Source organism: Angustibacter sp. Root456, from assembly GCF_001426435.1.
Lineage (GTDB): Bacteria > Actinomycetota > Actinomycetes > Actinomycetales > Angustibacteraceae > Angustibacter.
The window spans coordinates 190,338-245,632 of record NZ_LMER01000019.1 but is presented as its reverse complement, the minus strand read 5'-3'; the positions used below and the strand labels follow the sequence as shown (position 1 = coordinate 245,632).

At 73.4% G+C, this 55,295-nt stretch carries 57 protein-coding genes and 1 tRNA gene (1 of these 58 only partly in view); 23 read left to right on the top strand and 35 right to left on the bottom strand.

Annotated features, from left to right (window positions below):
* Together ASD06_RS14570 and ASD06_RS14565 are read right to left on the bottom strand one after the other, a co-directional pair.
* Positions 1-417, bottom strand: partial view of a resuscitation-promoting factor gene (locus ASD06_RS14570; RefSeq protein ID WP_162248090.1) — the 5' end (the start) only. The gene continues 720 nt to the left of window position 1, outside the view; 417 of the gene's 1,137 nt are visible here — the first part of the coding sequence; it begins with the start codon at positions 415-417; its stop codon lies beyond the left edge, outside the window.
* Positions 418-566: 149 nt separating this feature from the next.
* Complete coding sequence (locus tag ASD06_RS14565) at positions 567-1,766, bottom strand: PfkB family carbohydrate kinase (protein WP_369853761.1); 1,200 nt, start codon at positions 1,764-1,766, stop codon at positions 567-569.
* Between the two features lie 80 nt (positions 1,767-1,846).
* Here ASD06_RS14565 and ASD06_RS14560 point away from each other — a divergent pair, with 80 nt between their 5' ends.
* Positions 1,847-3,175 carry a 6-phospho-beta-glucosidase gene (locus tag ASD06_RS14560; RefSeq protein WP_056679356.1) on the top strand — a complete coding sequence of 443 codons (1,329 nt, stop codon included), beginning with the start codon at positions 1,847-1,849 and terminating at the stop codon, positions 3,173-3,175.
* Positions 3,176-3,389: 214 nt separating this feature from the next.
* On the opposite strand, the gene ASD06_RS14555 is transcribed toward ASD06_RS14560, so the two are convergent.
* The 3 genes from ASD06_RS14555 to ASD06_RS14545 are packed head-to-tail and all read right to left on the bottom strand — an operon-like array spanning position 3,390 to position 6,452.
* Complete coding sequence (locus tag ASD06_RS14555; RefSeq protein WP_056679197.1) at positions 3,390-4,718, bottom strand: ABC transporter substrate-binding protein; 1,329 nt, start codon at positions 4,716-4,718, stop codon at positions 3,390-3,392.
* 10 nt (positions 4,719-4,728) lie between these two features.
* On the bottom strand, positions 4,729-5,580 hold the full coding sequence (locus ASD06_RS14550; protein WP_056679193.1) for a carbohydrate ABC transporter permease: 852 nt from the start codon (positions 5,578-5,580) through the stop codon (positions 4,729-4,731).
* Positions 5,577-6,452: a carbohydrate ABC transporter permease gene (locus ASD06_RS14545; RefSeq protein WP_056679190.1), complete on the bottom strand. Its 876-nt coding sequence runs from the start codon at positions 6,450-6,452 to the stop codon at positions 5,577-5,579. The genes ASD06_RS14550 and ASD06_RS14545 overlap by 4 nt, the downstream gene beginning before the upstream one ends.
* 184 nt (positions 6,453-6,636) lie before the next feature.
* On the opposite strand from ASD06_RS14545, the gene ASD06_RS14540 reads away from it, so the two are divergent.
* A complete protein-coding gene (locus ASD06_RS14540; protein ID WP_056679187.1) occupies positions 6,637-7,368 on the top strand; it encodes a sugar phosphate nucleotidyltransferase in 732 nt (243 codons plus the stop codon).
* Complete coding sequence (locus ASD06_RS14535; protein ID WP_056679185.1) at positions 7,365-8,573, top strand: polysaccharide biosynthesis protein; 1,209 nt, start codon at positions 7,365-7,367, stop codon at positions 8,571-8,573. The genes ASD06_RS14540 and ASD06_RS14535 overlap by 4 nt, the downstream gene beginning before the upstream one ends.
* Before the next feature lie 44 nt (positions 8,574-8,617).
* Here the strand turns inward: ASD06_RS14535 and ASD06_RS14530 are convergent, their stop codons facing one another.
* Genes ASD06_RS14530 through metG form a run of 4 tightly spaced genes read right to left on the bottom strand, consistent with a single transcriptional unit; the run spans position 8,618 to position 12,676 of the window.
* Positions 8,618-9,448, bottom strand: coding sequence for an NAD(P)-dependent oxidoreductase (locus ASD06_RS14530; protein ID WP_056679181.1), 831 nt, complete (start codon positions 9,446-9,448; stop codon positions 8,618-8,620).
* Positions 9,445-10,008, bottom strand: coding sequence for a DUF1990 family protein (locus ASD06_RS14525; protein ID WP_200942227.1), 564 nt, complete (start codon positions 10,006-10,008; stop codon positions 9,445-9,447). Before ASD06_RS14525 ends, ASD06_RS14530 begins: the two co-directional genes overlap by 4 nt.
* Positions 10,009-10,010: 2 nt before the next feature.
* Positions 10,011-10,886, bottom strand: coding sequence for a TatD family hydrolase (locus ASD06_RS14520; protein WP_056679175.1), 876 nt, complete (start codon positions 10,884-10,886; stop codon positions 10,011-10,013).
* Complete coding sequence (metG, locus tag ASD06_RS14515; RefSeq protein ID WP_056679172.1) at positions 10,883-12,676, bottom strand: methionine--tRNA ligase; 1,794 nt, start codon at positions 12,674-12,676, stop codon at positions 10,883-10,885. The genes ASD06_RS14520 and metG overlap by 4 nt, the downstream gene beginning before the upstream one ends.
* 54 nt (positions 12,677-12,730) lie before the next feature.
* Here metG and ASD06_RS14510 point away from each other — a divergent pair, with 54 nt between their 5' ends.
* On the top strand, positions 12,731-13,330 hold the full coding sequence (locus tag ASD06_RS14510) for a YdeI family protein (protein ID WP_056679170.1): 600 nt from the start codon (positions 12,731-12,733) through the stop codon (positions 13,328-13,330).
* A gap of 91 nt (positions 13,331-13,421) precedes the next feature.
* Here ASD06_RS14510 and rsmI read toward each other — a convergent pair whose 3' ends face one another.
* Both rsmI and ASD06_RS14500 read right to left on the bottom strand, forming a co-directional pair.
* Positions 13,422-14,276 carry a 16S rRNA (cytidine(1402)-2'-O)-methyltransferase gene (gene rsmI, locus ASD06_RS14505; protein WP_056679167.1) on the bottom strand — a complete coding sequence of 285 codons (855 nt, stop codon included), beginning with the start codon at positions 14,274-14,276 and terminating at the stop codon, positions 13,422-13,424.
* Complete coding sequence (locus ASD06_RS14500) at positions 14,273-15,055, bottom strand: SDR family NAD(P)-dependent oxidoreductase (RefSeq protein ID WP_056679164.1); 783 nt, start codon at positions 15,053-15,055, stop codon at positions 14,273-14,275. Before ASD06_RS14500 ends, rsmI begins: the two co-directional genes overlap by 4 nt.
* Here ASD06_RS14500 and ASD06_RS14495 point away from each other — a divergent pair.
* The 4 genes from ASD06_RS14495 to ASD06_RS14480 all read left to right on the top strand — a co-directional run bounded on the left by ASD06_RS14495 (position 15,054) and on the right by ASD06_RS14480 (position 19,143).
* Positions 15,054-16,724, top strand: coding sequence for a phospholipid carrier-dependent glycosyltransferase (locus tag ASD06_RS14495; RefSeq protein WP_082538064.1), 1,671 nt, complete (start codon positions 15,054-15,056; stop codon positions 16,722-16,724). The two genes, ASD06_RS14500 and ASD06_RS14495, sit on opposite strands and share 2 nt — an antisense overlap.
* A gap of 56 nt (positions 16,725-16,780) precedes the next feature.
* Positions 16,781-17,323, top strand: coding sequence for a hemerythrin domain-containing protein (locus tag ASD06_RS14490; protein ID WP_056679353.1), 543 nt, complete (start codon positions 16,781-16,783; stop codon positions 17,321-17,323).
* A gap of 134 nt (positions 17,324-17,457) precedes the next feature.
* Positions 17,458-18,084: an alpha-ketoglutarate-dependent dioxygenase AlkB gene (locus tag ASD06_RS14485; RefSeq protein ID WP_056679157.1), complete on the top strand. Its 627-nt coding sequence runs from the start codon at positions 17,458-17,460 to the stop codon at positions 18,082-18,084.
* A gap of 30 nt (positions 18,085-18,114) precedes the next feature.
* Entirely contained in the window at positions 18,115-19,143 is a 1,029-nt protein-coding gene (locus tag ASD06_RS14480; protein WP_157371730.1) for a YcxB family protein, read from the top strand.
* Positions 19,144-19,176: 33 nt separating this feature from the next.
* On the opposite strand, the gene ASD06_RS14475 is transcribed toward ASD06_RS14480, so the two are convergent.
* The 8 genes from ASD06_RS14475 to ASD06_RS14440 form a co-directional block, all read right to left on the bottom strand.
* Positions 19,177-20,025 carry an aldo/keto reductase gene (locus ASD06_RS14475; RefSeq protein ID WP_056679150.1) on the bottom strand — a complete coding sequence of 283 codons (849 nt, stop codon included), beginning with the start codon at positions 20,023-20,025 and terminating at the stop codon, positions 19,177-19,179.
* Between the two features lie 82 nt (positions 20,026-20,107).
* On the bottom strand, positions 20,108-20,854 hold the full coding sequence (locus tag ASD06_RS14470) for an SDR family oxidoreductase (protein ID WP_056679147.1): 747 nt from the start codon (positions 20,852-20,854) through the stop codon (positions 20,108-20,110).
* A 66-nt stretch (positions 20,855-20,920) separates the two neighbouring features.
* Positions 20,921-21,820 (bottom strand): RNA polymerase sigma-70 factor, encoded by a 900-nt coding sequence (locus tag ASD06_RS14465; RefSeq protein ID WP_056679144.1) that lies wholly within the window; start codon positions 21,818-21,820, stop codon positions 20,921-20,923.
* A 145-nt stretch (positions 21,821-21,965) separates the two neighbouring features.
* A complete protein-coding gene (locus ASD06_RS14460) occupies positions 21,966-22,193 on the bottom strand; it encodes a hypothetical protein (protein ID WP_056679140.1) in 228 nt (75 codons plus the stop codon).
* A gap of 38 nt (positions 22,194-22,231) precedes the next feature.
* Positions 22,232-22,768 (bottom strand): TIGR03086 family metal-binding protein, encoded by a 537-nt coding sequence (locus ASD06_RS14455; protein WP_056679137.1) that lies wholly within the window; start codon positions 22,766-22,768, stop codon positions 22,232-22,234.
* Between the two features lie 10 nt (positions 22,769-22,778).
* Entirely contained in the window at positions 22,779-23,201 is a 423-nt protein-coding gene (locus ASD06_RS14450) for a hypothetical protein (RefSeq protein ID WP_056679134.1), read from the bottom strand.
* 82 nt (positions 23,202-23,283) lie between these two features.
* Positions 23,284-23,670: a VOC family protein gene (locus ASD06_RS14445; protein ID WP_056679131.1), complete on the bottom strand. Its 387-nt coding sequence runs from the start codon at positions 23,668-23,670 to the stop codon at positions 23,284-23,286.
* Between the two features lie 59 nt (positions 23,671-23,729).
* Positions 23,730-23,802 (bottom strand) — tRNA-Ala (locus ASD06_RS14440).
* 114 nt (positions 23,803-23,916) lie between these two features.
* On the opposite strand from ASD06_RS14440, the gene ASD06_RS14435 reads away from it, so the two are divergent.
* On the top strand, positions 23,917-24,237 hold the full coding sequence (locus ASD06_RS14435; RefSeq protein WP_056679128.1) for a cupin domain-containing protein: 321 nt from the start codon (positions 23,917-23,919) through the stop codon (positions 24,235-24,237).
* Positions 24,238-24,248: 11 nt separating this feature from the next.
* Here ASD06_RS14435 and ASD06_RS18965 read toward each other — a convergent pair whose 3' ends face one another.
* The 7 genes from ASD06_RS18965 to ASD06_RS14400 form a co-directional block, all read right to left on the bottom strand.
* Entirely contained in the window at positions 24,249-25,157 is a 909-nt protein-coding gene (locus ASD06_RS18965; protein ID WP_157371729.1) for a hypothetical protein, read from the bottom strand.
* A gap of 93 nt (positions 25,158-25,250) precedes the next feature.
* A complete protein-coding gene (locus tag ASD06_RS14425) occupies positions 25,251-25,847 on the bottom strand; it encodes a GNAT family N-acetyltransferase (protein WP_056679123.1) in 597 nt (198 codons plus the stop codon).
* A complete protein-coding gene (locus ASD06_RS14420) occupies positions 25,847-26,317 on the bottom strand; it encodes a molybdenum cofactor biosynthesis protein B (RefSeq protein ID WP_056679120.1) in 471 nt (156 codons plus the stop codon). Before ASD06_RS14420 ends, ASD06_RS14425 begins: the two co-directional genes overlap by 1 nt.
* A complete protein-coding gene (moaC, locus tag ASD06_RS14415) occupies positions 26,314-26,841 on the bottom strand; it encodes a cyclic pyranopterin monophosphate synthase MoaC (protein ID WP_056679117.1) in 528 nt (175 codons plus the stop codon). Before moaC ends, ASD06_RS14420 begins: the two co-directional genes overlap by 4 nt.
* Positions 26,838-28,064 carry a gephyrin-like molybdotransferase Glp gene (gene glp / locus ASD06_RS14410; protein WP_056679113.1) on the bottom strand — a complete coding sequence of 409 codons (1,227 nt, stop codon included), beginning with the start codon at positions 28,062-28,064 and terminating at the stop codon, positions 26,838-26,840. Before glp ends, moaC begins: the two co-directional genes overlap by 4 nt.
* On the bottom strand, positions 28,064-29,002 hold the full coding sequence (gene galU, locus ASD06_RS14405) for a UTP--glucose-1-phosphate uridylyltransferase GalU (protein WP_056679110.1): 939 nt from the start codon (positions 29,000-29,002) through the stop codon (positions 28,064-28,066). The genes glp and galU overlap by 1 nt, the downstream gene beginning before the upstream one ends.
* 170 nt (positions 29,003-29,172) lie before the next feature.
* A complete protein-coding gene (locus ASD06_RS14400) occupies positions 29,173-31,155 on the bottom strand; it encodes a GGDEF domain-containing protein (protein ID WP_056679107.1) in 1,983 nt (660 codons plus the stop codon).
* Between the two features lie 160 nt (positions 31,156-31,315).
* Here ASD06_RS14400 and ASD06_RS14395 point away from each other — a divergent pair, with 160 nt between their 5' ends.
* The gene (locus ASD06_RS14395) at positions 31,316-31,897 is read left to right on the top strand and encodes a 5-formyltetrahydrofolate cyclo-ligase (protein ID WP_082538089.1); all 582 of its coding nucleotides are present in this window, start codon (positions 31,316-31,318) and stop codon (positions 31,895-31,897) included.
* Here ASD06_RS14395 and ASD06_RS14390 read toward each other — a convergent pair.
* Positions 31,881-34,427, bottom strand: a complete 2,547-nt coding sequence (locus ASD06_RS14390) for a penicillin acylase family protein (RefSeq protein ID WP_056679102.1) — start codon at positions 34,425-34,427, stop codon at positions 31,881-31,883. The genes ASD06_RS14395 and ASD06_RS14390 overlap by 17 nt on opposite strands.
* 86 nt (positions 34,428-34,513) lie before the next feature.
* Between ASD06_RS14390 and ASD06_RS14385 the strand changes: the two genes are divergently transcribed.
* The 5 genes from ASD06_RS14385 (at position 34,514) to ASD06_RS14365 (ending at position 38,746) form a co-directional block, all read left to right on the top strand.
* Positions 34,514-36,052, top strand: coding sequence for a potassium/proton antiporter (locus ASD06_RS14385; protein ID WP_056679100.1), 1,539 nt, complete (start codon positions 34,514-34,516; stop codon positions 36,050-36,052).
* Between the two features lie 67 nt (positions 36,053-36,119).
* Entirely contained in the window at positions 36,120-36,746 is a 627-nt protein-coding gene (locus tag ASD06_RS14380) for a hypothetical protein (RefSeq protein ID WP_157371728.1), read from the top strand.
* A 119-nt stretch (positions 36,747-36,865) separates the two neighbouring features.
* Complete coding sequence (locus tag ASD06_RS14375) at positions 36,866-37,489, top strand: copper resistance protein CopC (protein WP_162248089.1); 624 nt, start codon at positions 36,866-36,868, stop codon at positions 37,487-37,489.
* A complete protein-coding gene (locus ASD06_RS14370) occupies positions 37,486-38,010 on the top strand; it encodes a MauE/DoxX family redox-associated membrane protein (RefSeq protein ID WP_056679092.1) in 525 nt (174 codons plus the stop codon). The genes ASD06_RS14375 and ASD06_RS14370 overlap by 4 nt, the downstream gene beginning before the upstream one ends.
* Positions 37,997-38,746 carry a thioredoxin domain-containing protein gene (locus tag ASD06_RS14365; protein ID WP_056679089.1) on the top strand — a complete coding sequence of 250 codons (750 nt, stop codon included), beginning with the start codon at positions 37,997-37,999 and terminating at the stop codon, positions 38,744-38,746. Before ASD06_RS14370 ends, ASD06_RS14365 begins: the two co-directional genes overlap by 14 nt.
* Before the next feature lie 91 nt (positions 38,747-38,837).
* Here ASD06_RS14365 and ASD06_RS14360 read toward each other — a convergent pair whose 3' ends face one another.
* The 4 genes from ASD06_RS14360 to ASD06_RS14345 are packed head-to-tail and all read right to left on the bottom strand — an operon-like array spanning position 38,838 to position 41,916.
* A complete protein-coding gene (locus tag ASD06_RS14360) occupies positions 38,838-39,926 on the bottom strand; it encodes an ABC transporter ATP-binding protein (protein ID WP_056679086.1) in 1,089 nt (362 codons plus the stop codon).
* On the bottom strand, positions 39,923-40,729 hold the full coding sequence (locus tag ASD06_RS14355) for an ABC transporter permease (RefSeq protein WP_056679083.1): 807 nt from the start codon (positions 40,727-40,729) through the stop codon (positions 39,923-39,925). Before ASD06_RS14355 ends, ASD06_RS14360 begins: the two co-directional genes overlap by 4 nt.
* A 6-nt stretch (positions 40,730-40,735) precedes the next feature.
* Positions 40,736-41,509, bottom strand: a complete 774-nt coding sequence (gene modA, locus ASD06_RS14350) for a molybdate ABC transporter substrate-binding protein (RefSeq protein WP_056679080.1) — start codon at positions 41,507-41,509, stop codon at positions 40,736-40,738.
* A complete protein-coding gene (locus ASD06_RS14345; protein WP_056679078.1) occupies positions 41,506-41,916 on the bottom strand; it encodes a molybdopterin-binding protein in 411 nt (136 codons plus the stop codon). The genes modA and ASD06_RS14345 overlap by 4 nt, the downstream gene beginning before the upstream one ends.
* 204 nt (positions 41,917-42,120) lie before the next feature.
* On the opposite strand from ASD06_RS14345, the gene ASD06_RS14340 reads away from it, so the two are divergent.
* Positions 42,121-42,612 carry a DUF6326 family protein gene (locus ASD06_RS14340; RefSeq protein ID WP_056679075.1) on the top strand — a complete coding sequence of 164 codons (492 nt, stop codon included), beginning with the start codon at positions 42,121-42,123 and terminating at the stop codon, positions 42,610-42,612.
* A 35-nt stretch (positions 42,613-42,647) separates the two neighbouring features.
* Entirely contained in the window at positions 42,648-43,400 is a 753-nt protein-coding gene (locus ASD06_RS14335; protein WP_056679072.1) for a DUF4386 domain-containing protein, read from the top strand.
* Between the two features lie 30 nt (positions 43,401-43,430).
* On the opposite strand, the gene ASD06_RS14330 is transcribed toward ASD06_RS14335, so the two are convergent.
* Positions 43,431-45,083 (bottom strand): FAD-binding dehydrogenase, encoded by a 1,653-nt coding sequence (locus tag ASD06_RS14330; RefSeq protein WP_056679069.1) that lies wholly within the window; start codon positions 45,081-45,083, stop codon positions 43,431-43,433.
* Positions 45,084-45,159: 76 nt separating this feature from the next.
* Entirely contained in the window at positions 45,160-45,531 is a 372-nt protein-coding gene (locus ASD06_RS14325; RefSeq protein WP_056679066.1) for a tetratricopeptide repeat protein, read from the bottom strand.
* Positions 45,532-45,610: 79 nt separating this feature from the next.
* Here ASD06_RS14325 and ASD06_RS14320 point away from each other — a divergent pair, with 79 nt between their 5' ends.
* From ASD06_RS14320 to mscL, 5 genes are all read left to right on the top strand, one after another.
* Complete coding sequence (locus ASD06_RS14320) at positions 45,611-46,654, top strand: S66 peptidase family protein (RefSeq protein ID WP_056679063.1); 1,044 nt, start codon at positions 45,611-45,613, stop codon at positions 46,652-46,654.
* Between the two features lie 101 nt (positions 46,655-46,755).
* Complete coding sequence (locus tag ASD06_RS14315) at positions 46,756-47,097, top strand: FmdB family zinc ribbon protein (protein WP_056679060.1); 342 nt, start codon at positions 46,756-46,758, stop codon at positions 47,095-47,097.
* 66 nt (positions 47,098-47,163) lie between these two features.
* The gene (locus ASD06_RS14310) at positions 47,164-47,985 is read left to right on the top strand and encodes an S-methyl-5'-thioadenosine phosphorylase (protein WP_056679057.1); all 822 of its coding nucleotides are present in this window, start codon (positions 47,164-47,166) and stop codon (positions 47,983-47,985) included.
* Positions 47,982-48,662, top strand: coding sequence for a Flp pilus assembly protein CpaB (cpaB, locus tag ASD06_RS14305; protein ID WP_056679054.1), 681 nt, complete (start codon positions 47,982-47,984; stop codon positions 48,660-48,662). The genes ASD06_RS14310 and cpaB overlap by 4 nt, the downstream gene beginning before the upstream one ends.
* Positions 48,663-48,755: 93 nt before the next feature.
* On the top strand, positions 48,756-49,199 hold the full coding sequence (mscL, locus tag ASD06_RS14300) for a large conductance mechanosensitive channel protein MscL (RefSeq protein WP_056679051.1): 444 nt from the start codon (positions 48,756-48,758) through the stop codon (positions 49,197-49,199).
* Positions 49,200-49,263: 64 nt separating this feature from the next.
* Here mscL and ASD06_RS18960 read toward each other — a convergent pair whose 3' ends face one another.
* Positions 49,264-49,431 (bottom strand): hypothetical protein, encoded by a 168-nt coding sequence (locus ASD06_RS18960; protein WP_157371726.1) that lies wholly within the window; start codon positions 49,429-49,431, stop codon positions 49,264-49,266.
* Positions 49,428-53,546 (bottom strand): AAA domain-containing protein, encoded by a 4,119-nt coding sequence (locus tag ASD06_RS14295; protein WP_082538059.1) that lies wholly within the window; start codon positions 53,544-53,546, stop codon positions 49,428-49,430. The genes ASD06_RS18960 and ASD06_RS14295 overlap by 4 nt, the downstream gene beginning before the upstream one ends.
* 366 nt (positions 53,547-53,912) lie before the next feature.
* Between ASD06_RS14295 and ASD06_RS14290 the strand changes: the two genes are divergently transcribed.
* On the top strand, positions 53,913-55,163 hold the full coding sequence (locus ASD06_RS14290; protein WP_056679048.1) for a geranylgeranyl reductase family protein: 1,251 nt from the start codon (positions 53,913-53,915) through the stop codon (positions 55,161-55,163).
* The last annotated feature ends 132 nt before the right edge of the window (positions 55,164-55,295 follow it).

Genomic DNA, 55,295 nt, shown 5'->3' with positions numbered 1-55,295 from the left:
CACCGACAGGCGCGCGGAGTCGGCGCGCAGCCCGAGCTGGGTCAGCGCGTCGTCGACGCTCAGAGCCGTCGTCCAGAACTCTCGCTGGTGACCGTCGATCGTGACGATCAGCTTGCGGCCGTAACGCACCACGACGTCCGAACCGTCCGACACCTTCGTCGAGGGCGACGGCGACACGATGTCGTGCCCGTCAACGGTGATCCCCTCGCTGCGCAGGACGTCGCCCACCGTGGAGCCGAAGGCGTGCACCGAGCGGTGCTGGCCGTCGACCACGAGGTCAACGCTCTTGTCGAAGCTGGTGAAGGCGACGGTGCCGGCCACCAGGCCGGTCAGCGCCAGTCCTTGGACGATGAGTCGAGTGGTGCGTGAGATCACAGCGGTCCAGACGTCGTAGCACCCGCGCACGGTCCCGGTCACGCGCACTCGGCGTTGCGGGCCACGGCATTTCGCTCTCCGGGCCCTCAACGACGAAGGGCAGGGCCCATGATCAGGACCTGCCCCCGACGTGCGCGCTGCCCGAGGTCTTCCCCGACCACGGCCAACAGCCAACGACCATAACGAGAACGTCACGACACGCCAAACGCACCGCTCTGACCTGCGGTGTTGGCGTGTCGCGTGCGGTTTCGGGCCTTCCCGCCCGACCGGTGGGCGTCCGACTGGCGGCCGATGGTGGCGGTGGCCCGGCGCACGGCCTCCTGCGGCACGCCCTGGACGATGTCGCGCAGGAACCCGTAGCGGCGCAGCCACTGCGACCGCGCACCGGACGCGCGCTCCTCGGTGGCGTGCCACCAGTCGGCGATGTCGCCCCAGCCGGGCGCGGCGAGCGAGCCACCGAACTGCTGAACCGCTAGTGCCGCAGAGAGGTTGGCGAAGCCGAGCCGGTCGGCGAGCGGCCAGCCGGCGAGCGTGCCGGTGACGAACGCGGCCGCGAAGACGTCACCCGCACCCGTGGGGTCGAGCGGCGTCACGGGCAGCGCCGGCACCCACTCCTCCTCGCCGCTCACCGAGTCGACCGCGAGCGCGCCATGAGCCCCCGCGGTGACGACGGCGATCGGGACGCGGTCGGCGAGCGCGTACAACGCGGCCCACGGGTCGTCCGTGCGCGTGTAGGCCATGGCCTCGACGCTGTTGGGCAAGAACGCGTGGAAGTGCTCGAGCTGCGACAGCATCTGCTCCGACCACTCACCGCTGGGGTCCCAACCGGTGTCGGCGAACAGCAACGTGCCGGCACCGGCAGCCTTCGCGACCCACGGCTCGAGCTCGGGGCGCAGGTCGACCAGCGTCGCCTGGGCGCGCGGCGGGTCACCGATCATCGTGCTGGCGTCCTCCGGCGCGGGGTGCCCGTGCGACACCATGGAGCGATCGAGGTCGACCGACATCGACACCGTCACCGGCGAGTGCCAGCCGTCGTAGCGCTTGGCGCGCGACAGGTCGACACCCTCCTGCTCGCTCAGCGTCGTCCAGTTGAACTCGCCGTAGGAATCGTCGCCGAACGCCGCCGCGAGCGAGGTGCGCAACCCCAAGCGGCTCGCGGCGATCGCGACGTTCGCGACACCGCCGGGGCACGATCCCATGCCCTCGGCCCACACCTCGGTGCCCGTAGCCGGGCGCTCGGGCAGCCCGGTGAACACCAGGTCGAAGAAGACGGTGCCGGCCAGCAGCAGGTCGAAGTCGACGTCCTGCGGGCGGGTCGCGGCGAGCGGGTCGAAGCGGCTGCGAGTCAGGTGCTCACCGGTCGGGTGGTGGTCGTTCTCGTGGCGTGCGATGGCTGCGCCTCCGTCCTGTCGGTCAGGCTGCTCGACGGTCCCTGCTGCGCGCGATGGCCCGGCGCGGGAGGATGCGACTCGTGCGTCTGACGATCCTAGGTGGTGGCGGCTTCCGCGTCCCGCTCGTCGTGCGAGCTCTTCAGCGGCCGGGCGTGAGCGATCTCATCGACGAGGTCGTCCTCTACGACTCCGAACCCCTGCGACTCAGGGCGATCGGCAACGTGATCGCCGGGCTAGGAGGCGGTGGGCCATCCGTTCGCGTCGAGACGACGCTCGACGCCGCTCTCTCGGGCGCCGACGTCGTCTTCTCGGCCATCCGCGTGGGCGGAGCCGCCGGGCGCGTGGCCGACGAGCGCGTAGCGCTGTCTCTCGGCGTGCTCGGGCAGGAGACCACCGGCCCCGGCGGCGTGGCCTTCGCGCTGCGCAGCATCCCCGTGGCGGTGGACGTCGCGCGCCGGCTCGCCGAGCTGTCCCCCGAGGCGTGGGTGGTGAACTTCACCAACCCGGCCGGCATGGTGACGCGCGCGATGCAGCAGGTGCTGGGTGATCGGGTGATCGGGATCTGCGACTCGCCGTCCGGGCTCGTGCGACGCGCTGCGCTCGCCACCGGTCTGCATCCCGCTGCCGTGCAAGCCGACTACGCCGGCCTCAACCACCTCGGCTGGCTGCGGGCGCTGCGCGTGGACGGCGTCGACCACCTGCCGGCGCTGCTGGCCGACGACGCGGCGCTGGGTTCGTTCGAGGAGGGGCGCCTCTTCGGCGGCGAGCTGCTCCGGCTGCTGGGATGCGTGCCCAACGAGTACCTCTACTACTACTACTTCGAGCGAGAGGCGGTCGCCGCCATCCAGGCGGCCGACCGCACGCGCGGTGAGTCGCTGCGCGACCAGCAGGGCGGGCTGTACCCGCGGCTCGCCGGGTCACCGGAGCAGGCCGCGGACCTGTGGGAGGCCGCCCGGCGCGAGCGCGAGGAGGGGTACCTCGCCGAGTCGCGCTCCGCTGACGAGGCCCGCGACGAGGCCGACCTCGCGGGCGGTGGGTACGAGCAGGTGGCGCTCGCGGTGATGCGCGCGGTGCTGGCCGACGAGCCGGCGGAGCTGATCCTCAACGTGCGCAACGGTTCTGCGCTCGATCAGCTGCCTGCCGACGCGATCGTCGAGGTGCCGGCGGTGGTCGACGGCCGCGGGGCGCGGCCGCACTCGGCGGCGCCGTTCGACGCTCACCAGCTGGGGCTGGTGAGCTCGCTGCGCGCCGTCGAGGACGCGGTGGTGGAGGCGGCGACGACGGGGTCGCGCGACGCCGCCCTGCTCGCGCTCACCGTGCACCCGTTGGTCGACTCGGCGGCCGTGGCGCGCCAGCTGCTCGCGGGCTACGTGGCCGCTCACCCGCAGCTCGCCAGCCTGCTGCGCTGACCCCGCGGGCCGCCGTCCGCCCGTGATCATGCACGCCAGCGCACGGCCGCGCCCGTGATCATGCACGCCAGCGCATCCCCTCGCCCGTGATCATGCACGCCAGGGCATGGACTGGGGAGGATCACTCCACCGCGAGATGGCGACTGGGGCACCCTGCTCCACTAGGAGTGGAGCAGGGTGCCCCCGCGCCCATCTCGGGCGGGGTGGGTGGGGGTTACTTGATCGCGGCGTTGGCGGCCTGCTGCGCCTTCTGCAGCCCGCTCTGCACCGGCGTGCGGCCGGCGAAGATGTCCTTGAAGATCGGCGAGTAGGCGTTGGCGCCGTCACCGAACTTCGGACCGAACGGCGCCGGGATGGTCTTGGTGCCCCCGGCCTCGCCGAACTGCGACATGTCGACGTTCGCGCTCTTCCAGAAGTCGTAATACGCCTGCTGCGCGCCGGTGACGGCGGGCAGCGCGGCACCGGACTTGCCGACGTACGACGCGCCCTCGGGCGAACCGAGCCACTTCAGCACCTTGATGGTGGCGTCCTTGTGCGGCGTCTTGGCGTAGCCCGCGGCGATGACGCTGTTGACGACGCTCACCCGACCGGCCGGGCCGGCGGGAATCGGCGCGACGCCCCAGTCGAACTTGGCGCCGTCGTTGACGTTCTTCAGGTTGTAGGTACCCGACTCGAACATCCCCATCTTGCCCTGGATGAACTTGTCGCGGCTGAAGTCGCCGTTGTCGTTCGTGTCCGACGCCGGCGGGGCGACGTGGTACTTGTTGATCAGGTCGACCAGGTACTGGATCGCCTCGGCGCTCTTCGGCTCAGCGAAGGTGAAGGTGCCGTCGTCCGCCTGGAACCGGCCGCCGTTGGACCCGATGAAGTTGTAGTAGATGCCCTGCAGGTCGTTGGCCGCGTTGAAGCCGTACTGCGCCAGCTTCTTGGGGTTGAAGCCCGGCTGGTCGGCGGTCTTGCCCGAGTCGTCCTTCGTGAGCTTCTGCGCCGCCTTCAGGAAGGTGTCGGACGACGGGTCGTCGGGCTTCCAGGTCAGGTTCGAGACGTCGACGCCGGCCTTCGAGACGAGGTCCTTGTTGTAGTAGAGGACGATCCGGCCGTCGGTGAGCGCCGGCACGCCCCACATGGTGCCGTTGCGGGTGTACTGCTCGACCGCCGCCTGCACCCAGCCGGACTTCTCGTCGGGGAGCGCCTGGTCGATGTTCATCAGGGCGCCGCTGTCGGCCAGCGCACCGAACGGCGAGCTGTTGAGCCAGAAGACGTCGTCGATGTCGCCGCTGGAGACGTCGAGCGGCAGCTTGGTGAAGTAGTCGGCGTAGGGCACCAGGTTGAGCTTCACCGTGATGTCGGGGTTCTTCTTGGTGAACTCGGCGAAGGACGCCTCGTACGCCTTGGCGACCTGGTCGTCCCACAGGCGCACCGTGACGGTCGTCTTGCCGGCGGCGTCCTTGGTGTCGTCGCCGCCGGACGATGACGGCGAGCAGGCCGCAGCCCCCAGCGCCAGAAGGGCTGTGGCCGCGACAGCGGTCAGTCGGGTTCTCATGTGCTCCCTCTCATTTGAATCCGGTGATCGTGATCGACCGGACGACATGGCGCTGAAACGCCAGAAACAGGACGAGCAGCGGCACGATGGCCACCGTCGTGGCGGCCATGACGAGCGTCCAATGGCCGTTGTACTGCGACTGCAGGTTGGCGGTGGCGAGCGTGAGCGTGCGCCACTTCGGCCCGCTGGTGATCACGAGCGGCCACAGGAAGTTGTTCCAGTGCGAGACGATCGTGATGATCGCGAGGGTCGCCAGGATCGGCCGGCTCACCGGCACGATCACGTGCCGCAGCACCTGCAGCGTGTTGCACCCGTCGAGCCGGGCCGCACTCACGAGGTCCTCAGGGATGGCCCGGAAGTACTCGCGCAGCAGGAAGATCGCGTACGGCGACCCGAACACCTGCGGCAGCACCAGCGCCCAGAACGTGTTGCGCAACCCCATCTGCGCGAACATCGCGTACAGCGGGATGATCGTGACGATCTGCGGCACCATCAGCGTCGCGAGATACACCCAGAACAGCGCGTCGCGGCCAGGGAACGACAGGCGCGCGAACGCGAACGCCGCGAGCACCGAGAACAGGAGCTGCCCGACGAGGATGACGACGACGACCTGCGCCGTCACCACGACCGGCGACAGGAAGTCGTACCGGCCGCCGAACAGCTCGCTGAAGTTCTCGCCAGTGACCGGCGACGGCAACGACAGCGCGGGTTCGGACGCGAACTGCAGCGGCGTCTTCACCGCCGTCATGAGGCTGAGCAGGAACGGCCCGAGGGTCAGCGCCGCCGCCGCGAGCAGGACGACGTACGCGCCGACGTCGCCGAGGCGGCTGCGGTGCGGCGTGCGCCGGCTGAGCCCGCTCACGTCGACAGGTCGTACGTCGTGCGCCGGCTGAACCAGCGCTGCTGACCGACGGTGATGACCACCAGCACCGTGAAGAGCACCAGCGCCATCACCGAGGCCTCCCCGATGTTGCGCGACTGGAAGGCCTGGTAGTAGATCCGCCCGGCGATGACGTCGGTGACGCCCTCGGGGCCGCCTTGCGGCGTCAGCGCGTAGATGGAGTCGAAGACCTGGAAGCTGCTGATGACGCCGGTGACGAGCACGAAGAACATCGTGGGGCGCAGGAGCGGCAGCTTGATCCGCCAGAAGGTCTGCCAGGGGCCCGCGCCGTCGATCCGCGCGGCCTCGATGAGATGGGCCGGGATGTTCTGCAGGCCCGCGGCGAAGAAGAGGGTGACGTACCCGACCTGGGTCCAGACCGTCACCGCGGCCACCGACGGCAGCGCGAGCGCGGGATCGGCGAGCCACTCGACCCGGTGCCCGATGAGCGCGTTCAGCGCGCCGTCGGTGGGAGCGAGGATCCAGCGCCACACGACGCCGAGCACCAGCGGCGCGCAGATCCACGGCAGGACGTAGATCACCCGGAACGCCGGCGAGCCCGGCAACCCGCGCGTCAGCAGGCTGGCCGCGAAGAGCCCGAGCACCACCTCGACCGGGATCACCAGCAGCACGAAGACGGCGGTGATCACCAGCGAGCGGCCGAACGCGGCGTCGGTGAGCACCTCGTGCCAGTTCCGCAGACCAACCCACTGCGCCGACGAGATGAGGTCCCAGTGGTTCAGGCTGAGCCACAGCACCACGAGGATCGGCAGCACGAGGAACGCGGTGATCCCGAACAGGCTGGGGGCCAGCAGGGCGTACGCCGTGCCGGTCTCGCGCCGTCCGCCGCTCACGTGCACCTCCTGCCGTCGCGCAACTGTTTGCCGTGGTGCGTCAAGGGCGATTCAATACGACGTGCCGAAGATCGGCGCGCCAGGGGTCACCCACAGGCGGGAATGACGCGTTCACCCACGCGCGCCATCGACCCGGCGATATGCTCCGAGCCGACCTCGAGCACGCAGGAAGGGGCGTTCGCCGATGATGGCGGTGTTGCTCGCCGGGGGGCTCGGCACGCGCTTGCGACCGTACACGATGACGATCCCCAAGCCTCTGCTGCCTTTGGGCGACAAGGCGACCATGGAGATCGTCCTCGGTCAGCTCGCCGCGCAGCGCTTCACTGACGTCGTGATCACGTTGGGACACATGCCCGACCTGGTCAAGGCGATGCTTGGCGACGGCGCTCGCTTCGGTCTGCGGATCCGCTATGTCATCGAGGACCAGCCCCTCGGCACCGCGGGGTCGCTGCGTCTTGTCGACAACCTGGGGCTGCTCGACGACACCTTCCTGGTCATGAATGGAGATCTGCTGACTACGATCGACTACGGCGGCCTCGTGCGCGAGCAGCACGACCGACGTGAGGCCGCCACGGTCGTCTTGACCCGCCGCGACGTCGCGATCGACTACGGAGTCGTCTACGTCGACGACGACGGCAACCTCGACCGGTACGACGAGAAGCCGGTGCTGCACCACCACGTCAGCACCGGGGTCTACGCCCTTGACCGCGCCGTGGTGCAGCACGTTCCTGCCGGCCGTTTCGACATGCCCGACCTCGTGAGAGCTCTTGTTGCCGCTGGCGACGGCGTGCACTGCCACATCACCCAGGAGTACTGGCAGGACATCGGCCGCTTCGACGACTACCAGCGCGCGAGCGCCGACTTCGTCGCTGACCCCGGCCGCTTCCTGCCCGACGCGACTCCCTCGGCGTCGTGAGCCTGCCGCCCACCGTCGCCGAGCTGGCGCGCGCCGTCACTCGGCGCGACCGCTCACTGCTGGACGCCGACCTCACCGAGGCCCATGACCGGGTAGTCGAACGCGTCCGCGGTCGGCACGTGCTCGTGGTCGGCGGTGCGGGCAGCATCGGATCAGCCACCGCGGCCCAGCTCCTGCGTTTCGCCCCGGCCGCCCTGCACATCGTCGACGTCGACGAGAACGGCCTCACCGAGCTGGTCCGGGATCTGCGCAGCCAGGGGGCCGTCCCGGTGGCGACGGAGCTGCGCACTACCCCCTTGGACGCCGGCAGCCCGGCCATGCGTCGGTTGCTCGCCGCCAGCCGGTACGACCTTGTGCTCAACTTCGCGGCGGTCAAGCACGTGCGCTCGGAGAAGGACGCCCTGTCGCTGCTGCGAATGCTCGAGGTCAACGTCCGCATGCCGCGGCGGCTGCTCGAGGACGTCGCGCGCGTGGCCGAGCGATACTTCGCCGTCTCGACCGACAAGGCCGCGAACCCCGTCAACCTTATGGGCGCGACCAAACGCGCCATGGAGCACGTGCTGCTCGACGAGCCCCTGGGCCCGGTGGTCACGAGCGCCCGGTTCGCCAACGTGGCGTTCTCGCAGGGCTCGCTGCTCGACGGGTGGCTGCGGCGCCTGGCCAAGCGGCAACCCTGGGCGGTCCCCGAGGCCACGCGGCGGTATTTCGTCTCGCTCGAGGAGGCGGGCCAGTTGTGCCTGCTCGCCTCGACGCTCGGGTCGGCTGGTCAGCTGGTGATTCCCACGCTGGACCCTGCGGACCATCTGCGCGACCTCGTCGAGGTGGCCACTGACGTCATGGGCGCGCTGGGGCTGACTCCCCAGCTGCATCGCGACGAGCAGGCCGCGCGTCTGGCGGCCGAGAACCCGAAGCCCGGCACGTGGCCGCTCCTGGTGACTCCGCTCGACACCGCCGGCGAGAAGGAGTACGAGGAGTTCGTCGCCGACGGCGACGCGGTGCACGATCTCGGCTTCCGCGCCCTGCAGTCAGTGGAACCGCCACGGTGCGACTCCGCGACGGTGCACGAGGTCCTCCAAGAGGTCGGCGAGCTGCTCGACGACAGCGAGCGTCCAGTCGACGAAGACTCCATCGAGGCGCTGGTGTCACGGCTGGTGCCCGAGCTCACGCACCGCAGGAGCGACCGCACGCTGGACGCGCGGATGTAGCAGGGGCCGAGCGCTCAGCTACCGAGCGCTCAGCTACCGCGTGCTCAGCTACCGAGCGCCGCGCGGGCGAGCTCGTCGAGGGACGGCGGTTCGCGCCGCCCGACCAGCCGGTGGAGCAGCTGCGGGTCGCCCACGACCCGCTGGATGCCCCCTGGAACGGTGTCCTCGATCGTCACCGGCACACCCCGAGCAGCCGCCATGGCGTCGATGAGCTCGGCCCACCGCACGCCGCGACCGGTGCAGACGTTGACCAAGGGGACCTCGCCGACGTGAGCGGCGAGATCGAGCAGGAGCTCGGCGGCGGCGTCCACGCCCATGAGGTCGCGCACGAGCGAGGAGTCCCATGCCCGCACCACTCCGCCCGACGACGGCAGCTCGCGCACCACCTTGGCGAACTCGGACGCCGGGTCGCGGCCTGCGCGGTCGGCAGCCACCACGTTGAAGACCCGGGCCACGGTCGCCGTCAGCCCCGCGGCCACGAGCTCGCCCACAGCCTGCGTCCCGGCCAGCTTGCTGGCGCCGTAGTCGCTGACGGGTACGGCCGGATCGCTCTCGCGGACGCGCTCGCCCGGCGGGTCGCCGTACTCGGCGGCCGAGCCGATCGTGAGCAGTGCTGCCTGCGCCTCGAGCGCGATGTCGGCCAGCCGCCGCAACCGGACGACGTTGGCGTCCCACAGCTGCTCACGGTCGCCGGACGTGCGGCCAGCCGCGTCGATGACGACGGTTCCGCGGCGCAGCAGCCTCCGCAGTCGCACCGGCTGCTGCTCAGGGCGTCCGACCGGCACGACGTCCAGACCACGCGCGGTCGCGGCAGCCGCGATGTGCCGCCCGAGGAAACCTCCCGCACCCACCACGACCAGCGGCCCGCCGTTCACGTCCGCGTCCCTGCCGCGCTCAGCGAGCGCAGGTAGCGGTCGGTGACCCAGCTCTGCAGCCACCAGCCGAGCCGGCCCGAGGCCCGGGCGGGCCAGGTCGCCTCGACCGCGAACGCCCGCACGGTGAAGGTCACGCGGCCGTCGTCCCCGAGCCGGACGACGAACGACTCCTCGCCGCGTTCCGGATGGCCGGGCAGCGTGCCGTACGCGAAACCCGCCACGTCGCTCTCGCGCACCACCGCCACGACGCGACACGGCGCCCGCGCCGCCAGCGGGCCCACGCCCGCGCTGAGCTCGACGACGGCGTCCGGCTCGACGTCGGACGACGCCCGCACCCGCAGCCCCGCCCGCGCCTGCACCTGCCACGCGAGCAGGTCGGCGACGGCGACGTTCCAGGTGCCGCGCCCCCGGCCGAGGACGCGGCTGCGCTCGAGGTGGTGGTAGCCGGACGGCAGGTCAGCGGCCAGCGACGCGCCGACCTCGGGGTAGGTGAGCGACGCCGCAGCCAGCTGGGCCGCGCGAGCAGCCTCGAGCGGCGCGACGCGGCTCGGGCCGCCCACCATCAGTCCCAGGGCCCGTAGAGCTGCTCGGCCGTCTCGTCGAGCGCGCGGCACAGTGACGGCACGTCGACGTTCAGCACCTGAGCCATGGCCCGCACCGTGTGCGGCACGAGGTAGCTGGCGTTCGGACGTCCGCGGTAGGGCACCGGCGTGAGGTACGGCGCGTCGGTCTCGACCTGCAGGTGGTCCAGTGGCGTCACCGCGAGCGCGTCGCGCAGGCCCTGGGCGTTCTTGAACGTCACCGTGCCCGCGAACGACAGATAGTAGCCGGCCTCGACGCACCGGCGGGCCATGTCGGCGTCGCCGCTGAAGCAGTGGAACACGGTGCGCCGCGGTGCACCCTCCTCCTGCAGGATCCGCAGGACGTCGTCGTGCGCGTCCCGGTCGTGGATCTGCAGCGCGACGTCGAGCTCCTTGGCCAGGGCGATGTGGCGCCGGAACGACTCCTGCTGCACCGCACGGCCTTCGGGGCCGGTGCGGAAGTAGTCGAGCCCGCTCTCACCGACGCACACGATCCGCGGACGCCGGGCCAGCTCGGCGATCTCGTCGAGCGCGGCGTCCAGCTCGCCGCGCTCGGCCAGTCGGGGCGCCTCGTTGGGGTGCAGCGCCACGGCGCCCAGGAGGCGAGGCTGGCGGGCGACGAGCTCGACCGTCCAGCGGGCGCTCGGCAGGTCGCAGCCCACCTGGACGGCGCGCGTGACGCCCACCCGCGCCGCGTCCTCGATGAGCCGCACGAGCTCGGCGTCGTCGTCCGGCACGGTGTCGTGGTGCGGCCACGAGTCGCGCGAGGCCGCGCCGATGTCGAGGTGGGTGTGGTTGTCGACGACCGGAAGCGGCAGGGCGTCCGGCAGCGGGGGCAGCTCGGGCCGCTCGCTCACGAGGCGGTTTCGCCGCGCAGGCGGGCCAGCTCGTCGTCGACCACCGAGGGGTCGAGCTTGGTGAACAGCGGGGTCGGTGGCCCCACCGGCGTGCCGGCGACCACCGGCACCGACTCCCAGCGCGGGAAGCCGGTGTAGTCGCCCATGAGCACGGGGTAGGCCGGCCCGCCGTCGAGGTCGTCGACCTCGCGGATCTCGGGCATGGGCGAGACGACGCCGGTGCCGCCGAAGGTCTCGTGCACGGACTGCGCGCTGAACGGGAGGAACGGCGAGAGCAGCACCCGGCAGTCGCAGATCGCCTGCACCGCGACGTGCAGCACGGTGGCCATGCGCTCGCGGTCGTCCTTGAGCTTCCACGGCGCCTGGTCGGACAGGTACGCGTTGACGAGCCCGACGACGCGCATCGCCTCGGCCAGCGCGTGCTTCTGCCGGTGGGTCTCGATCAGCTCACCGACGGTGTCGAAGCCGGCAGCGGTGGCGTCGAGCAGCCCGCGGTCGTCGTCCGTGAGCTCGCCGGCCGACGGGATCTCACCGAAGTTCTTGTGCACCAGGTTCGCCGTGCGGTTGACCAGGTTGCCCCAGCTGGCGACCATCTCGTCGTTGGTGCGGCGCACGAACTCCGCCCAGGTGAAGTCGGTGTCCTGCGACTCCGGGCCGGCGGCCAGCAGGAAGTAGCGCAGGGCGTCCGGCTGGTAGCGCGCGAGCATGTCGCGCACGTAGATCACGATGCCGCGGCTGGAGGCGAACTTCTTGCCCTCCATGGTGAGGAACTCGCTGCTGACGACCTCGGTCGGCAGCTGCAGGTCGCCGTACACGCCGGGCTCGCCGCCCTTGGCGCCCTTGCCGTCGTAGCCCAGCAGCTCGGCCGGCCAGATCTGGGCGTGGAAGGTGATGTTGTCCTTGCCCATGAAGTAGTACGACAGCGCCTGCGGGTCGTTCCACCACTGGCGCCACGCCTCCGGGTCACCGGTGCGCCGCGCCCACTCGATGGACGCCGAGAGGTACCCGATCACGGCGTCGAACCACACGTAGAGCCGCTTGGTGGGCTGGTCCTCCCAGCCCGGCACGGGGATGCCCCAGTCGAGGTCGCGCGTCATGGCCCGCGGGCGCAGGTCGTCGAGCAGGTTGAGGCTGAACCGCAGGACGTTCGGCCGCCACAGGCCCTCGGCCTCCTTGGCGTGCATCCACTCCCCCAGCGCCTCGGCGAGCGCCGGCAGGTCGAGGAAGAAGTGCTGCGTCTCGACGAACTCCGGCGTCTCGCCGTTGATCTTGCTGCGCGGGTTGATGAGGTCGGTGGGGTCGAGCTGGTTTCCGCAGTTGTCGCACTGGTCGCCCCGCGCGCTGTCGTAGCCGCAGATCGGGCACGTGCCCTCGATGAAGCGGTCGGGCAGCGTGCGCCCGGTGGACGGCGAGATCGCGCCGCGCGTCGTCTGCTCGACCAGGTAGCCGTTGCGCTGCACGCCACGGAACAGCTCCTGCGCGACGGCGTAGTGGTTGCGCGTCGTCGTCCGGGTGAACAGGTCGTAGGTGAGGCCCAGTGCGGCGAGGTCCTCGACGATCATCCGGTTGTACCGGTCGGCGAGCTCGCGCGGCGTCACGCCCTCGGCGTCGGCCTGCACCAGGATCGGCGTGCCGTGCTCGTCGGTGCCGCTGACCATGAGCACGTCGTGCCCGCGCATCCGCATGTAGCGGCTGAAGACGTCGGAGGGCACGCCGAAACCGGCGACGTGGCCGATGTGGCGCGGGCCGTTGGCGTACGGCCAGGCGACGGCGGACAGGACGTGGCTCATGGGGCCAGCCTAGTGAGGGCGCACGGGCGACGTCCGCGCGGTTAGCCTCGCCCCATGACCGACGACCTGGCCGAGCTGATCGTCGAGGACGCCCAGGCCTGGCGCGCGTGGCTCACCGAGCACCATGGCGACGACCAGGGCGTCTGGCTGGTGCTGGCGAAGAAGGGGACGACGCAGCCGACGTCCCTCACCTACGACGCGGCGCTCGAGGAGGCGCTGTGCTTCGGGTGGATCGACGGGCAGCTGCGGCGGCGCGACGACGCGACGACCTTCCAGCGCTTCACGCCCCGCCGGGCCCGCAGCGTGTGGTCGGCGCGCAACGTCGAGAAGGTCGGGCGGCTCACCGAGCAGGGGCGCATGCACCCCGCGGGGCTTGCAGCGGTGGAGGCGGCGAAGGCGAACGGCCGGTGGGACGCCGCGTACGGCGGCTCGCGCACGATCGAGGTGCCGGACGACCTGGCCGCGGCGCTGGCGGCCGACCCCGCGGCGTCAGCGACCTTCGAGCAGCTGACGAGCACGAACCGGTTCGCGATCCTCTACCGGTTGCAGGACGCCCGGCGTCCCGAGACCCGGGCGCGACGGCTGGAGCAGTACGTCGCGATGCTCGCTCGGGGCGAGGCGCTCTACCCGCAGAAGGGCTTGCGCACCCCCTGACCCCTTCGCGCAGATACCCGCCATTTTCCGGTGGTACTGACCCCGTAACGGCCTGACCAGCCGGACTTCGGCGGGTATCTGGCGGCTGGGGTCAGGGGCGGGTGCGGGCGGCGAGGACGGCGTCGTACAGCTCGCGCTTGCTGACGCCGTGGGTGCCCGCCACCTCGGCGACGGCGTCCTTCAGGCGCAGGCCGTCCGCGGCGCGCTGCTGCACCTGCCCCACGAGCTCGTCCACGGACGCCGCAGCTGCCGCGGGTGCGCCCTCGACCACGAGCGTGACCTCGCCGCGCACCTCGCCGGCCTCGGCCCACGCCACGAGGTCAGCGAGCCCCCCGCGCACGACCTCCTCGTAGGTCTTGGTGAGCTCGCGGCAGACGGCGCCCCGCCGCTCGACGCCGAACGCCTCGGCCAGCGCGTGCAGCGTCGCCGCGAGCCGGTGCGGCGCTTCGAAGAACACGAGCGTGCGCCGTTCGCCCGCCAGCTCCGCGAGCGCCCGCGCGCGCTCGCCGCCCTTGCGCGGCAGGAACCCCTCGAAGCAGAACCGGTCGACCGGCAGCCCGCTCACCGCCAGGGCGGTCAGGACGGCGCTCGGCCCCGGAACGGCGCTCACCCGCACCCCGGCGTCCACGGCGGCAGCGACCAGCCGGTAGCCGGGGTCGGACACCGAGGGCATCCCGGCGTCCGTCACGACGAGCACGGTGGCGCCGCCGACGAGCGCCTCGACCAGCTCGGGTGTGCGCCGCGACTCGTTGTGCTCGTGGTAGCTGACGACGCGGCCGGTCGGCTCGACGGCGAGCGCGGTCGTGAGCCGCGAGAGCCGCCGCGTGTCCTCGGCGGCGACGACGTCGGCGTCGCGCAGGGCCGCACGCAGGCGCGGGGACGCGTCGGCCACGGCACCGATCGGGGTGGCGGCCAGCAGGAGCAGCCCCGGCGCGGACTCGGTCACCGGAAGCGCCGCGCGCTCGCCCGGTGCTGGGCGCCGTCGACCACGACGTCGGCGCCGGTGACCCACGAGGCGCGGTCGGAGAGCAGGAACGTGACGACGTCCGCGACCTCCTCCGGACGCCCGAGGCGACCCCACGGGAACTCGCCCGACTCGAAACGCTCGAACGCCTCAGGATCGTTACGCCGCAACGTGTCCCAGCCGCCACCGTCGAACAGGATGCTGCCCGGGCTCACGGCGTTGACGCGGATGCGGTCGCCCGCCAGCTCGTCGGCGAGCACCCGCGCCAGGTGGATCTCGGCGGCCTTGGCTACGGCGTACGTCGTCCGCGGCGCCACGCGGGATCCGGTGACGCTCGTGATGAGGACGACGGCGCCGCCACCTGCGCGCACCAGGTGAGGGTGTCCGGCCTTCACCAGGGCGGCGGCGTGACCGGCGTTGAGGTCGAACGTGGCGGTGAAGTCGGCGGCTGTGCTGTCGAGCAGGTTGCCGCCGACGGTGCCGCCGGCGTTGGCCACGAGCCGGTCGAGGCCGCCGAGCTCGTACGCGACGTCGGCCACGACGTCGTCGAGGGCGACGTGGTCGGTGACGTCGACGCTGCGGGTCAGCACCCGGCCGCCGTGCCGCGCCACCTGCTCGCGGGCGACCGCGAGGCCCTGCTCGCCGCGAGCCAGCAGCGCGACGTCCGCGCCCTCAGCGGCCAGCCCGTCGGCGATCGCCAAGCCCAACCCTCGGCTCGCTCCGGTGACGACTGCCCGCTTGCCACGCAACCCGAGGTCCATGACCCCGACCTTACGTGGCGCCGCCGCCGGCGCTGCCTACGATGTCGCGGTGACCACCAGCGCAGCGGACGTCGCCCCCGCCGCCCCGCCGTTCGCCGACCGGCTGCGCACCCACCTCGTGGGCTGGCGCGCGTCGGCCACGCTGTGGGGCTGGATCGGCCCGCTGGTGATCACGGCCGTCGGCGGCTTCCTGCGGTTCTGGCAGCTCGGACGCCCGCACCAGCTGGTCTTCGACGAGACGTACTACGTGAAGCAGGGCTCGTCGTACCTGGACTACGGCTACGAGCGCTCGGTGGCGCCCAGCCTGGGCACGACGCCCGACCGGCTCTTCACCCACGGCACCCCCGACGTGTGGGGCACGGCCGCCGACTTCGTCGTCCACCCGCCGGTGGGCAAGTGGATGATCGCCGCCGGCGAGTACCTCTTCGGGCAGGACAGCTCGTTCGGCTGGCGCTTCTCCGTCGCGCTCTGCGGCACGCTGTCGATCCTCATGCTGGCCCGCATCGCCCGGCGCCTGTTCGGCTCCACGCTGCTCGGGTGCGTGGCCGGGCTGCTGCTCGCCTTCGACGGCCACCACTTCGTGCACAGCCGCACCGGCCTGCTCGACCTGTTCGTGATGTTCTGGGCGCTGGCCGCCTTCGGAGCCCTGCTCATCGACCGCGACCAGGCACGCGACCGCCTCGCCGTCCTGGCTGCGCGCTCGCGGCTGCGGCGCGGTGGCGAGCGGCGTCCGGCGTCCCGCGTGCCCGGCTACGGGCCGTCGCTGGGCTGGCGGCCGTGGCGCATCGTCGCGGCGGTGTGCCTCGGGCTGTGCATGGGCACGAAGTGGTCGGGCCTGTACTTCCTCGCCGTCTTCGGGCTCATGACCGTGCTCTGGGACGTCGGTGCCCGACGTGCGGCCGGTGTGCGGCGGTGGTTCGCGGGCGGGCTGCTGCGCGACGGCGTCCCCGCCTTCTTCACGCTCGTGCCGCTCGCCGGGCTGACCTACCTGGCGTCGTGGACCGGCTGGTTCCTCACCAAGGGCGGCTGGGACCGCGAGTGGGGCGCCCAGCACCCGAGCAAGAGCTTCGGCTTCGTGCCGGACGCCCTGCGCGGCCTGTGGAAGTACCACCAGGAGATGTACCACTTCCACGTCACGCTGACGTCGGACCACCCCTACAAGACCAACCCGTGGTCGTGGCTGATCCAGGGGCGTCCGACGTCCTTCTTCTACGAGACGAAGACCCGCGGCCAGGACGGCTGCACCGTCGCGCAGTGCAGCAAGGCGATCACCTCCATCGGGACGCCGACCCTGTGGTGGGGCGCGACGGCCGCGATCTTCGTGCTGCTGGCGATGTGGGCGCTGCGCCGCGACTGGCGGGCCGGCGCGGTGCTGGCCGGGCTGGTCGCGGGCTACGTGCCGTGGTTCGCGTTCCAGCACCGCACCATCTACTCGTTCTACGCCGTGGCCTTCGTGCCGTGGGTGGTGCTGGCGGTCACCTACGTCATCGGCATGGCGCTCGGGCCACCCAGCGCGTCGCCGAGACGCCGGCTGGTCGGCGGCGCGATCGCGGGCTCGTACGTCGTGGTCTGCGTGATGCTGTTCTTCTTCTTCTGGCCCATCTACACCGCGCAGGTGATTCCCTACGCGCAGTGGGCTCAGCGGATGTGGTTCCCGAGCTGGATCTGAGCCGTCTGCAACGCCTCGAACTGCGAGCACGCGACGCGTGAGCGAGCATGATCGGCATGGACATCACCGAGCTGATCTTGACCGACCACCACGAGCAGCGCCGCATGTTCGCCCTGCTCGACGACTTGCGCGACGCCCCCACCGAGCAGGTGAAGCCGGTCTGGGAGCGGCTGAAGGTGCTGCTCGAGGTGCACGCTGAGGCCGAGGAGAAGCTGTTCTACCCCAAGCTGCTCGAGGTCGGGCAGGGCGCCGGCAGCAAGGACTCCCCCGAGGGCGAGACCGGTGACGCGCTGCACGACCACAACGAGATCCGCGACGCCGTCGCCGAGGTCGGCAAGCACCGCGTCGGCAGTGGCCCCTGGTGGGACGCCGTGGCCGAGGCCCGTGAGGCCAACAGCGACCACATGGGCGAGGAGGAGCGCGAGGCGCTCGCCGACTTCCGGCGCCACGCCAGCCTGCAGGCGCGCCAGGACCTCGCGCTGCAGTTCGCGGTCTTCGAGGCCGAGCACTTCCGCGGCGTCGAGGCCGAGGACCACGACCCGAAGCAGTACGTCGCCGAGCACGGCGGCGACCCCGCCAAGGCCTCCGACGAGGGCTGACCGCCTCCCTCTCCCCCCTTCCCCGCCCGTGATCATGCACGCCAGCGCAGCAGGGGGACGCTGGCGTGCATGCTCACGGGCGGGGCGAGGCCTTGATCTAGAACAGGTGTTCGAATCAGTGCTACCCTCGGCGCATGCAGGCTCTGCTGCAGGGGTCGTTGCTCGACGTCGCTGAGGACGTGACGGTCGGGCCGCTCGAGGGCGTCCGGCGCACGGTGCTGAGCCGGGGCGCGTGGGTCGACCTGCTGCCCGGCTGGGTGAGCGGGTCCGAAGTGCTGCTCGAGCGGTTGCTGGCCGACGTCCCGTGGTACGCCGAGCGCCGGCAGATGTACGAGCGCGTGGTCGACGTCCCGCGGCTGCTCTGCCACTACGGCGAGAACGCGCCGCTGCCCCACCCGGCGCTCACCGCGGCCAAGCAGGCCCTCGACGCCCACTACGCCGACGAGCTGGGCGAGCCGTTCCGGACGGCGGGCCTGTGCCTCTACCGCGACGGCCGCGACAGCGTGGCCTGGCACGGCGACACGTTCGGCCGCGGCGCCACTCACGACACCATGGTCGCGATCCTGTCGGTGGGATCAGCCCGCACGCTCGCCCTGCGCCCCCGCGGCGGCGGTGAGTCGCTCCGCTTCCCACTCGGTCACGGCGACCTGGTCGTCATGGGCGGCTCGTGCCAGCGCACGTGGGAGCACGCGATCCCCAAGACGGCCAAGGCCGTCGGCCCGCGGGTGAGCGTCCAGTTCCGGCCGCGCGGCGTGCGCTGACGGCTCCTGCGGCCGCCGTACGCTTCGCGCGTGGACGCCGCACCCGACCTCTCCCCGGCCCGCCATCGCTCGATCACGTGCGGTCGGGACACTGCCCGCGCGATGGCGCGTACCGCCGTCCAGGCGCGGCTGCAGCGGCCGCGTCTGCTGGTGTTCGCCGCCGTGATCGGCCTGCTGGGTGGCACTCCCCTGGCCGTGGCGGGCTACCCCGTGGGGGCGGTCGCCCAAGGGCTGCTGTCCGTGGTGTTCATCGGCGTCGTCCTGGCCGCCGCGACGTACCGTCGGGCCCTGGCCGGCGCGACCACGCTGTGCCCGGCGGGCGCCACGATGACGGCCGACCTCGGCGAGCAGCTGTTGCTCGTCCGCACCGCCGCCGGTGAGCAGCAGCTGCCCTACACCGCGCTGCGTGCGCCCCGACGCATCGCCGGTCAGGTGCTGGTCCCCCTGAGGAACCTCCGCGCGCACCTCACCCTGCCCGCTGGTCTCCTCTCAGCCCAGGACGTCGACTGGCTGGCCGAGCGCATCGCCCACCCTGCGGCGGCGTCGATGCCTGTCACCACCGGCAGCGCGGCTGACGACGGGGCGGCCTGGCCCCACGAGGTCGGGCTCGATGACGCGGTGGTGCAGCGGCTCGCCCGCGCCGTCGACGCCTACCGCCTGCTGGGTCGGGCCGGTGCGGCCCGCGCCTTCGTCGTCCTGGCGCTCGGCGGCTGGCTGGGCGTCGTCACCGGCCGCTGGCTGGCGGCGATGGTCGGCACGGTGGTGCTGGCCGTCGCAACGGTGGTCGCGGTGGCGGTCACGACGAGGCGAGCGCTACGACGATCGGCTCGCGGCCAGCGCACCGTGCGGGCGCGGTTCGACGAGACCCACCTGCACCTCGACGGCGGCGTGGGCCAGGGCTCGCTGGCCTACAGCGCGGTCCGCCGCTGCGTCGCCCGCCGGGGCGCGGTGCTGCTGGTCACCCGCACCGGGATGCTGCAGGTGCTGCCGCGCGAGCTCGTGCCGGATGACGCCCTCGCCCGACTCCAGGCTGCGGCCGGGGTCGGATCAGCTGACTGACCCGGCCCCGTCCACGACGCCGCTGGCCCGCAGTCAGCCGGGGATGTAGTCGAACTCGTCGGGGTTCGGGCCGGTGCGGCCGTCCTCGCCGCGGTGCAGCGCGGTGATCTGCTCGACGTCGTCGGCGCTGAGCTCGAAGTCGAAGAGCTCGAAGTTCTCCTGCATCCGCGACGGTGTCACCGACTTGGGGAACACCACGTCGCCGCGCTGGAGGTGCCAGCGCAGCACGACCTGGGCCGGCGTGCGGCCGACGCGCTCGGCGATGGCACCGATCGTGGCGTCGTCCAGCACCTGCCCCTGGGCGATGGGCGACCACGCCTCGGTGACGATGCCGTGCTGCTGGCCGTAGGCGCGCACCTCGTCGTTGGTGAAGTAGGGGTGCGCCTCGATCTGGTTGACCGCCGGGACGACGTCGCACTCTCGCGCGAGGCGCTCCAGGTGCGCGACCTGGAAGTTCGAGACACCGATCGAGCGGGCGCGGCCGTCGCGCTGGAACTCCTCCAGGACCTTCCACGTCGAGACGAAGTCGCCGTCGTAGCGGGTCGGCAGCGGCCAGTGGATGAGGAACAGGTCGACGTAGTCCAGGCCGAGCGCCGACAGCGTGTCGTCGAACGCTCGCCGGGCGGTGTCGGGCTCGTGGAAGCCGTTGTTGAGCTTGCTCGTCACCCACACGTCGGCGCGGTCGAGACCACTGGCCCGCACCGCCTCGCCGACCCCCTGCTCGTTGCCGTACATCTCGGCGGTGTCGATGTGGCGGTAGCCGATCTCGAGCGCCTTGGCCGTCGCCTCGGCCGTCTCGGACGGGTCGATCTGGAAGACGCCGAAGCCCAGCTGCGGGATCTGGCGGCCGTCGTTCAGGGTGATCGTGGGCACAGTGCTCACAGGTGAGGTCTCCTTCTGGTGGGGATACCCCTTGATCCTGCTCCCGCCGCCGGGTCCGCGCACCCCAGGCGCGATGGCCCCGTCAGGCCGACGCCTTGGCCCAGACGTCGTAGGTGAGGGTGCCGAGCTCGGCGTCAGGGCCCGGCACGAGGCTGTCGTCGTCGAGCTCGGTGCCGAAGTACGTCGCGTGGACGTCGGACACGACCGGCCGGGGGTCACCGGCCGCCGCGAGCGCCGCCGGGATGAACTCGTCCATGCGCACCCGCTCAGGGCCGCCGATCTCGAGGATGCCGCCGAGCGGGTCGCCCACGGCCACCCGCGCCACGGCGGAGGCGACGTCGGCCGACGCCATCGGCTGGTAGTGCACGGGAGCGAGCCGCAGCTGGCCGTCGACGGTGGACGCGTCGGCGATCGCCCGCGTGAACTCGAAGAACTGCGTGGCGTGGACGATCGAGAATGGCACGCCCGCCTCGGCGATGAGGCGCTCCTGGGCCGCCTTGGCGCGCAGGTACCCGCTGTCGGGCAGCCGCCCGGTGCCGACCACCGAGAGCGCGACGTGGTGGCGCACGCCGGCCGCCTGCTCGGCGCGCAGCTGGTTCGTCGTCGAGGTGACGAAGAAGCTCATGACGTCGTCGTCGGCGAACGACGGCGAGTTGGTGAGGTCGACGACGACGTCCGCGCCGGCGAACGCCTCGGCCAGTCCGGCGCCGGTGAGCGTGTCGACGCCGCTCCGCGGTGAGGCGGCGACCGCCTCGTGACCTTGGTTGGTGAGCAAGCGGACGACCTGCGAGCCGATGAGCCCGGTTCCGCCGATGATGACGAGCCGCATGAGATGCCTCCTGGTTCGGTGGGTGATAACACCTGACCGACCGGGCGGCGCCCGCAGCTGTGACAGTCAGGGCGCGACGGCGGTGAGCTTGGCCGGCGCCATGACCCACAGCAGCTGCTCGATGCCCCCTTGCGAGACGGCGACGGTGAGCAGCGCCAGCCGCTCCTCGCCGCGCTGCACGAGCACCGACGGGCGGCCGTTGGTCTCGACCCACGTGAGCGTGGTGCCGGACCACCAGTCGCCGGCGAACCCGGCCACGAAGCGCGCGACGGTCTCGCGTCCCTCCACCGGACGCCGGGCCGCGCGCGGTGCCAGCCCGGCGCCGTCGGAGGTGCTGACGACGTCGGCCGCGAGCACCCGCTCGAGCCCGGCCAGGTCGCCCGTGCGAGCCGCGTCGACGAAGGCGGAGAGGAGGCGTCGGTGCTCGCCGGCCTCGACCGGCTCACGGCGCTCGGACCGCACGTGCTTGCGCGCGCGGCTCACGAGCTGACGCGCGTTGGCCGGCGAGGTGTCGAGGATCTCCGCGATCTCGTCGTAGGGGTAGTCGAAGGCCTCGCGAAGGACGTACGCGGCGCGCTGGTCGGGCCGCACCCGCTCGAGCAGCAGGAGCACCGCCAGCTCGAGGGCCTCGGCCGTCTCGGCGCCCAGGCTCGGGTCGGCGCTGGTGTCGACGGGCTCGGGCAGCCACGGGCCGACGTACTGCTCGCGCCGGACGCGCGCGGAGTCGACCGTGTTGAGGGCCAGCCGCGTCGTCACCGTGGTGAGGAACGCGGCCGGGTTGCGGACGTCGGAGCGGTCGGTCTGCTGCCAGCGCAGCCACGCCTCCTGCACGATGTCCTCGGCCTCGGCGACGCTGCCGAGCATGCGGTAGGCGATGCCGAACAGCCGGCGACGCGAGGCGTTGAACTCTCCCACGGCGGCGTCCAGCTCGTCACGGCGTGCGTCGCCGACGTCCTGGGCGGTCATCGGCAGGTCATGAGCGGGTCATGGGCGGTCGTCCCGACGGTGGAGGGGTGGCGGCGCCCATCGTGGCACCCGGGACGCGCCGGATGACAGTGCACCGGACGACAGCGCACCGGACGACAGCGCACCGGACGACAGTGCGCCGCGGTCAGCGCCCGTCGCGTTCGGCGTCGCTCACGAGTAGCGCGGCGCCGCGCAGGCTGGTGAGCTCGGCCTCGTAGTAGCCGAGCTCACTGGTCTGCAGGGCGGCGTTGAGTGCGGCGGCACCGTCGTCGGGCGATTCCTCCTGGCGCTCGGCCAGGTGGGCGGCGTCGAGCTCGACGCAGGCTTCGACGGCGATGGCGTCGAGGTCGACACCGGGCTGGTAGGTGGTCATGTGACCTCGACCGGACAGCCGCGCCGGATGTGACACGCTCAGTCGCTGGTGGCGTGCCACCCGGGGTCGCGGCCGAGGAAGGCCACCAGTCGCTCGACGGCGGTGGCGTCGTCCGGCGGGTCGACCTCGGGCCCGAAGGAGTCGCCGCGGTAGTCCGGTCTCAGCATCGTGCGCCCCGTGGCCAAGGCGGTGTCGGCCTCGGCGTCGGAGTAGGTGACCGGCTCGCCGGTGGCGGTGGCGAGGTCCCACCCGTGGGTGATGAACTCCATCAGCAGCATGCCCGGGGGCATGGCGGGCTGGTCGGTCTCACGCAGGCCGCTAACCAGCCGGGCCGCCGCCTGCTCGAACTCGCGCGCTGGGTCGTCGCTGCGGTAGGCGTTGGGGTCCTCGCTCGACTCCTGCCCGGTGACCCGGCGGGCGCATTCGCGCGCCCACCCCACCAGGTGGTCGACGAGGTGACGGACGTCGAGGTCGGGGCAGGGAGTGCGCAGCAGCTGCTGCTCGGGCCCGACCTCGCTGATCAGCGCCTCGGTCTTGGTGAGCACGGACTCCAGCAACGCGACGTCGTCAGCCATGCCGCGCAGACTAGTGACGGCGTCCGACAACGGCGAGCCGCACCAGAACCGTGAGCAGGACGACCTGGGCCGCCGTGATGAACACCGCCCACACCGGCATGTGCAGGTGCCGCACCGCGTCGTAGGCGAAGACGCCGGGGCCGAGCAGTCCCACGCCGAAGACGACGAACAGCGCGAGCACCGCCAGCTGCAGCGCCGCGCCGAGCAGCGCGACGACCGGCCCCCACCAGATTCTGAGCGCGACAGCGCAGGCCGCGTAGGCGAGGAACAGGAACAGGTACGCGCCGAAGGTGTTCTCGGGCTCGCCGCGCTCCGCCGTGCGGACGAGGAAGAACAGCACCAGGTAGGCCGCGGCCACGGCAGCGGACAGGGCTTGCACCAGCACGCGCAGGCCAGGACGCGCGTCGGTCGGTGGGGCGTACGAGCTCGTCATCACGACACCTCCTGAGCCCAGCGTCAGTGACGTCGACCCCGCCGGGCCAGGGCTGAAGGACCCCTCGGCCTCAGCCGGCCGGTCAGGGACGCTGAGCGCTCGCGCTGATCTCCTGCAGCGCCCAGGAGTTGCCGTCCGGGTCGGCGAAGAACGCGTACTTCACGCCACCGAGGTCGACGACGTCGCTGACGTCGACCCCTCGCTCGGCGAGCGGCGCGCGGGCCGCCTCGACGTCGTCGACGACCAGGTGCAGGTTGCGCACGGAACCGGGCGGCACCGAGCCGTCGTCGATGCCGACACCGAACACCACCGAGCACGCCGAGCCGGGCGGCGTCAGCTGGATCACCCGCATTCCGTTGCCCGGCGAGACGTCGTGGTCGAGGTGGAACCCGACGGCGTCGCGGTAGAACGCGAGGCTGCGCTCGACGTCCGAGACGGGCAGCGGGACGACCTCGAGCTTCATCTGCATCGCGGAACTGTAGTGCGGGTCAGCGCCGGCGGCGTCGGGCGGCAGAACTCGATCTTGGGTGGAGCTGAGGGGACTCGAACCCCTGACCCCCTCGTTGCGAACGAGGTGCGCTACCAGCTGCGCCACAGCCCCTGGAACGACGACAAGGTTAGCAGTCCGCGGCGAGTGCTCGGGACCGGCCACCCCGTGCCGTGCGGTGCGCGATGCTCGTGGCTTGGCCCTCCCGCCGCACCCCTTGGAGCGCCCGTGCCCGACCTGCCGCGCGTCGTCTGCGCCGACGTCCCCCACCTCGACCTGGGAGCGCCCGCCACGGACGCCCTGGCCTGCGCCGACCGCGAGCTCGCCACGCACGCGGGCGTCAGCGTCGGGCTGTGGGAGGCCGGCCCGGGCGTCGACACCGACATCGAGGTTGACGAGCTGTTCGTCGTGCTCTCGGGCGCGGGCACCGTGACGTTCGACGACGGCAGCAGCGTGCAGCTGCGTCCCGGAGCGCTGGTGCGGCTGCACGCCGGTGAGCGCACCCGGTGGGAGATCACCGAGCGCCTGCGCAAGCTGTACGTCGCCTGACGGACGCGGGCTCAGCTGCCCGAGGCGATCCGGCGCTCGAGGATCTCGTCGAGGTCGAACGCCGGAACCGACGGCGCGGGCGGCGCCACCGGAGCGGCCGGCGCCGGGGCCGTGGCGGCGGGCTCGTCGGCCGCGGTCCGTGTTTGGGCCGGCACGACAGGGCGGGTGCGCGCCGGCGCCTTGGGCTTCAGCGTGTACGTCGGCGGCGGCACCGGCACCGGCTGCCAGCCGTCGTCCGCCGGCTGGTCGGGCGTGACCTCGGCCGGCTGCGACTCGGCCGCGTCGGGCTGGCGAGGTGCGGCCACGCCGCGCTCGCGGTGGGCCGCGACGACGTCGCCGACGACCTGGCGGCGCGTCTGGCGCCGAGCCTGCGACTGGCTGCGTCGCTCGATGCGCTGGCGACGGCGCGCCAGGTCACGCGCCCGGCGAGCCCGCTGGCGCAGCTCGGCGACGACACCTGCGAGCGCCAGGGTCACCAGTGCGCCCATCCACCAGGCGACGGCCTGGGTGAGCAGGGCGAGCAGCCACGTCACCGGCGCGAGCACCAGCAGGGCGAGCAGCAGGGCGGCGCGCACGACGTTGCCGCGGCGCGGGGTCCGGCCGGCCCGGCCAGCGAGCGGCGCGTCGAGCGAGCGGGCCGCTGGCGCGGCAGCTGGCCGTGCGGCGACGACGGGGGCCCGCTTCACCGACACCTGCGGGGCGGCGGGTCGCGCCGGCGCCACGACGTAGGAGCGCGGGTTCGGACGTGACAGCGGCACCGACCGGACAGCCGGACGCCGCTCGAGCACCCGCATGGCCTCGGAGAACCGGTCGACCGAGCGCACCGTGGCGACCTGGTCTCGGCGGCGGACCCAGTGGCCGAGCAGGTAGGCGGCCCAGATCGCCACGATGACGACGAAGATCAGGCTGCTCGGGTCCACGGTCACAGACGGTAGGCGCGTGGCGACAAGCATTCACGGACGTCGGCCGGTGTGTCGCAGCGATACTCGTGTGGTTGTTGTGAAAGTCGGTGATCAGCCGCTGGCGGGCTGGTCCGCCAGCCGAGCCAGGAGACCGCCCGATTCCAGCTCCTCGCGCGTGACGGCGAAGCTGCGGTGGTCGCGCCAGGCCCCGTCGATGTGCAGGTACTGCCGGCGCAGGCCCTCGTCGCGCAGCCCCAGCTTGGCCACGACGCGCAGGCTCGCGGCGTTCTCGGGGCGGATGTTGATCTCGATCCGGTGCAACCCCATGGTCAGCAGGCAGTAGTCGGTGGCGAGCGCCACCGCCGTCGGCGCGATGCCGCGGCCGGCGACGTGCCGCGACACCCAGTACCCGATGTGGCCGGAGCACAGCGACCCCCAGGCGACGCCGGCCACCGAGAGCTGGCCCACCATCTCGCCCTGGTAGGTGATGGCGAACGGCAGCGCCCGGCCGGCGCGCGCCTCTTGCGAGAGCTGGCGCACCATGCGCCGGAACGACAGCGCGGGCACCGTCGGGTCCGGGGGCGTGGCCTCCCAGGGCTCGAGCCACTGCCGGTTGGCCACGCGCAGCTCGCGCCAGCGACCGAGGTCGCGCTGACGCAGCGGCCGCAGCCCCACCGGCCCGTGCGACAGCGTCACCGGCCAGCTCATCAGTGGTCGCCGCCGCGCACCTGCTCCACCGCGTGCACGAGCACCGGCCGCAGCACCGCCAGTCCGTCGCGGCACCCGCCGGACGAGCCGGGCAGGTTGACCAAGAGCGTGCGGCCGGCGAACCCGGCCACACCGCGCGACAGCATCGCCGTGGGCACGCCGCCGGCCACGCCGTACGCGCGGATCGCCTCGGCGATCCCCGGTGCCTCGCGATCGAGCACGCGGCGGGTCACCTCGGGCGTCAGGTCACCCGGTGTCAGGCCGGTACCGCCGGTGGTGAGCACCACCTCGACGTCGTCCGCGACGGCGGCGCGCAGCGCCTGCTCCACCGGGTCGCCGTCCGGCACGACCACGGGGTCACCGACGTCGAAACCCAGCTCTCGCAGGCCTTCGACGAGGATCGGGCCGCCACGGTCGGCGTACACCCCCGCAGCGGCGCGGTTCGACGCCGTGATGACGACAGCCTTCACCAGGCCCCCTCGCCGGCGTCGGCCTCCTCGCGCCAGTCGCCCGACCGCCCACCGGACTTGGCGGTCACGCGGACATCGGTGATGCGCGCGTGCTTGTCGACGGCCTTCACCATGTCGACCAGTGCGAGGGCGGCGACGGTGACGCAGGTGAGCGCCTCCATCTCGATGCCCGTGCGGTCGGCGGTGCGCACGGTGGCCGCGATGTCGACGCCGTCGTCGGCCACGTCGAGCTCGACCACGACGCCGTGGACGGCGATCGGGTGCGCGAGCGGCACGAGCGTGGGGGTGAGCTTCGCGGCCTGCAGCCCGGCGATGCGGGCCACGGCCAGGGCGTCCCCCTTGGGCACGGTGCCGTCGCGCAGCGCCGCCACGGCGTCGGCCGACAGCAGCACGCGGCCGCGGGCCGACGCCTCGCGCGCCGTCACCGCCTTGCCCGACACGTCGACCATGCGCGCGACGCCCCGCTCGTCGACGTGCGTCAGGCGCGGGGCCTCGCCTGACTCGCGGCTCGGCGGTTCGCTCATCGGGCCCTCCGGTCGAGCACCAGGCACTGCACCTCGTCGCCCTCCTCGACGCGCGTGACGTCCTCGGGCACCACGGCCAGCGCGCCGGCGCGAGCGAGCCCACCGAGCACGTAGGAGCCCTGACCGCCCGCCAGCCGGGCCACCCGGCGTCCGTCGTCCGACGTCCCGAGCTCGACCCGGGCCAGCTGCAGCTTGCCCCGCGGCGCCGACCACGACTCCAGGGCCACTGCGGTCTCGCTGCGCCGGAACAGGCTGCGGTGCCCGGCCATCTTGCGGATCGCCGGACGCACGAACATCTCGAACGACACGTAGGCGCTCACGGGGTTGCCGGGCAAGGTGAAGATCGGCGTCTCGTCGGGCCCCACCGTGCCGAAGCCCTGCGGCATGCCCGGCTGCATGGCCACCTTGCCGAACCACACCGTGCCCAGGCCGCGCAGCACCTCCTTGACGGTGTCGTAGGCGCCGGCGCTCACGCCGCCCGTCGTGACGACGACGTCAGCGCGCACCAGCTGGTCGGTGAGGGTCTGCAGGAACGTGCCCGGCTCGTCGCGCACGAGTCCCACGCGGTAGGGCCGGGCTCCGGCGTCGATCGCCGCCGCCGTCAGCATCACGCCGTTGCTGTCGACGACCTGGCCGAAGCCGGGCGTCGTGCCGGGTTCGACGAGCTCGCTGCCGGTCGACAGGACCACCACGCGCGGGCGGGCGTGCACCCGCACCCGCGCCCGGCCGACGGCCGCGAGCAGCGCCAGCTGGGCCGGGCCGAGCGACACTCCCGCCCGCAGGACGACGTCGCCGGTGCGCACGTCGGTGCCCACGCGCCGCACGTGCTGGCCGCTCGAGGCTCCGGCTCGCAGCTCGACCGCTCGCACGCCCCCGTCGCTGGCCTCGACCGGCACGACCGCCTCGGCGCCTGCAGGCACGGGCGCGCCGGTCATGATGCGCATCGCCTGCCCGTCGGCCAGCCGCAGGTGGTCGATGGAACCCGCGGGGATGTCCGCCACGACCGGCAGCGTCACCGGGCTGTCGTCGGACGCCGCGGCGACGTCGTCGACGCGCACCGCGTAGCCGTCCATCGCGGAGTTGTCGAAGCCGGGCAGGTCGAGCGGACTGACGACGTCCTCGGCGAGCACGCAGTCCTGTGCCTCGAGCAGGCCCAGCTCGATCGGCTCCAGCGGGCGCACGCCGGCCAGGCAGCGCTGCAGGTGGTCGTCGACGCTGATCATCAGCGCGACCTCAGCCAGCGCGCGAACTCCGCGCCGAACTCCTCGTGCTCCTCGCCGAGCTGGACGACGGCCTTCAGGTAGCTGAGCCGGTCACCGGTGTCGTAGCGGCGGCCCCGGAACACCACGCCCCACACCCCGCCGCCCTCGTCGGCGGGCATGCCCGCGAGCTCGTGCAGCGCGTCGGTGACCTGGATCTCGTTGCCGCGGCCCGGCTTGGTGCGCCTCAGGACGTCGAAGACCGCCGGGTGCAGCACGTAGCGCCCGATGAGGGCCAGGTTGCTCGGCGCCTCCTCAGGAGCCGGCTTCTCGACCAGGTCAGTGACCTTGACGACGGCACCGTCGGCGTCCGCGTCGCCCTCGATGGCGGCGCACCCGTAGAGGTTCACCTGGTCGCGCGGCACCTCGAGCAGCGCGATGACGCTGCCACCGCGCTCGGCCTGCACCTGCAGCATCGTGGTGAGCAGGGGGTCGCGCGGGTCGATGAGGTCGTCACCGAGCAGCACCGCGAAGGGCTGGTCGCCGACGTGCTGCGCGGCGCAGAGGACGGCGTGGCCGAGGCCCTTGGGGTCGCCCTGCCGGATGTAGTGGACGTCGGCGAGCACCGTGGCGGCCTGCACGCGCTCGAGCCGGTTGCGGTCGCCCTTGGCCTCCAGGGCCTGCTCGAGCTCCCACTGGCGGTCGAAGTGGTCCTCCAGCGCGCCCTTGTTGCGGCCGGTCACCATGAGGACGTCGTTCAGCCCGGCACCCACGGCCTCCTCGACGACGTACTGGATCGCGGGCTTGTCGACGACCGGCAGCATCTCCTTGGGGATCGCCTTGGTGGCCGGCAGGAAGCGCGTGCCGAGCCCGGCGACGGGGATGACCGCCTTCGTGAGCCTCGGGTGGCCTGGCTGGTGGGGGCTGCTCTGCGCCGCGCTCGCGTCAGTCGTCTCGGTCATGGCCGCAGGTTATCGGCGCCGACCGACCTCGCGCCTGCGCAGCCCGCCTCCCCGATGTTGATCACGTTATGTGGGTGACACTCCGCTTGCCGAGGGTTGCACCCCTCGACAAGCGGAGTGTCACCCACTCAACGTGATCAACGGGGCGGGGGGCGGGGGCGGGGCGGGGGTCAGGCGTCGGGGACGGTCTCGCTGACGGCGTGCCCGGGCGCGATGCGGTACTGGTTGCGCCCGCCGCGCTTGGCGGCGTACAGGCCCTCGTCGGCCGCGCGCACGAGGTCGCCGCTCGCCGTGCCGTGCATGGGCAGCGAGGCGATGCCCACCGACACGGTGACGTTGACGACGTCGTCGCCGACGATCACCGGCTCCTCACGCACCGCCTCGCAGATCCGGGCCGCCAGCCGCTCCGCGCCCTCGGTGTCGGTCTCGGGCGTGACGACGACGAACTCCTCACCGCCGTATCGCGCCACGGTGTCGACCTCGCGCACGCAGCTGGCCAGCCGCCGGGCGAGCTCGCGCAGCACCGCGTCGCCGACCGTGTGGCCGTAGGTGTCGTTGACGTTCTTGAAGTGGTCAAGGTCGAGCAGCAGCACCGACAGCGGGCGATCGAACCGGCTGGCGCGCTCGACCTCGCGGGCCAGCGTGGTGGTCATGTGCCGCAGGTTGCCCGCGCCGGTCAGCGGGTCGGTCACCGACAGCCGCTGGGCCTCCCGGTGCAGGAGCACGTTGTCGACCGCGATGCCGGCCGGCCCGGCGAGGGAGACGAGCATGGCCTCGTCGTCGGAGTCGAAGGCCGGCATCGACGGCTCCCGCTCGACCACGATCACCCCGACCGTGTGGTGCCCGCGGCGCAGGGGCGCGGCCAGCGCCGGGCCACCGAGCACCGTGGTGGAGTCCTCGTGGCCGTGGCCGAGCCGGCGAGGCAGGCCGTCGACGGCGACCTCACCGGCCAGGTCGGTGCCGAGGGTCAGGCGTCGCACGACGGAGCGCGGTGCGCCGGCGGGCACCGACGCGCGGGCGACCACCGAGCCGCCCTCCACCAACCACGCGGTGGCGCGCTGCGACTCGGTCGCCGAGGCGGCTGCGCCCAGCACTGTGCCCAGCAGGCCCTCGAGGTCGTGGGTGCGCTCGAGCGTGTCGCCGAGCCGACCGACGTTCTCACGCAACAGGTTCCGGCTGCGTTCCAGCTCGGTGATCTTGAGCTCGAGCTCGTCGGTCATGTGGTTGAACGCGCCGGAGAGCCGGCCGAGCTCGTCGTCCCCGCCCGCCGGCAGGCGGGTCGTGAGGTCACCCATCGCCACCCGTTCGGCGGCCTCGGTGAGCGCCAGCACGGGCTCGGTGAGGCTGGAGGCGAGCCACAGGACGAGGCCCACGCCGAGCAGCAGGGCCAGCAGGATGAGCAACGCCAGGCTCACCTGCGAGCCCACCAGGCTGGGCGTCGGCACGGCCGCCGCCACCGCGCAGTACTGGCCCTGCACCGAGCGGCGGTGGCCCACCTCGTAGCCGTCGACGTCGCCGCCGGTCGCCGCGGAGACCCGCAGCGACGTGGCCAGCGGGCCGTCCGCCGTCGACACACCGAGGCCGCCCGGGCAGGCGAGCGCGAGCTGGGTGTCGGGCGGCAGCGCCAGCGTGCCCACGAGGGCGCGCAGCCGCTGCTGGTCGAGCACGCGACCCACGACGGCGATGCCAATCGGCTTCTTGCGGGCATCGACCGCCTCGACCCGCTGGGCGAGCACCGGGACGCCGGTCGCCTCAGCCGGCGCTGTCGCGCGGTTGCCGGTGGCGGCCGAGCACGACAGCTGCGCCAGCTGGTCCGGCGCCATCGACGGCACGGAGCCGGCGGAGGCCACGACCTTGCCGTCGCGCACGAGCACCGCGAACGCCTCCGACTGGCGCGACAGCGCCGACTCGGCGGCGGCCGACAAGTTGGACGACGACGCCTGCAGCGCGAGGTTGCGGGCCGCCTCACCGAGGGCGAGGCAGCGGGACTGCATCGCCGTAGCCACCGAGCCCGCAGCCTGCTCCATGGCCTGCTTCGCGGCGTCCGTGCGCTGCTTGGGGGCGAGGACGCCGATGGCCAGCAGCGCCGCGAGCGCCGGGATGAGCAGGACGACGCCGAGGACGATCGCCAGCCGGCTGCGAACTGACTTCATGTCCCCCTCCGTCCGAAGCGCCGGGTCGTCCCGTCCTGACTCCGCGGCTCGCGTTCACCGTGCGACGGCGTCGTGGCATGGTGACACGGATCGACCCGAACCGTCACCGGCCGGCCGGGCAGACCAGGACGAAAGGCCCATGATGGCGGACGCGGGCGCGATGAGCACGCAGGAGGCGAAGTCGGCGCTGCGTCGAGCCGCACGCGCCCGTCGTCGCAGCGCCGTCCGGCCGCCGCAGGACGCCGAGACGCTGCGCGACCAGGTGTGCGCCCTGCCCGAGGTGCAGCAGGCCAGCCGGGTGGCGGCGTACGTGTCGGCGCCGCACGAGCCGCCGACCACGGCCCTGCTCGACCGGTGGCGGCAAGAGGGGCGGGCGGTGCTGCTGCCCGTGGTGCTGGACGACCTCGACCTTGACTGGGCGCTCGACGACGCCGCTCACCGGCCGGGGCTGCTGCGCACGGTGCCCGAGCCCTCGAGCGAGCGCCTGGGCGTCGACGCCGTCCGCGGCGCGGACGTCGTGGTGGTGCCCGCGCTGGCGGTCGACCGCGCCGGACGGCGCCTCGGCCAGGGCGGAGGCAGCTACGACCGCGCGCTCGCCCGCCTGGCGGCGCACACGCTCGTGGTCGCGGTCGTGCACCCGGAGGAGCTCGTCGACGGCCCGCTGCCCACCGAGGCGCACGACCGGCGCGTCGACGTTGTCGTCACCGCGCGTGAGGTCGTGCGCGTCAGCCCTCGGGGTTGAGCGTGAGCGTGTCGGCTGTCGCGTCCTCGACCGCCTTGCGGCTGAACGGCCACGCGTAGCTCTGCCCCTCGGCCCAGTGGTCGACCTGGTCGGCGTAGTGCGCGTCGTAGGGGTGCCCGGAGGCGCCCGTGAGGTTCACCCAGGTCGAGCGGTCGAGGTCGGCGAGATCGACCACCATGCGCATCGACGGCACCCAGTCGACCTGGTAGCCCTTCGACGCGTCCCAGCCCGTGGCGTCGACGATCGAGGTGCCGCCGGCCAGCTGCCAGGGGCCCCGGTTGACCAACGCGCGGATCGGCCCGGGCACCGACGGGCCGCCGAGCGGCGTGTGCACCAGCTCGAGCGTGTGCAGCCGTCCCCACTGCCAGCGCGCGACGTCCTTGCCGAGCTTGCGGGTCAGCTCGACCCTGGCGGCCACCATGGCCTGGCGCAGGATCTCGTCGCGGTTCTCGACCGCACCGGCGGTGGCCTTGTTGTCCCACCACGGGTCGGACTTGCGCTGCAGCAGCACGGTGACCACCTGGAACCAGCGGTCGCCACCGTCGGCCGCGAGCGCGTCGCCGAGCTCGTCGTCGAAGCCGAGGCGCAGCAGGTTGCTCCACACCGCGTTGTAGTAGGCGGCCGCTGCGGAGTCGGCGGGTTGGGTGAAGTCCCAGCCCTTCAGCAGGTCCTGCGCCTCGCGGGTGAACGGGTCGTCGCTGAGGTCGACCTTGAGCATGAGTGGCACGAGGTTGGCGGCCATCCCGTTGCGCGTGTCGCGCTGGATTCCGGCCATGTCGGCCACCGTGATCTTCTGCCCGCGCTTGATGAAGCCCTGGATGAGGTCGCGGATGCGCTGCGAGCGGTAGCCGTACGACCAGTCCTGGGTGAGGTACGGCTGGGTCGAGGCGGTCACGGCCTGGTTGGCGGTGACGATGAAGCCCTCGGGCGGGTTCAGCTCGTGCGGCAGCTGCGAGAACGGCACGTACGACGCCCACGCGTACTGGCTCTTCCACCCCGGCACCGGGTAGCGGCCGTCGTACCCCTTGCGCACCGGGATGCGCCCGGGCGCCTGGTAGCCGATGTTGCCGTCGACGTCGGCGTAGAGCAGGTTCTGCGAGGGCACCTCGAAGGCGCTGGCGGCCGCACGGAAGGAGCTCCAGTCCTGCGCCGCGTCGAGCGCGAAGACGGCGTCGGCGGTGCGGCCGGGCGTCAGCGCCGTCCAGGCCAGCGCCACGTCGTACGTCGTGGTGTCGGCCGCTCCCGTGCGCATGTCGCGGCCGGCGTCGCGCACGCTCGACAGGACGTCGGACAGCAGCGGCCCGTGGCGGGTGCTGCGCACCGTGATCGTGACGTCGTCGCCGCCGCGCACCTTGATCGTCTCGCGGCGCTGCGTCAGCGGCTCGTACCGGCCGTCGTACTCGGCGCGGTCACCGAGCACCCGCTCGAGGTAGAGGTCGGTGACGTCGGGCGCGAGGTTCGTGAAGCCCCACGCGACGCGGTTGTTGTGCCCGATGATCACGCCGGGCGTGCCGGAGAACGTGAAGCCCGCGACGTCGAAGGGGCACTGCGACGAGACCGTGCGGCAGTGCAGGCCCATCTGGTACCAGATGCTGGGGATGGCCGGGCCGAGGTGCGGGTCGTTGGCCAGCCACGGCTTGCCGGTGGCCGTGTGCTCGCCGGAGACCACCCACGAGTTCGACCCGATGCCGTCACCGGTGCCCATGAGCGCCGGCACGGCGTCGACGGCCCGCTGGGCCAGCCGCAGCGCCGTCGAGCCGGCGCCGGAGTCGCCGGCACCCGCCAGCCCGCGCGGGAGCGCCGACGCGCTGCCCCCTGCGGCGGACGGCGAGATGATCGGCGCGTGCTCGGAGAACGGGTACTGCGGGTACAGCTGCTCGATCCGCTTCACCGGCAGCGACGCCGACAGCCGCCCGCGCGTCACCTCGTCGTCGTAGTTGCTGCGCAGGTCCCACGCCATGGCCTTCAGCCACGCGAGCGAGTCGACCGGCGTCCACGGCGCGACCCGGTACGACGGAAGCTGCAGGTCGAGGACGGCGTACTCGACGCCGAGCTGCGACGGCGAGCGCCCGGAGACGTAGGCGTTCACGCCGTCGGCGTACGACTGCAGGTACTGGCGCGTGCTGGCCGACAGCAGGGGCAGCTCCTGCTCGGCGACCCGCCGCCAGCCGAGCGTCCGCACCACCTTGTCGGCGTCGAGCGCGTCCGAGCTCGGTCCGACCAGCTCGGACAGGCGCCCGGCGGTGATGTGGCGGCGCAGGTCCATCTCGAAGAAGCGGTCCTGGGCGTGCACGTAGCCCTGCGCGTAGAACAGGTCGGCCGCGTTGTCGGCGTACACCTGGGGCACACCCTGGTCGTCGCGGCGCACCTCGACGGACGCCGAGAGCCCCGGCACGTCGACCGAGCCGCTGCGGTCGGGGAACGAGCGGCGCACCGCGGTGACCACCCCCACGGCGGCCACGAGGGCCACCACCACCACAGCGGCCAGGACGATGGCGAGCACGCGAGTGATGGGATTCAACCGGGGCACCCTGCGAGACTAGGCCACGGCGGTTCCCCGGCCACGGACCCGGGCCCGGGTGGTCCGCCGCCTGCCACGAGCGCCGGACCGACCCGATGGAGGCCACGCATGACCTCGTCCCGCCGGTGCCGCCCGTGACCATCCACCTGCTGAACCAGTCCCTGCTCATCGGGGCGGTCGTCGTGCTGGTGGCCATCGCCGCGGTGCGGTTGTCGCTGACGTCGGGCCTGCCCTCGCTGCTGCTCTACCTGGGCCTGGGCCTGGCGCTCGGCGAGGCCGGCCTGGGGGTGCGGTTCGACAGCGAGGAGCTCACCCAGGTCCTCGGCTACAGCGCCCTGGTGCTGATCCTCGCCGAGGGAGGCCTGACCACGCGCTGGAGCACGCTGCGCACCGCGATGGCCCCCGCGGCCGTGCTGTCGACGGTCGGGGTCGTGGTGTCGGTGGGCGTCGTGGCGGTGGCCTCGCGCGTGCTGCTCGACCTGCCGTGGACCGTCGCCCTGCTCGTCGGCGCCGTGCTGTCGTCGACCGACGCCGCGGCCGTGTTCTCGGTGCTGCGCCGGGTGCCGATCCACCCGCGGATCGCCGGTGTGCTCGAGGCGGAGTCCGGCATGAACGACGCACCCGTCGTGCTGCTCGTCGTGGCGCTCGCCGACCAGGCCAAGGGCGACCACGCACCGGCCGCCTGGTACGCGCTGGTCGGGCTCGCCGCGTTCGAGCTCGCCCTGGGCGCCGCGGTGGGGCTCGCGGTCGGCTTCGCCGGAGCCTGGGGGCTGCGCCGGCTGCAGCTGCCGTCGTCCGCGCTGTCGTCGCTGGCCGTGATCGCCCTGGCCGTGGCCGCCTACGCGGCCGGCGCCACCGTGCACGGCTCGGGGTTCCTCGCCGTCTACGTCGCGGGCTTGGTGCTGGGCAACGCGGGCGTGCCGCACCAGGTCGCCGTCCGCGGCTTCGCGCAGTCGCTGGGCTGGCTCGCGCAGATCGGCCTGTTCGTGCTGCTCGGCCTGCTGGCCGCACCCAGCCGGTTGCACGAGCAGCTGCTCGCCGCCCTGGCGCTCGGCGTCGTCCTGCTGCTTCTGGCGCGGCCGCTGTCGGTGCTCGTGACGATGACGCCCTTCCGGGTGCCGTGGCGCCAGCAGGCGTTCCTCTCGTGGGCCGGCCTGCGGGGCGCCGTGCCCGTCGTGCTCGCCACCGTGCCCGTGACGGTGGGGGTGCCGGGGACGGAGTGGCTGTTCGACCTCGTCTTCGTGCTCGTCGTCGTCTTCACGCTGGTGCAGGCTCCGACGCTGCCCTTCATGGCGCGCCGGCTGGGCGTCGCCCACGAGCTCGACAGCCGTGACCTCGACGTCGAGTCGGCGCCGTTGGAGCAGCTCGGCGCCGAGGTGATGCAGGTGCGGGTGGGCCACGACTCGCGGCTGCACGGCCTGGAGGTCTTCGAGCTGCGGCTGCCCCGGGGGGCCAACATCACCCTCATCGTGCGCGAGGGCAAGAGCTTCGTGCCCACCGACCGGACGGCGCTGCGGCGCGACGACCAGCTGCTCGTCGTCACCACCCAGGCCGCCCGGCGCGAGGCGCAACGGCGCCTGCGAGCGCTCAGTCTCGGCGGCCGGCTCGCGCTGTGGAGCAAGCCGCGCCCGTGACACGGCACGCGCGCCCGAGTTGTCGGCGTCCGCCCCACTGGTCGGGTGCGGCCGATACCGTGGCGACGTGTCCCGCGTGAGCTCACCCGCCACCGGCGGCCTGCGCGCGCTGCGTGCGGCGCTGCTGGCGACGGCGTGCGTGAGCCTGGCCCTCGCCGCGCACACCTGCGCCGGCGGTCACGCCCCGGACGCGCTGGCGGTGCTCACCGCCACGGTCGCCGTCGGCTGCGCCGCGCTGCTGGTGACCGGACGACGGCTCGGGGCCGCCACCACCGTGGTCGGGCTGGTGGGTGTGCAGGCAGCACTGCACGGGTGGTTCGCGCTGACGTCGGGGCAGGGCTGCGCCGTCACCGGGGCCTTCACCCACCTTCACGGCGCGGCGCCGGGGTGCCCGCCAGTGGCTGGCGGCGCGCCCGAGCAGTCCGCCGTCCACGGCGCGGCCTCGGCGGGCCTGGTGATGCTGCTGGCGCACCTGGGCGCCGTCGTGCTCCTCGGCCTGCTGCTCGCGCGCGGTGACGCCCTGCTGTGGCGGCTGGCCGGGCTGCTTCCCCGCCGCCTGCCCGCGGTCGTCGACCTCGTCGCGCTGGTGCCGTGGCGGCTCGCCGTCGAGGCACCGGCCACGCTGCCTGTCGGGCAGCCCGTCGCGACCGGATGGCATCGGCGCGGGCCGCCTCGGGCCGCCGCCGCCCGCTGACCTGCCGTGCCCGTGGCCGAGGTCTGCCGGTGGCTGCCCACCTGCCAGCCTCACCCGCGACGCCGACGACAACGGCGGCGTCGCAGACCGGAGCGTGCATCAGCGTGAATCGCCTCACCGTGAATCCTGTCCTGTCCCGCCTGCTGGCGGCAGGGGCGCTCGCCCTCGGGGTGCTCGTCCCGGGCGTGGCGCTCGCGCCCCCTGCGAGCGCCCACGACCAGGTCGTCAGCACCAGCCCCGCTGACGGCGCCACCGTCGGCGCCCTCAGCCGGGTCAGCGTGACCTTCAGCGAGCCCGTGCTCGACGTCGCGAGCGCCAACCGCATCGTCCTCACCGGGCCCATGGGGGCCCTCACGGGCGATCTCAGCCTCAAGCGCAACGTCGTCACCCTCACCCTCCCGGCGCCGCTGCCCGCAGGCGCCTACCGCGTGCAGTGGCGCGCGGCGTCCAGTGACGGCCACCCGGTGTCGGGTGCGTTCTCGTTCACCGTGAAGGCCACGACCACCACCCCGCCGATGTCGACAGCGACGGCGGCAGGGACGCCCACCGGCTCGCCGACCGTCACCGCGACCAGTCCGGCGCCGACCCAGGCCACGAGCTCTCCGGCCACCGAGTCGGCGTCCGAGGGCTCGAGCTGGGGCCCGTGGCTGCTCGGCGCGCTGGTGCTGGCCGCACTGGCCTGTCTCGCGCTCATCGTGTCGGCCAAGCGGCGCGCGGGGCACGATGAGGGGCCGACCTCATGACGGGCACCGCACCCACGTGGCGCCTGTGGGTCGCGACCGGGCTTCGCCTCGTGCTGGCCGGCGTGCTCGCGGCGGCGGGAGCGCTGAAGCTGCCCGAGCCGGCGAGCTCGGTGCGGGCCGTGCGCGCCTACCAGCTGCTGCCCGAGCCGATCGTGCCCACGGTGGGCTACGTGCTGCCGCTGCTCGAGCTGGCGGTGGCCCTGCTGCTGCTGCTCGGCCTGGCCACCCGGCTGGCGGCGACCGTGGCGGGCCTGCTGATGCTGGCCTTCATCATCGGCATCGGCTCGGCCGCGGCCCGCGGGCTGTCGATCGACTGCGGCTGCTTCGGTGGCGGCGGCCAGGTCGCAGCGGGGGCCACCCGCTACACGCAGGAGATCGTGCGCGATGTCGCCCTCCTGCTCGCCGCCGGCTTCCTGGTGCTCTGGCCGGCCAGCCGGTTCTCGCTCGACCCCACCCCTGAACCCGACCGTCCTGCGACGGCCGACACCACCCACGAGGAGCTGCACGATGACGTCCGGTAAGTCTTCCCGCGAGTCCCGCGAGGCCAAGGCGGCCGAGCGCCGGCTCGCGGCCCAGCGCGCCGAGTCCCGGCGCAAGAACGGCATCCGCGCCGGCATCGCGATCGTGGTGCTGGTCGCGATCGTCGGGTTCGGGGCACTGATCCAGGCTCAGCGCGGCAGCACCGGCGACTCGACGGCGACCCCCGCCCACACCAGCGGCCCCGCCAACGGCGTCATCACGGTGGGGCAGGACTCCGCGCCGGTCGAGGTGACGGTGTACGAGGACTTCCAGTGCCCGTACTGCAAGCAGTTCGAGGAGGCGAGCAACGACCTCATCACCTCCTACGTCGAGGCGGGCAAGGTGCAGGTGAAGTACCACCCGATGGCCTTCCTCGACGAGGCGTCGTCCACGCGGTACTCGACGCGCGCGCTGAACGCCGCCGGGTGCGTCGTCGACAGCACGCCGTCGGCGTTCGAGAAGTTCCACGACCTGCTGTACGCGAACCAGCCGAAGGAGAAGAGCGCCGGGCTGCCCGACTCCCAGCTCATCGACTACGCGAAGCAGGCGGGTGCCGGCGACATCTCGTCCTGCGTCAAGGACCTGAAGTTCGAGGGCTGGACCAAGCGGGTCACCGACCAGGCGAGCAAGGACGGCGTGGTCAGCACGCCCACCGTGTTCGTCGACGGCAAGAAGCTCGAGAACGTGCTCGACCCGACCGCGGTGAAGTCGGCCATCGAGGCCGCCCTCGCCAAGTAGCCCCCCTCCCCTCCCCGGCCCCTCCCCCTCTGGCGTGATCATGCACCCCAGCGCACCCAGCCCCTCGGCTCGCCTGCGCTGGCGTGCATGATCACGGGCGGGGGGTTGGGGCGGGGTCGGGGTAGACCTCGACCTCGGTGGCCTTGACGGTGAGCCAGACGCGCGCACCCGGCACGAGCCGCAGCTCGGCCACGGCCCCGGGCGTGACGTCGACCAGCACCGGCGGCTGCGCATCGACGTGCACGCGCACCCTGTCGTGCAACGGTTCCAGGCCGTCGACCGTGCCCTGCCACACGTTGCGCGCGCTGCCGGGCACGGGGTGCTCGGCGTGCAGGCTGACGGCGTGCGGAGGCACCGACACGAGCACGCGGTCGCCGGCCCGGACGTCGGCCGCCGCACCTCGCAGCTCACCCCCCGCGTCCAGCGTCACCAGGCCCTCGGCGTCCGCGGCCCGGCCGGCGAGCAGGTTGAGTCCCACCAGGCGGGCGACGTAGTCGGTGGCCGGGCGGCGGGCGACGTCGGCCGGCGCGCCCTGCTGCACGACCCGGCCAGCCTCGACCACGAGCAGGCGGTCGGCCAGCACCATGGCCTCGACGGCGTCGTGGGTGACGGCGACGACCGGCCCGTCGAACTGCTCGACGTGCCGCCGCAGGGCGAGGCGCACCTCGAGCCGGGTGCGGGCGTCGAGCGCGGCGAGCGGCTCGTCGAGCAACAGGGCGTGCGGCTCCATCGCGAGGGCCCGCGCGAGCGCGACCCGTTGCGCCTGGCCGCCCGACAGCTGAGCCGGACGGCGCCCGGCGAGGTCGGTGAGGTCGAGCCGCTCCAGCCACGGCCGGGCGCGCTCGCGGGCGGCGCGGCGTCCGGCCCCACTCACCCGGGCTGAGAACGCGACGTTGTCGAGCACGCTGAGGTGGGGCACGAGCCGGTAGTCCTGGAAGACGAGCCCCACGCGCCGTCGCTCCGGAGGGACGAAGTGGGCGCCGGCGTCGTCCACGACCTGACCGGCGATCTCGATCTGCCCGCGCCCCAGGGGTTCCAGCCCCGCGATAGCGCGCAGCAACGTCGTCTTGCCGGCACCGTTCGGGCCGAGCAGCACGACCACCTCGCCGTCGGCGACGTCGAGTCGCGCCTCGACCGTGAAGCCGCCGCGGCTCACCGCACCGTCCAGCCGCAGGCTCACGACACCACCGACCCGCGCAACCAGCGGTCGCGCAGCAGCACGAGCAGCGCCAGCGACACCACGAGCAGCACCAGCGACAGCGCGAGGGCGGCGTCGGGCTCGGTCTGCAGCGCGAGGTAGACGGCCAGCGGCATGGTCTGCGTGCGGCCGGGGAAGTTGCCGGCGAACGTGATCGTGGCGCCGAACTCACCCAGCGCGCGCGCCCAGCTGAGCACGGCGCCGGCCACGACGGACGGCACCACCGCCGGCAGGGTGACGCGCCAGAACACCGCGAGCCGCGACGCCCCGAGCGTGGCCGCGGCCTCCTCCAGGCCGCGGTCGGACGAGCGCAGGGCGCCCTCGAGCGTCAGGACGAGGAACGGCATGGCCACGAACGCCTCGGCCAGCACCACGGCCGCCGGGGTGAACGGCAGGGTGAGGCCGAACCACTGGTCGAGCCACCGGCCGACGAGGCCGCGCCGCCCCAGCGCCATGAGCAGCGCCACGCCCCCGACCACCGGCGGCAGCACGAGGGGCACGGTGACCAGCGCGCGCAGCACCGCCATGCCCCGCACCCGGACCCGGGCGAGCACCCAGGCCAGCGGCACGCCGAGCACCAGGCACACGACCGTGGCCGTCGCCGACGTGACGAGCGAGAGCCGCAACGCCTGGAGCACCTCGGCGCTGGTGAGCAGGTCCGGCAACCGGCGCCAAGGCATCCGGACCACCAGCGCCGCGATGGGCAGCACCAGGAAGGCGACGGCGACCACCGCAGGCACCACCAGCGCTAGTGGCGCCCGGCTCGTGCGACGCGCTGTGCTCATGGGCGCTCAGGGCCCCTGGAAACCGGCGTCGGCGAGCGCGGCGCGTCCGGCGTCCGACAGCACCAGGTCGACGAAGGCGCGGGCCCCCGCCGGGTTGGGTGCGGCGGCGAGGGCGGCGATCGGGTAGGTCGTCGAGGCGTTGAGGCGCTCGGGGATCTCGACGCCCCGCACCGTCGCGCCGGCAGCGCGGACGTCCGTGGCGTACACGAGCCCGGCGTCGACCTCACCGAGAGCGACCTTCGACAGCACCGCCTTGACGTCGGCCTCCTGGGTCACCGGCTGCACGGCGACGCCGGCCTTGCGCAACACCTCGCCCGCCACCACCCCGCAGGGCACCTGCGGCTGGCAGAGCGCGACCTTGACACCGGCGTTCGCGAGGTCGGAGAGGCCCGAGACGCCGGCCGGGTTCGCGGGCGGCACCGCGATCTCGAGGACGTTGCGGGCGAAGTCGTGGGGCGTGCTGGCGGCTGCGGCGTCGACCACCTGCCGCATGGTCGTCGCACTGGCGGAGGCGAAGACGTCGGCGGGTGCACCCTGCACCACCTGCTGGGCCAGCCCCGAGCTCGGGCCGAAGCTCAGCACGACCTTCGTGCCGGGGTGCTGGCGCTCGAAGTCGTGAGCGAGCGTCGTGAACGCCTCGGTGAGCGAGGCGGCGGCGAGCACCGTGACGGTGCCGGTGGCCGGCCCCTCGGACGACGAGCGGCCGGCTGGTGCCTGGCCGCACCCACTCAGCCCCAGGACGACGCTCGCGAGCGCCACGGCCGCCGCCCACCGCCTCACGGCTGCTCGGGCTTCTCGACCACGACGTGCGTCGACTTCACCGAGGCGATCGCGAGGACGCCGGGCTCCAGCCCGAGCTCGTCGGCGGCCTCGCGGCTCATCAGCGAGACCAGCCGGTGCGGACCGCTGTGGATCTCGACCTGCGCCATGACGGTGTCGCGGACGACTCGCGTCACCAGGCCGACGAAGCGATTGCGGGCCGACTCCGACAGCACCGGGCGTGGCGTGGGGCGCTGGCCGGCGTCCGCGACCTCGGCGGCGAGGCGGGCCAGGTCGGTGCCCTCGATGACTTGGCGGCCGGCGGCGTCGGCGTCCGCGCTGACCCGGCCAGCCTCGACCCACCGGCGCAGCGTGTCGTCGCTGACGCCGAGCAGCTCGGCGGCCTCGCGGATCCGATACAGCGGCATGTCGGAGATTCTAGCCGCATCTGCGCTTGCTGAAGGCCGGGCGATGCCGCATCTGCGGCGGTAGATGGTGCTCGCGCCCGCCCGTAGGGGACTTGCGCCTCTGGTCAGGCCGACGCCAGTGCCGGAAGGGTGGATCGAGCGGGAAGGCCCGGTGCCCCGGGCCGCGGCTGCCGCACCCCCCTACGGCCACTTTGGGAGGCCACCATGCCCGCCCCGACCGCTTACGAGGACTACCGGATCAACGCACGCATCAAGATCTCCGCGCTCTGGACGTCCGTACTGTTCGTCTTCGGCTACGTCGACCTGTTCAGCTCGTTCCGGGGTGACGTACGGGCCGACATCGAGGCCGGCCGGATGTTCGCCTTCACCATCGGACCAGGCTTCCTGCTCGGGGCGACGGTCTACGTCCTCGTCCCCAGTCTCATGGTGTTCCTCAGCCTCGTGCTGAGACCGCGGGTCGCCCGGACGACCAACGTCGTCGTCGCCGTCCTCTACGCCGTCACGATCGTCGGCGGCACCATCGGCGAGTGGGGGTACTACGTCCTCGGCAGCGTCGCGGAGGCCGCTGCGTTGGCAGCCGTCGTCTACTACGCGTGGACCTGGCCCAAGGTGGCTGGCCCCGCCGGCGCTCTCACCACCCACGCGGGATCAACCGCCCGGGCGCACGCGGCGCCCGCAGTGCGCGGCAAGCCATGACGCCCGGCCCGGTCGACGAACCAGGGAGGTCGCCCGTGACCACGCGCACCAGGACCCTGCACCGGGTGAACGAGAAGGACGGTGCCCCGCGGCCGCACCGGCGGACGGCGGTCAGCGTCGGGGTCCTGCTCATCGTGTGCACGGCCGCCAGCATCCTCAGCGTCGCACCTCTCGGTTCACTTCTGGACCGCCCTGTTGACCTGGCCCGCCTGGCCGCCAGCGACAACCGCGTCGTGCTCGCCGCACTGATCGAGTTCGTCGCTGCGGCGACCGGCTCCGGCATCGCGATCGCGCTGTACCCGGTGCTGCGCCCGTACGGGCGCGCCCTGGCCCTCGGGGCCGCGGCCGCCCGGACGGTCGGAGGTGTCTTGGTGTTGGTTGGCACCCTCGCCCTGCTGGCGCTGCTTTCTCTGGCGCAGGGGTCGACGAGCCCCGGCCCGACCGACGGCGCCGCCACCGAGGCATCCGTGCGCGTGCTGCTCGCGGTCCGGGACTGGGAGGCGAACTTCCTGCTCTCGCTACCGTTCCTGCTGGGCGCCGCCCTGTACTACTGCGTGATGTACCGCGCGACCGTCGTCCCGAGATGGCTGTCGGCGTGGGGCCTCGTCGGGGTCGGGTTGTCGCTCGTGGCCACCCTCAGCGCCGGGTTCACCCAGGACTTCGGCTTCACCACCTCCAGCACCGCGCTGAACGCCCCCATCGCGCTGCAGGAGATGGTGCTGGCGTTCTGGTTGATCGCCAAGGGGTTCAACGCCCAGCCGGGCCCGCAGGCGCCGTCCGCATCCTGACGAGATCGCGTCCCGGCCCCTGGCTCAGCCTCAGGCCGTGGCGGCCGCCGCGGCGCGACCGGCCGCACGTCCGCTGAACAGGCAGCCACCGAGGAACGTGCCCTCGAGCGAGCGGTACCCGTGCATGCCCCCGCCGCCGAAGCCGGCCACCTCGCCGGCCGCGTACAGACCCGGGAGCGGCTCGCCGTCCGGACGCAGCACGCGTCCCTGCAGGTCGGTCTCGAGGCCGCCGAGGGTCTTGCGGGTCAGCACCCGCAGCCGGACGGCGATGAGCGGGCCGGTCGAGGGGTCGAGCAGCCGGTGCGGCGTCGCCGTCCGGATCAGCTTGTCACCGCGGTAGCGCCGGGCGCCGTGGATCGCGGTGACCTGGGCGTCCTTGCCGAAGGGGTTCTCGATCTCGCGGTCGCGCGCCGTGACCTGGGCCTCCAGCTCGTCGTGGTCGATCAAGGCCTCGCCCACCAGCGCGTTCATGCCGTCGACGAGCTCGCGCAGGGTCTCGCGGACGACGAAGTCGACGCCCCGCCGCTTGAAGGCCTCGACCGGCGCCGGCGCCCCCGGCTTCACGCGCGACAGCACCTGCCGGACGTCTTTGCCGGTGAGGTCGGGGTTCTGCTCCGACCCCGACAGCGCGAACTCCTTCTCGATGATCTTCTGCGTCAGCACGAACCACGTGTGGTCGTGGCCGGTGCGCAGGATGTGCTCGAGCGTGCCGAGGGTGTCGAAGCCGGGGAAGTACGGCGCGGGCAGCCGCCGGCCGAGCGCGTCGACCCACAGCGACGACGGCCCCGGCAGGATGCGGATGCCGTGCCCCGGCCAGATCGGGTCGTAGTTCTCGATGCCCTCGGTGTAGTGCCACATGCGGTCGCGGTTGACCACCGAGGCGCCCGAGGCCTCGGTGATGGCGATCATCCGGCCGTCGACGTGCGCCGGGACGCCGGTGAGCAGCTCGCGCGGCGGGGCGCCGAGCCGCTCGGGCCAGCTCGCGCGCACGAGGTCGTGGTTGCCGCCGATGCCGCCGCTGGTCACCACGACGGCCTGCGCCGACAGCTCGAACGCCCCCACCTCCACGCGCGACGACGCCACGCCCCGAGCCAGGTCGTTCGGCTCGAGCACGGCCCCCCGGACGCCCGTCACGGCGCCGTCGGTCACCACCAGCTCGTCGACGCGGTGGCGCGGGGCGAGGCGCACGAGCCCGCGGGCGACGCCGTCGCGGACGCGCCGCTCGAACGGCGCGACGACGCCCGGCCCCGTGCCCCAGGTGATGTGGAAGCGCGGGACTGAGTTGCCCGGGCCGTCGGCCAGGTAGCCCCCGCGCTCGGCCCAGCCGACCACCGGGAAGAACCGCACCCCCTGCTCGCGCAGCCAGGTGCGCTTCTCGCCCGCGGCCCACTCGACGTACGCGCGGGCCCAGCGGCGGGGCCAGTGGTCCTCGCGCTCGCGGTCGAAGCCGGCGGTGCCGAGCCAGTCCTGCCAGGCGAGGTCGAAGGAGTCCTTGACGCCCATCCGGCGCTGCTCGGGGCTGTCGACGAGGAACAGGCCGCCGAACGACCAGAACGCCTGGCCGCCGAGGTTGGCCTCGGACTCCTGGTCGACCAGCACCACGCGGCGTCCGGCATCCACCAGCTCGGCGGTGGCGACCAGGCCGGCGAGGCCGGCTCCGACGACGACGACGTCAGCGTCCATGGCCGCACTCTGCCAGAGCGACCGCACCCTAGGCGGGAGTGAGGGCAGGAGGGGGCGGCGAGGTCAGGCGGAGAGGTCAGGCGGAAAGCCGGACGGCGTCGTCGGCGCGGGCGACGTGCTCCTCGCGCGGGTCGAGCGCGGCGGCCAGCCGCAGCCAGCGGCGCGCCTCGTCGTGTCGGCCGAGCCGGGTGAGCGTGCGTCCGAGCAGGTGGGCGCTCTCGGCGTCCGACGGGTCGGCGGCCACCAGCCGCTCGGCCACCTCGCGGGCGCGCTCGAGGGCGGCGAACCGGTAGTAGGCGAGGGCGAGCAGGCGCTGGGCAGCAGGCGCGGCGAGGTCGACGGCGTCCAGGCGCTCCAGCGTCGAGATGGCGTGGCGCGGGTGGCCGTCGGCGAGGTACTGCTCGGCGAGGCGGAAGAGCTCGTAGCCCGTGGGCTGCTGCGTGGTCACGGCGACTCAACAGCGGGACGGGTCCGGCCATTCCGAAACGCCGCGAGCACGGGACGCCCGCGATGCCTAAGGTCGACCCATGGAACTGGTGTCACCTCGCAAGGCCAGCCCCGGCGACAAGGTGGCGGTGCTGTCGCCGTCGTTCGCTGCTCCGGCCGTGGCTCCGGCGGTGCACGAGCAGGCGCTCGAGCGGCTGCAGGAGATCACCGGCCTCGTGCCGGTCGAGTACCCGACGACCCGCCGGCTCGGGGCCACGGCCCGCGATCGGGCCGACGACCTGAACGCGGCGTTCGGCGACCCCGACATCCGCGCGGTCGTCGCGACCATCGGTGGGGACGACCAGATCACCGTCGTCCCGCACCTCGATGCCTCGCTGGTCGCCCACGACCCCAAGCCCTTCCTGGGCTACAGCGACAACACCAACCTGCTGAGCTGGCTGTGGACCCAGGGCGTGGCCGGCTTCTACGGCGGCTCGACCCAGGTGCAGCTCGGCCCCGGCCCGCACGTCGATCCGGTGCACGAGCAGTCGCTGCGCGCGGCCCTGCTGACGGGTGAGCGCCTGGAGGTCACCGAGCCGGGCGAGTCCGAGGACATCGGGCTCGACTGGAACGACCCGCGAGCGCTGAGCGAGTTCGGCGAGCGCGGGCCCACCGAGCCCTGGGCCTGGGCCGGTCCCGAGCGGTCGGTCACCGGACGCACCTGGGGCGGCTGCATCGAGGTGCTGCAGTGGCTGCTCACGGCGGGGCGGTTCCCGACCGACCCCTCGGTGCTCGACGGCGGCGTGCTGCTGCTCGAGACGTCGGAGGAGCTCATCCCCGCCCGCGAGTTCGGCTGGATCCTGCGTTCGCTCGGCGAGCGCGGCCTGCTGTCGGCGGTCGACGCCGTCGTCGTCGCGCGGCCCCCGACGTCCGACTTCACGACGAGACCGTCGGACGACGAGCGGCGGGCCCGGCGCGCCGAGCAGCGTGACACCGCGGTGGAGATCGTGAACGCGTACAACGGCGACGCCGTGGTCGTCGCGGGGCCGCCGTTCGGCCACACCCGGCCGCAGTGGATCCTGCCGTACGGCGGGTTCGTCACGGTCGACGGCGCCGAGCGACGACTGTTCGCGGACTACGCCTGACGGCGGCGCCCGTCGCGTCGACGCAGCACTTGACGGGGTCGTACACTTGGCACTCGGACGACCGGAGTGCCAAGCCGGTCCCGGACCTGCGGAGGGCCTTCATGCCGACGTACGACTACGCCTGCACCCAGTGCGACCACGCTTTCGAGGTCGTGCAGGCCTTCAGCGACGACGCCCTCACGGTGTGCCCGCAGTGCGGTGGCCGGCTGCGCAAGGTGTTCGGCTCGGTCGGCGTCGTCTTCAAGGGGTCGGGCTTCTACCGCACCGACTCGCGCTCGTCGTCCACCTCGTCGTCGCTGCCCGCGGGCGGGTCGGGCGACGGCAAGGCCAAGAGCGACTCGGCGAGCTCGTCGTCCGGCTCGTCGTCCGGGTCGTCGAGCTCCTCCAGCGGCTCGTCGGCCAGCTCCTCGAGCGGGTCGTCGGGCTCGACGTCGGCCGCCTGAGCCGGTTGTCCACAGGCGGCCGCTGAGCCGCCGGGTCGCGGGTCGCCGTCGCCCTAGGCTGGGTGCATGAGCGATCACGCGTCCGGCACCGCGCCCGTCGGGGTCATCGGCGGTTCAGGCTTCTACTCCTTCCTCGACGACGCCCGCGAGGTGCGGGTCGACACCCCGTTCGGTGCGCCGAGCGACGCCCTCACGGTGGGTGAGGTGCGCGGCCGGCCGGTGGCGTTCGTGCCCCGGCACGGGCGCGACCACCGCTACCAGCCGCACCGCGTGAACTACCGGGCCAACCTGTGGGCGCTGCGGGCGGTGGGGGTGCGGCAGGTGCTCGCGCCGTGCGCGGTGGGGTCGTTGCGCGCCGACTACGGGCCGGGCACGGTCGTGCTGCCTGATCAGGTGCTCGACCGCACGTGGGGTCGAGCCCACACCGTGTACGACGGCGAGGGCCCGGTGGTGCACGTCTCGATGGCCGACCCGTACTGCCCGCGTGGCCGGTCCGCCGTGCTGTCGACCGCGGCGCGCGAGGGCGAGGAGGTGGTCGACGGCGGCACCCTGGTGGTGATCAACGGCCCGCGCTTCTCCAGCCGCGCCGAGTCGCAGTGGCACGCCGCCACCGGGGGCACGGTCGTGGGCATGACCGGCATGCCCGAGGCGTCGATCGCCCGCGAGCTGGCGATGTGCTTCACCTCGGTGGCGCTCGTGACCGACCTCGACGCGGGCGTCGAGGAGGGTGAGGGCGTGACCCACCACGAGGTGCTCGAGGTGTTCGGCCGCAACGTCGAGCGGCTCAAGGGGTTGATCGCCGGGGTCGTCGGGCAGCTGCCGGACGACGACACCTGCGCCTGCCAGCACGCGCTCGACGGCCAGCGGCTGCCGTTCGAGCTGCCGTGACGAGAACCCTGCGACGCCTGCGTGAGCGACTGACCGGCCAGCATCCTGAGCGGGGATGGGTACCGCTGCCGCGGCGGCGGCCCGCGCTGCGCCGGTGGCTGGCGGCCGGAGCGGCCGCCGCGGCGACGGCGAGCGCGTTGCAGGTGCTGGCCCCCGAGCCCGAACCCGGCCGCACGGTCGTCGTCGCCGCGCGGGAGGTTCCGGCCGGAGCCGCGCTGCAACGCGCCGACCTCCGCCTCGCCCCGAGGCCCCGCGCCGACCTGCCCGCGACCGCGATGACCCGAGTCGATGACGTCGTCGGCCGGGTCGTGTCCGCTCCCCTCGCTGCCCGGGAGGTGCTGGCCGCCAGCCGCCTGGTCGGTGGTGGTCTGCTGGTCGGCCAGCCGCCCGGCGCCGTGGCCGCGCCGGTGCGCGTGGCCGATGCCGCCGCGGCCGCCCTGCTGCACCCTGGGAGCCGAGTCGACGTCCTGGTGGCGATCGAGGGAGCCAGGTCGGCCCGCACCGTGGCCCGGGGTGCCACCGTCCTGGCGCGTCCCGACGCAGCGGGCGCCGGCCACCTGCTCGCCACCGACGACGCGTCGTCCGGCGGCCTGGTGCTGCTGGCGGTCGACGACTCGACGGCGGCGGCGCTGGCCCAGTCGGCCGCGGCCGGACCGCTGTCGGTGGTGCTCCGCTAGCTTGCGTCGCTTCCTGCCCGAGAGCGCTCGAGCGCGGTACGTTCGGCGCGTCGGGGCCGTACGGCTCAGCTCTCCAGCAGATCGGACGCAGCCATGCTCAAGGGCTTCAAGGACTTCATCACCCGCGGCAACGTCGTCGACCTGGCGATCGCGGTCGTCATCGGCACGGCCTTCGCGGCCGTGATCGCGGCCTTCGGCAAGGCAGTGATCCAGCCGATCATCGCGGCCTTCCCCGGGGCGACGAGCCAGGGCTGGGGCTTCTCCCTTCGCGGCGGCAAGCTCGAGAAGTCGACGTTCATCGACGTCTCGTTGCTCATCAACGCGATCATCGTCTTCCTGATCACGGCTGCCGTCGTCTACTTCGTCTTCGTCGTCCCGATGAACAGGCTGGCAGCACGCCGCAAGGCCGGCGTCGAGCCCGAGCCCGAGGCCCCGGCCGAGGACGTCCTGCTGCTCACCGAGATCCGTGACCTGCTGGCCCGCCAGGGCGGCGCCACCCCGCCGAGCAGCACCGGCACCCCGCCCAGCACCCTGTGACGCGGCGGCTGGAGCGGCGTCCGTCCCAGCGGCGTCAGTCCCAGCGGGGTCAGTCCCAGCGGTGTCAGTCCCAGTGGGGCGGTCGCTGCTCCAGCAGCCAGCGCTCGTGCTCGTCGCGGGCGGCCTCGGCGTCGGGCGTCTCGCCCCAGCCGACGTCGGTGTCGTCCTTCGTCTGCTCGAGCCCCTCGCCGGGCTCGGCACCGGTCGGCTGCTCGGCCGGGCGCTCGCTCATGCTCCCGCTCCCTGCACTCGCTCGATGGCGGCGTCGATGGCGGCGTCGATCCGGCTGCCGCGTCGGGCGAGGCCGAGGTGCTGGCGGGTGAGGGCCGCCACGTCGTCGTGCGTGCGCAGCAGGGTGTCGGAGCAGATCCACGCCACGACCGCGTCGAGCTCGGCCTCGCTGTACTCGTCGATCGGGCGGCCGGCGGGAACGCGCGGACGCGCCCCCGCCCGCCCGGAGCCGCCCACGGACGCCGACCCCAACGCTCCCACCAGCTGCGCGTCGTGGCTGTCGAGGTCCCACCGCACCTGCGGGGCGGCGAGATCGACGGCGGCCCGCCCGGTGCGCCGGTCGGCCACGGCCCGCTCCACGGCGGCCCGGATGCGCGCGACCTCGCGGGCGGGGTCGCGGAAGACGTCGGTCGACCACACCCGAAGGTGGCGCCACCCCAGTCGCTCGAGCTGCTCGGGGCGCAGGCGGTCGCGTTCGCGGGAGTTCGCGACCCTCGCGTACGCCGGACCGTCGGCCTCGACGGCGACGACCAGTGGCCCGTCGGCCGGCCCGACGGCCAGGTCGATGGTGGCCCACGACGCGCCGTACGCGGGCTCGACGCGCAGGTCCTGCGCGCGCAGGCGAGCCGCGAGGTCGGCGAGCAGGGCGTCGTCCGCGACCTCGACGCGCCCGGCGTCGTGGGTGCGCTCGGTGGGTGCCTCATCGAGCACCTGGCCGCCCGAGGCCGCGTAGGCCAGGTAGGCGCGCAGCAGCCGGGCGCCTTCCGCCGTCAGCCGGGCGGGGTCGAGGTCGGCCGCGCCGAACGACGACACCACGCTCATCCGCGACCGCGCGCGCGTGACGGCCACGTTGAGCCGGCGCTCGCCACCGGCCTGGTTGAGCGGGCCGAAGCGGTGCAGCACGCGGCCGTGCGGTGTGCGCCCGTAGCCGATGGTGAGGATGATCGCGTCGCGCTCGTCGCCCTGCACGCGCTCGAGGTTCTTGACGAAGAACCGTTCCGGTCGGTCGTCGGCGAAGAAGTCGGCCAGGGCGGGCTCGGCGGCGAGCGCCAGCCGCAGCGCGTCGTCGACGCGGTGAGCGTGCCGCAGGCCGAGCGCGATGACGCCGAGCGACTCGTCCGGTCGCGTGCGCGCGTGCTCGAGCACCAGCTCGACGACGCGGTCGACCTCGGCCTGGGTGCTGTCGACGGCCTCGGAGTCGGGGGCGAGCACGCCTCGGCCGTCGACCTCCTCGAGCGTGAGCACCGGCCCGTCGCCGCTGCCCGGGAAGGTCACGAGCCCGTCGTCGTAGACGTGCCGGTTGGCGAAGGCCACCAGCCGCTCGTCACGGGAGCGGTAGTGCCAGCGCAGCTGAGCGACGGGCAGGGTCGCCGACAGCGCGTCGAGCACCGACTCGAAGCCGTCGGTGAAGGGCTCGGACTGCGCGTCGGACTGGGCGTCGGACGGCCCGTCGTCCGGCACCGCGCTGGTGAAGAAGGAGGTGGGCGGCAGCTGGCGCTCGTCGCCGGCCACCACCACCTGCCGCCCCCTGCTGAGCGCCGGCACGGCCTGCGCGGGCGGCACCTGGGACGCCTCGTCGAAGACCACGACATCGAACCGCTCCCCCGGCGGCAGCACCTGGGAGACCACCAGCGGGCTCAGCGCCCAGCACGGCTTGGCCGCGCCGAGGACGTCCGGGCAGCCGTCGACGAGGTCGCGCAGCGGCCGGTGGCGGCGCTGCTTGGCGGCCTCGCTGCGCAGCAGGGCGGCCTGCTCGGGATGCCGGTCGAGCGCGGCGACGAGCCGCTCGGCCGTCGCCCGGCGCACCCGCTGCGCGCCGCTGGTGACGTGGTCGCGGTCGGCGGCGGCGAACTCGGCGCCCACCTCGCGCAGCAGCTCGCCGTCGTGGGCGCCGTAGCGCGGGTCGGTGACGGCGATGTGCTCCAGCAGGGAGGTCCACCACACCAGGTCGAGCTCGGACCCGACGTCGGCCGCGGCCACGTCGCGGGCGGCGAGGTCGGCGAGCAGCGGCTCGAGGCCGGCGTCGCGCAGCCGCTCGCGCAGCCGCACCGTGCGCGGGATCACCGGCAGCGAGGCCGTCCGCTCGGTCATGAGCTCCAGCCGGGCCGCGAGGACGTCGAGCTCGACGCCCGCCAGGTCGCCGCCGGCCGCGGTGTCGGCGAGCCGCTCGGACAGCCACTCCACCGGCTCGGCGACATCGAGGTAGGCGACCTCCGCGGCGTCCAGACCCGGCGGCAGCTGGGGACGGGCACCGGGCCCGGCGAGGGCCTGCCACTCCTCGCGCTGGCGGTGCGCGAGCGCCAGCGCGGCGTGCAGGTCCTGGGGTGGCTTGCCGGGCCGCAGCAGCTTGCGGGCCTGCCGCGCCAGGCGGCGGCGCTGCATCCAGCCCAGGTCGATCCCGCGCTCGGCGCGCCACTGCGACGTGGCGGTGGCGGCCACGGCGTCGGCCAGCGAGGTGTCGAAGACCTGGGGCGTGAAGACGTCGAGCGTGGCGCGCACCGAGCCGATGAGCGAGAGCGCCCGACCGTAGTCGGACAGGGTGCGCCCGCCGGGCATGCCCGCGGCCTCGAGCAGCGTCGACATCGCGTACCGGGCGTGCGGCAGCGCCTGCTGGCTCACGGTCGTGACCTTCTCCAGCGCCTCCTGCGCCTCCTCGGAGGTGGCGAGGTGCGCGCCGAACCACGGGTCGTCGTCGGGGCCGGCACGGAAGGCGCCGAGGCTGGCGGCCTCGCGCAGCTCCTCGCGCAGGACGTCTAGCTGGACGCGGTCGAGCGACTCGAGTGCCGCGCCGCGCACGCGGATGCGCGAGCGAGGGGCCGGGCGCCGTTCGGTGAGCGCCGCGAGCGCCTGCTGGGCCGCGAAGGCCGACACCCCCCACGGCTCACGGCGCTCGTGCAGGGCCGCGAGGTGCCCGGTCAGCCGACCACGCCGCTCGACCAGCGTCGACATGGTGGTCTCGACGTCCGGCCGGGCTACGCGTCCGGCGCGCTCGAGGGTGAGGGCGATGTCGCGCGCGACCCGGCGGCGGTTGCTCGCGCCGTCGTGCAGGTCGAGGACGAGGTCGTCGAGACCCACGGCCGCCAGCCGCGAGAGCACGGCGTCGATCGCGGCCCGCTTCTCGGCGACGAACAGCGTGCGCCGCCCGGACGCCGCCAGGCTGGCGATGAGGTTGGCGATGGTCTGCGACTTGCCGGTGCCGGGTGGCCCCTTGACCACCAGGTGCGAGCCGGCGAGCACGGCGTCGACGACGGCCTGCTGGGACGCGTCGGCGTCGAGCACGAGGTGCTCGGCCGCGGGGTCGGCGTCGCCGGCCGCAGGTGGCCCGGTGACGCCGGCGACGGCCGTGATCGCCTCAGGGTCACCGGCGAGCGCGGCGACGACGTCGTGCTCAGCGAGGGTGTCGCGCTGGGCCTCCAGGTCGGTCACCATCGGCAGCCGCGCGTACGAGAACGTGCCGATGACCAGCCGGTGCTCGACCGAGAAGCCCGGCACGTCGCGGCAGGTCTCGGCCACCCGCTCGAGCACGGGTCGCGGGTCGAAGCCGTCGTCGCTCAGCGCGAGGTCGGCGATGACGTCGGCGTCGAGCCGGACGCCGTGCTCGTTCTCGAGGTAGTGCACCAGCACGGGGTTGAGCTCGGCGGCTGGGCCGAGGTCGATGTCGAAGTCCTCCCCGGCGGCGCCGCGGGGGCGCAGCGTGCACGCGCGCAGCAGCACGGGCGCGGCCGGCGGCCGGGCGGCGTCGGGAGCGTGCCAGGTGGCCATGCCGACGGCGAGCCAGCCGGCCTGGATGCCGCGCTCCTCGGCCAGCTCGAGGGTCTTGGCCCGGATGGCGCGGGCTCGCCGGCGCGCGTCGGCGAGCGTGCCTGCTTCGCGCACGAGCGTCGACAGGCGGGTGGGGCGCCCGGCGAGCAGCATGGCCAGGCCGCTCGGGTGGGCGTGGGTGAGGTCGAGCGTGCCGACGGCGAGGTCGCGGTAGAACAGCAGCGTGTTGCGGCCGCCGAGGTCGACCAGCTCGCGACGCCAGGCGTCGACTGCGGTGCGGACGCGCTCGGCGCGAGTGGGCGCGGCGGGGGCGTCGTCCCCTGGCGGGTCACCGTCGAACTGCGCTGCGCTCACCCTCCTACGCTAACCGCCCGCGACGCCGGCTCCGGGCTGCCATGCCCGGTCCCCCGTGCACTTCGGATCCGAAGTGCCGGCTCCGAGCACGGATGTCCGGGCATGGATGACGGTGTGCACCGCGCAGGGGGGGCAAGCGGTGCACACCGTCGAGAACAGCATGGGCCGCGGACCGTTGTACCGTCAAGCAGATCCGTCGAACTACCCGGTGTGACCGGCGCAACAGCACGAAATCCACCCGAACGCGCGCGCGCCGATTGCGGATTCCGTCGCCAGCCGCGGGCCCCGCCGCCAGCGTCGGCGCCGAGCGCGCCGTGAACCACCCTCGGTGCGCGAGCACCCCCCACCACCGGGGACAATCGTCGGGTGACCAGCCAGCAGACCGACGTCCTCGTCATCGGCGCCGGGCCCGCCGGGTCGTCGGCTGCGGCCTGGGCGGCGCGCCAGGGGCTCGACGTCGTGCTCGCCGACAAGGCTCGCTTCCCCCGCGACAAGGCGTGCGGCGACGGGCTCACCCCGCGGGCCATCGCCGAGCTGCGGCGGCTCGGCCTGAGCGACTGGCTGCGCGGCCGCGCGGTCAACTGGGGTCTGCGCGCCGCCGGCTTCGACCAGGAGCTCTACCTGCCCTGGCCCGGCGGCAGCCTGCCCGCGCAGGGCAGCGCCGTCCCGCGCACCGAGCTCGACGCCACGATCCGGCAGGTAGCCCTCGACAGCGGGGCCCAGCCGCTCGACGACGCCCGCGCCGTCGACGTCGAGTGGGACGGCGACCGCGTGGCGGGCGTGGTGTTCCGGCACGCGGGCGCGACGTCCACGGTGCGGTGCCAGCGGCTCGTGGTGGCCGACGGCGCGCGCTCGCAGCTCGGGCGGGTGCTCGGGCGGGAATGGCACCGCGACACCGCGTACGGCGTCGCGATCCGCGCGTACGCCAAGTCGGGCCGCGCCGACGACCCGTGGATCAGCTCGCACCTGGAGCTGCGTGGAGCCGACCACGAGCTGCTGTCGGGCTACGGCTGGGTCTTCCCGCTCGGCGCCGGCGAGGTCAACATCGGCGTCGGCACGCTGGCCACGGGGCGGCGGCCGGCCGACGTCCAGCTGCGCTCGCTGCTCGACGTGTACACCCGCCAGCGGCGCGACGACTGGCAGCTCGACGGCGACGTGCGGGCCGCGGCGTCCGCGCTGCTCCCGATGGGCGGCGCGGTGTCAGGGGTCGCGGGCGCCAACTGGGGCTTCGTCGGTGACGCCGCGGGGTGCGTGAACCCGCTCAACGGCGAGGGCATCGACTACGGGCTCGAGACCGGCCGGCTGCTGGCCGAGCTGCTCGCCGCCGGCGACGACCTGCACCACGCGTGGCCCGCGACGCTGCGACACCACTACGGCGAGGCGTTCTCGATCGCCCGCCGCCTCGCCGGGCTGCTCACGGTGCCCGGGCTGCTGCCCGCCGCCGGACCCGTCGGCATGCGCTCGCGGGCGCTCATGACGCTGGCGCTGCGACTCATGGGCAACCTGGTCACGGCCGAGGACGACGACGCCGTGGCCCGGCTCTGGCGCGCTGCGGGACGGCTGTCGTCGCGCTTCGACGTCCGGCCGCCGTTCACCGCCCCCGACCTGCGGTCCTGACCCTTCCGCCACCCCCCGCCCCCACCCCCTTTCCGCCACCCAGGCCGGTTTCCGCCACCCAACCCGCTTTGCGCCCTTCGGCCGCGGCCTGAGCGGCGCAGGCACTCCTGCCTCCGCCATCGAGACCGCGGC

Bases quoted from the DNA above. Each gene is read 5' to 3' on its own strand.
- ASD06_RS14460 (WP_056679140.1), bottom strand. From the start codon at position 22,193: ATGACCACCTACCAGCCCGGTGTCGACCTCGACGCCATCGCCGTCGAA.
- ASD06_RS14310 (WP_056679057.1), top strand. From the start codon at position 47,164: ATGAGCGATCACGCGTCCGGCACCGCGCCCGTCGGGGTCATCGGCGGT.
- ASD06_RS14540 (WP_056679187.1), top strand. From the start codon at position 6,637: ATGATGGCGGTGTTGCTCGCCGGGGGGCTCGGCACGCGCTTGCGACCG.
- ASD06_RS14510 (WP_056679170.1), top strand. From the start codon at position 12,731: ATGACCGACGACCTGGCCGAGCTGATCGTCGAGGACGCCCAGGCCTGG.
- ASD06_RS14470 (WP_056679147.1), bottom strand. From the start codon at position 20,854: ATGCGGCTCGTCATCATCGGCGGAACCGGGCTCATCGGCTCGCAGGTC.
- ASD06_RS14450 (WP_056679134.1), bottom strand. From the start codon at position 23,201: ATGACGAGCTCGTACGCCCCACCGACCGACGCGCGTCCTGGCCTGCGC.
- ASD06_RS14355 (WP_056679083.1), bottom strand. From the start codon at position 40,729: ATGAGCACAGCGCGTCGCACGAGCCGGGCGCCACTAGCGCTGGTGGTG.
- ASD06_RS14445 (WP_056679131.1), bottom strand. From the start codon at position 23,670: ATGCAGATGAAGCTCGAGGTCGTCCCGCTGCCCGTCTCGGACGTCGAG.
- ASD06_RS14500 (WP_056679164.1), bottom strand. From the start codon at position 15,055: ATGGACCTCGGGTTGCGTGGCAAGCGGGCAGTCGTCACCGGAGCGAGC.
- ASD06_RS14320 (WP_056679063.1), top strand. From the start codon at position 45,611: ATGGAACTGGTGTCACCTCGCAAGGCCAGCCCCGGCGACAAGGTGGCG.
- ASD06_RS18960 (WP_157371726.1), bottom strand. From the start codon at position 49,431: ATGAGCGAGCGCCCGGCCGAGCAGCCGACCGGTGCCGAGCCCGGCGAG.
- ASD06_RS14385 (WP_056679100.1), top strand. From the start codon at position 34,514: ATGGAGGCCACGCATGACCTCGTCCCGCCGGTGCCGCCCGTGACCATC.
- metG (WP_056679172.1), bottom strand. From the start codon at position 12,676: ATGAGCCACGTCCTGTCCGCCGTCGCCTGGCCGTACGCCAACGGCCCG.
- ASD06_RS14485 (WP_056679157.1), top strand. From the start codon at position 17,458: ATGCAGGCTCTGCTGCAGGGGTCGTTGCTCGACGTCGCTGAGGACGTG.
- ASD06_RS14330 (WP_056679069.1), bottom strand. From the start codon at position 45,083: ATGGACGCTGACGTCGTCGTCGTCGGAGCCGGCCTCGCCGGCCTGGTC.
- glp (WP_056679113.1), bottom strand. From the start codon at position 28,064: ATGATCAGCGTCGACGACCACCTGCAGCGCTGCCTGGCCGGCGTGCGC.
- ASD06_RS14490 (WP_056679353.1), top strand. From the start codon at position 16,781: ATGGACATCACCGAGCTGATCTTGACCGACCACCACGAGCAGCGCCGC.
- ASD06_RS14370 (WP_056679092.1), top strand. From the start codon at position 37,486: ATGACGGGCACCGCACCCACGTGGCGCCTGTGGGTCGCGACCGGGCTT.
- ASD06_RS14395 (WP_082538089.1), top strand. From the start codon at position 31,316: ATGAGCACGCAGGAGGCGAAGTCGGCGCTGCGTCGAGCCGCACGCGCC.
- ASD06_RS14365 (WP_056679089.1), top strand. From the start codon at position 37,997: ATGACGTCCGGTAAGTCTTCCCGCGAGTCCCGCGAGGCCAAGGCGGCC.
- mscL (WP_056679051.1), top strand. From the start codon at position 48,756: ATGCTCAAGGGCTTCAAGGACTTCATCACCCGCGGCAACGTCGTCGAC.
- ASD06_RS14555 (WP_056679197.1), bottom strand. From the start codon at position 4,718: ATGAGAACCCGACTGACCGCTGTCGCGGCCACAGCCCTTCTGGCGCTG.
- ASD06_RS14465 (WP_056679144.1), bottom strand. From the start codon at position 21,820: ATGACCGCCCAGGACGTCGGCGACGCACGCCGTGACGAGCTGGACGCC.
- ASD06_RS14425 (WP_056679123.1), bottom strand. From the start codon at position 25,847: ATGAGCTGGCCGGTGACGCTGTCGCACGGGCCGGTGGGGCTGCGGCCG.
- galU (WP_056679110.1), bottom strand. From the start codon at position 29,002: ATGACCGAGACGACTGACGCGAGCGCGGCGCAGAGCAGCCCCCACCAG.
- ASD06_RS14455 (WP_056679137.1), bottom strand. From the start codon at position 22,768: ATGGCTGACGACGTCGCGTTGCTGGAGTCCGTGCTCACCAAGACCGAG.
- ASD06_RS14400 (WP_056679107.1), bottom strand. From the start codon at position 31,155: ATGAAGTCAGTTCGCAGCCGGCTGGCGATCGTCCTCGGCGTCGTCCTG.
- ASD06_RS14345 (WP_056679078.1), bottom strand. From the start codon at position 41,916: ATGCCGCTGTATCGGATCCGCGAGGCCGCCGAGCTGCTCGGCGTCAGC.
- ASD06_RS14340 (WP_056679075.1), top strand. From the start codon at position 42,121: ATGCCCGCCCCGACCGCTTACGAGGACTACCGGATCAACGCACGCATC.
- moaC (WP_056679117.1), bottom strand. From the start codon at position 26,841: ATGAGCGAACCGCCGAGCCGCGAGTCAGGCGAGGCCCCGCGCCTGACG.
- ASD06_RS14495 (WP_082538064.1), top strand. From the start codon at position 15,054: ATGACCCCGACCTTACGTGGCGCCGCCGCCGGCGCTGCCTACGATGTC.
- ASD06_RS14315 (WP_056679060.1), top strand. From the start codon at position 46,756: ATGCCGACGTACGACTACGCCTGCACCCAGTGCGACCACGCTTTCGAG.